Source organism: Paracoccus sp. (in: a-proteobacteria) (assembly GCF_046289755.1).
In the GTDB taxonomy this organism is placed as follows: domain Bacteria; phylum Pseudomonadota; class Alphaproteobacteria; order Rhodobacterales; family Rhodobacteraceae; genus Paracoccus.
Map to the genome: position 1 here is coordinate 1 of NZ_JBKBVD010000033.1, position 42,716 is coordinate 42,716.

Sequence of the window (42,716 nt, forward strand, 5' to 3'; positions counted from 1 at the left end):
AAGTAGGGGCGAAGGCGCGCCATCTGCGCTTCCGTCAGCCAGAACAGGTTGCTCATTGATCGGTCTCCTTGCGGCGGCCTGAATCACGTAAAGGGCGTAAAATCAATGGGTCTGGAGCCTAAGTGTATGGGTCAAGTAGATTTTTTGGTCATGTTTAGCTCACGTCATTTGTGGTTTTCAAAATAGTCGCCAAGCGTTCGGTTCACTTCAATGCGGGCGGCTTGCCTCGCAACTGACGATCTGACTTCGATGTGTCGCAACCTGTAGCGAGGCGCATTGCTTCAGGGTGGATAGGCAGAATGGCAGGCAGTCAAGCGCCACCAGGCATAAGTACCTGAATTTATTAAATAAAAATGAAAAATTGGCGGAGAGGGTGGGATTCGAACCCACGGAACCCTTGCAGGCTCAACGGTTTTCGAGACCGCCCCGTTCGACCACTCCGGCACCTCTCCGCGCTCTTGGGTGGTGAGGCGGGGATTTAGAGGGCAAGGGGTTGCAGCGCAAGGGGGTTTCTACAAAAAGATCACAAACCACTCCGCAGCCATGAAAGGCGCATCTCAATGCTCATCATCCTTGGCCTTGCCGGCCTTCTGGGCGCGACCGCCGCCGATGCGCCTCAGCACGCCGCGCTGTGGGGCGGCGGGACCGGACCTCATGTCATCGCGGTCTCGATGGATGAGACCACCGATCAGCGGATCTGGGCCGCGCTGCGGATGGAGGCGCTGGTCCCCACGCTGCGCGACGAGGCGCGGCGCGAGGCCGAGGCGCTGATCGCCGAGGGGTTGATCGCCCCCGACGGCCCGCCATGGCCCGAGATCGTGGCCCGCATCCATGACCCCGAACGGCTTGGTGAGATGTTCCGCCAAAGCCTCGGGCGGGCGGCCGGGCGGGTGGACGCGGCTGCGCTGGACCGGGCACTGGCCTTTTATGAGCAGGGCCCGGGTGGCCGCCTCGTGGAGCTGGAGAACAGCGCCCGCCGGGCGATGCTGGACCCCGGGATCGAGGATGCCGCGCGGATGGCGTTCGCGCGTGCCGACGGGCAGAACGCCCCCCGGGCGCGGCTGATTCGCCGCCTGATCACCGAGGCCGATCTGGTGGCGCCCAATGTCGCGACCGGCATGAACGCCTCGGTCGCGTTTTCGCAGGGGTTTGACGAAGGCGGCGGCTTTGACATGGCGCCGACCCGCGATCAGATGCTGGCCGAGGCCTGGGCACAGCACGATGAGATCGCCTTTGAAGCCGAGGCATGGATGCAGGCGTTCCTGATGCTGGCCTATTCGCCGCTGAGCGATGCCGAGATCGAGGCCTATATCGCCTTTGCCACGTCGCCACCGGGGCAGGCGCTGGCCGATGTGCTGTTTGCGGGCTTTGATACGGTCTTTGTGCAGACCTCTCGCGAGATGGGGCTGGCGGCAGCAACGCGCGAGCCGGGGCAGCGGCTATGAGCCTGTATCTGACGGGGCCTCTGGCCGATCCCGCGATCCTGTCGGCGCTGTCGGTTGAGGGCGAGGCGGTCACCCTGACAGGGCGTCTGTGCGGCGGTCAGACAGCGGGGGTTGAGGCCCATGGCTGGCCCGTTCTGCATCCGGCCCCTGATGATCTGCCTGCGGTCCGGGTCAGCCCCTGTGCTGCGCTGGAGCGCTATGCCGGGGTGATGGGGCTGGTCCCTCACCCCTATGACGGGCACAGCGTTCTGGGGATTGCGGGCATTGCGGGTGATGGCGCCGCCGCGCCGTGGGACCGGGCCGCGTGGGACGCAGCGCTGGCGGCCGAGATCGCGCGGCAGATCGTCGCCGCGCCCGCGGATGCCGATGCCGCGCATCTGGCATGGCGCCTGCCGATGATCGGGATCTGGGCGGCAAGCCGGCTGCGCGCGGCGGCGGCGCCACGCTCTGGCGGGGATGTCGTCGCCGTGCGGGGGGCGGGTGATGTCACGGTGCATCGGCGCGAGCAGATCCTGTCCAGCTATTTCGCCGCTGAAAAGCAGGTCCTGACCCATCGCCGCCATGACGGCGGCATGACCGGGCAGATCACGCGCGAGGGGTTTGTGATGGGCGATGCGGTGGTGCTGCTGCCGTGGGACATGCGCCGCGACCGGGTTCTGGTGATCGAACAGTTCCGTCTGGCGCCGTCGCTGCGCGGCGATCCGCAGCCATGGCTGCTGGAACCGGTTGCGGGCCGCGTCGATGCCGGAGAGACGGTCGAAGAGGCCGCCCGGCGCGAGGCGCTGGAAGAGGCGGACCTGCCACTGTCGCATCTGATCCGCGTCTTCGAGGGCTATCCCAGCCCCGGGGCGGTCTGCGAATACCTGTATCAGTTCGTCGGGATCGCCGATCTGCCGGACGGGGTCGAGGGCATCCACGGGCTTGAAGACGAGGCCGAGGATATTCGCGGCCATCTGATGCCGCGCGCCGATCTGACGGCGATGGTGATGGCGGGGCAGATCACCAATGTGCAGCTGGCCACGCTGGCGCTGTGGCTGGAACTGCGGGCGCCCGCCTTGCGGCAGCAGCTTGGGCACGCGGATCCGCGGGAACCACGACCGACGGTGCCGGGTTGACCCCGACGGCCGCAGGGCCACGCGGGGCGGGGCAGGGCGGGCTTGCCCCTCGGTCCCGCGAATGTGTAGGTATCCGGGACAGTGTCACCAACCGGAAGAAGGTCGATCGCCATGCGAATCTGTTCTGATCTGGCCGATGCGATCGGCAACACCCCTCTGATCCGCCTCAAGCGCGCCAGCGAAGAAACCGGCTGCGAGATCCTTGGCAAGGCCGAGTTCATGAATCCCGGCCAGTCCGTCAAGGACCGGGCGGCGTTGTACATCATCAAGGATGCCGTCGCGCGCGGTGATCTGCGCCCCGGCGGCACCATCGTCGAAGGGACGGCGGGCAATACTGGCATCGGTCTGGCGCTGGTCGGCGCCTCGATGGGCTTTCGCAGCGTCATCGTGATCCCGGAAACGCAAAGCCAGGAAAAGAAGGACATGCTGCGGCTGGCAGGCGCCACCCTGGTCGAGGTTCCGGCGGCCCCCTACAAGAACCCCAACAATTATGTCCGCTATTCCGGGCGACTGGCGGCGGAACTGGCCAAGACCGAACCCAATGGCGCGATCTGGGCCAACCAGTTCGACAATGTCGCCAACCGTCAGGCCCATGTCGAGACGACCGGCCCCGAGATCTGGGACCAGACCCATGGCAAGGTGGACGGGTTCACCTGCGCGGTCGGTTCGGGCGGTACGCTGGCCGGGGTGGCGATGGCGCTGCAGCCGCGCGGCGTGAAGATGGGGCTGGCCGATCCCGAAGGCGCGGCGCTGCATTCCTTCTATACCACCGGCGAGTTCGACAGCCCCGGCAGTTCCATCACCGAAGGCATCGGGCAGGGGCGCATCACCGCCAACCTCGAAGGCTTTACCCCCGATTTCAGCTGGCGCATTTCCGACGAAGAGGCGCTGCCGTTCGTTTTCGATCTGCTGAAACACGAGGGGCTGTGCCTTGGCGGCTCGTCCGGGATCAACGTTGCAGGCGCGATCCGCATGGCGCGCGAGATGGGGCCGGGCCATACCATCGTCACGATCCTGTGCGATTATGGAACGCGCTATCAGACGAAACTGTTCAACCCCGAATTCCTGCGTGCCAAGGGGCTGCCGCTGCCCGGATGGCTGACGCAGTCCGCCCCGCCCTTGCCGGAAGTATTCGAAGGCTGACAATGTTCCGATCCGTTCTTGCCGCCGCGCTTCTGGCGCTGATGACCCTTGTTTCCGCGCCTGCCCTGGCGCAGCAGCAAGTCACCGTGAATTACCAGACGTGGGAACTGATCGCTGAACGCGCCGAGGCGATGGTCGCCAATCCGCAGGCGACCAATGCGCAATTGTCGCAGACGCGCGAGCGGATCGTCGAGTGGCGCGACCGGCTGCGCGACGGGCAGAACGTCAATGCCGAACGCGTTGCCACTCTGCGCAACCAGATCGACGCGCTTGGGCCAACCCCCGCCGAGGGCGAGACCGAGGCCGAGGAAACCGCCGCCCGACGGACCGAACTGGCCGCGCAGCTGTCAACCGCGCAGGCCCCGCGCGTGGCCGCCGCCGAGGCGTTCAGCCGCGCCAATTCGATCATCGCGCAGACCGATGAGGTGATCCGCCAGCGGCAGGCGCTGGAACTGTCCAAGCAGACAGCCTCACCCCTGCTGCCCGGCAGCTGGGCGGCGGCGGTGACGGATGGTCTGGGTCTGGTCGAGGGCGTGGGCTCGGAAATGGCGCTGCTGGATGCCGGGCCGGATGTCTGGGACGATCTGCGACCCAAGCTGCCCGCTGTCGGGGCCTACCTGATCGCGGCGCTGCTGATCCTGACCTTTGGCCGGTCCTGGGTGAACGCGTTGCCCTCGCGCCTGTCGGTGCGCGCGTCGGACCATTCCCGTGCGGTCATGGCCTTTGTCGTCTCACTTGGGCAGATCGTCATTCCGATGGTGGGGGTCTATCTGGCCATCGGTGCGCTGCAGGCGACCAACCTGCCCGGCGCCTGGACCACGCCCTTTCTCAACGCGCTGCCCATGTCGGCGGTCATCCTGTTTTCGGGGATCTGGCTGGCGCGGGCGATGTTCCCGCGCAAGGCCATCGCCTATACCTCGCTGCAGATGTCCGAGGAGGCGCGGGTGTCCGCCGGGCGGATGGTCACCGTTCTGGCGGGCCTGTTCGGGCTGCATCACCTGCTGACCCGCGCGGCATTGCCGCTGGCCGGGCTGTATGAGCAGGGCGAGGCACAGGTCGGGCGGGTGCCGCTGCAGTTCTCGGATGCGGCGGCGGGCGTCTGGCATCTGGCGCTGATCGCGGTGACGGCGCTGGCGATGTTCCGGCTGGGCAATGTGCTGCGGCGGCTGACGCGCGATGCGGTGACGCAGGACCTGTCCTATCGCCACTGGATCATGGCCTGGGCCGGCACGCTGACGCGGATTGTCGGGCCGCTGGCGATTCTGGTGACTGCGATCGGCTATGTCAATCTGGGCAACCTGATGGTCTGGCCGTGGCTGTTGTCGCTGGCGCTGGTGGCGCTGCTGGTCCTGTTGCAGGACTTTATCGCCGATCTGTTCAACATGATGCAGCGCGGTGCCGAGGGCGCGCGCGAGGGGCTGGCGCCGCTGCTGATCGGCTTTCTGCTGGTGCTGCTGTCGATCCCGCTGTTTCTGGTGATCTGGGGCGCGTCGACCAGCGAATTGTCCGAGTACTGGCAGCGCTTCCTGACCGGCTTTACCCTGGGCGGCATCACCCTGTCGCCCGGCGCGGTGCTGATGCTGCTGATCGTCTTTGCCATCGGCTACGGCCTGACGCGGGCGATGCAGGGGGTGTTCCGCAGCTCGATCCTGCCCAAGACCAAGATGGATCCGGGCGGGCAGACCGCAATCGTATCGGGGCTGGGCTATGTCGGGCTGTTCCTGGCGGCGCTGGTCGCGGTCACCTCGGCGGGGATCGACCTGTCGGCGCTGGCCATCGTGGCGGGGGCGCTCTCGCTTGGGATCGGTTTTGGCCTGCAGAACATCGTGTCGAACTTTGTCAGCGGCATCATCCTGCTGATCGAGCGTCCGGTCAGCGTCGGCGACTGGGTCAGCGCCGGCGGGCAACAGGGGATCGTCAAAAGCATCTCGGTCCGCTCCACGCTGGTCGAGACCTTCGACCGCACCGAAGTGATCGTGCCCAACAGCGATTTCATCAGCCAGCCGGTCACCAACTGGACCCGTCACAACAAGATCGGCAGGATCATCGTTCCGGTGGGCGTGGCCTATGGCAGCGACACCCGCAAGGTCGAGCGTATCCTGCGCGAAATCACCGAGGATCACCCGCTGGTCGCCATCGACCCGGCCCCCTCGATCCTGTTCAGGGGCCTTGGTGCTGATGCGCTGAATTTCGAGATCCGGGCGATTCTGGCTGATGTCGGCACGGGCCTTGGCGTGACCTCGGACCTGCTGCACGAGGTCACCCGCCGCTTTGCCGAGGAAGGGATCGAGATCCCCTTTGCACAGCGCGACATCTGGCTGCGCAACCCCGAGGCTCTGCCCGGTGCGCCCCCCGCCTCGCCGGAAAAGGGACCAAAGGCCGGGCCGGGCCAGCCTGATCCCCGGATCGCGCAGGCGCGGCTGGAAACGGCGCGCGACCTGCCCGACGATGATCAGGGCGGCGATGATATGGACGCGGACGGGCGCTAGGCCGGATCGCGTCCCGCGACAGTGGTGGCAAGGGGTTCCTCGATGTCACCGCTGCCGTCATCGGGCAGCCCCTCGCGCGACAGCATCACCGCGACCGACCGCAGCCACGGAATATGCGCGCAGACGATCATCAGCGCGACCATGATCGGCACGGCCAGAAACATGCCGGGAACACCCCAGACCGCCCCCCAGAAGGCGAGGCTGAGGATGATGCCGAAGCTGGACAGACGCAGCGTCTGACCCAGCAGCATCGGGTCCAGAATATTGCCGATGACGAATTGCACCAGCGAGATCGCAATGCCGATGATCAGGGTCAGCGTGGTGTCGCCCGACAGCACGAACACCAGAATCGTGCCGATGGCGGTGGCGATGATCGAGCCGACCGAGGGGATGAAGTTCAGGATAAAGGTCAGGAGTGCGACCGCCATGGCCAGCTCCAGCCCGGCCACCCAGAAGATCGCATAGACCAGCGCCGAGGTCACCGCGCTGACCGCCGTTTTCACGATCAGATAGCGGTTCACCCGGTGCATGATCGACGAGATGATGCGCCGCACCCGCATCGCCCGGTCGCCGTCCTCGGTCAGGCGCTCGACCTTCAGCGGAAACCAGACCTGTTCGGCAAACATGAAGCCGACGAACAGGATCACCAGAATGCTGCCCTGCAGGATGCCGGTGGCCTGTCCGGCCAGCGACCGGATCCAGCCGGTGATGTTGAAATTCGTCAACGCCAGCATGATGCGTTCCTGCGCCTCGGGGCCCAGACGCTCGGTCAGGGCGGGCAGGGCGGCCTGTGCCTGTTCGGCATAGGTGATGGCCAGAAAGACCACCTCGTTCACCTGCGCGACGATGGTGGTCGAGATCCAGAGAATCCCAAGCGCAATGGCCACCAGCGCCAGCGTCGTCGCCAGCCACTTCGCCACCCGCAGCCGCGATGAGATGGCGTGGATCGCATCCGAGGTCAGCGAGAACAGGATGATCGCGATGGCCAGAGCGATCAGAATGAACCGTGCCTGAACCAGCACGAACAGCAGCAGCGAAAAGGCGATGATGCCAAGAAACCCGGTTTGCAAACGCTCGCGCAGGACTGTTTCGTTCGATTGCTCCACCGCCACCCTCTGCCGTCCCTGAAATGAAAAACCCGGCCCTTGTGGGGGCCGGGTGCATGGTGTCAGTCTTCTGGCTCGTCGGTCAATGCCCCGGCATCGCCCTGTTCGGCGATCCGCGCCACCGAGACGACAATCTCGCCCGCCGCGGTGTTGAACACCCGGACCCCGCCCGCCGTGCGCGAACGGAAGCTGATCCCGTCGACCGGCACCCGGATCGACTGCCCGGTCGAGGTCGCCAGCATGATCTGGTCGTCCATCTCGATGGGGAAGGCCGCGACCAGCGGACCGCCGCGCATGGCCCGGTCCATCGCCATCACGCCCTGACCCCCGCGTCCGCGAACGGGATAGTCGTGGCTGCTGCTGATCTTGCCCGCGCCCTTGGCGGTGATGGTCAGGATCAGATCCTCGGCCGCCGACATCTCGACATAGCGGTCCTGGGTGATGGTGCCCTCGATCGCCTCTTCGTCCTCATCCGCCTCGGCGCCGTCATCCAGCGCCCCGGCCACCGCGCGGCGCATCTTGAGATAGGCGACACGCTCGGACGGATCGGCCTCGAAATGGCGGATCACGGCCATGCTGACAACGCTGTCACCCTCGGCCAGCCGGATGCCGCGCACGCCGGTCGAATCGCGGCCCTTGAAGACCCGCACGGCAGTGGTCGGGAAGCGGATCGCCCGGCCCGCAGCCGTCAGCAACATCACGTCATCCTCGGTCGTGGCCATGCGGGCGTTGACCAGAGAAACACCCTCGGGCAGTTTCATTGCGATCTTGCCGTTCGAGCGGACGCTGCCGAAATCGGACAGCGCGTTGCGCCGGACATCGCCCTCGGAGGTGGCAAAGATCACCTGATAGCTGTCCCATTCGGTTTCCGGCGCATCCACCGGCATCAGCGCCGCGATGCTGACGCCCGGATCAATCGGCAGGATATTGACGATCGCCTTGCCCTTGGAGGTCCGCCCGCCAAGCGGCAGCCGCCATGTCTTGAGGCGATAGACCATGCCGTCGGTGGTGAAGAACAGCAGCTCGGTATGGGTATTGGCGACAAACAGCGTGGTGACCACGTCATCTTCCTTGGTCGCCATCCCCGACAGGCCCTTGCCGCCGCGCCGCTGCGACCGGAATTCGGCCAGCGCGGTCCGCTTGATATAGCCGCCCGAGGTGATGGTGACGACCATATCCTCGCGCTCGATCAGGTCCTCGTCCATCATGTCGCCGGACCAGTCGACGATTTCGGTGCGGCGCGGCACCGCGAACAGCCCGCGGATCTCGCGCAGCTCATCGCTGATGATCGCCATGATCCGCTCGCGCGAGGCCAGAATCGCCAGATAGTCGCGGATGCTGGCGGCCAGCACCTGCAGCTCGTCGGTGACCTCGGTCGTGCCCAGCTGCGTCAGGCGCTGCAGCCGCAGATCGAGGATCGCGCGGGCCTGAACCTCGGACAGGTTATAGGTGCCGTCCTCGTTCACCGGATGCAGCGGGTCGTCGATCAGGCGCAGATATTCGGCGATGTCATGGGCGGGCCAACGGCGTTCCATCAGGCGCGTGCGGGCCTCGGGGGCGTCGGCGCTGCTGCGGATGGTGGCCACGACCTCATCGACATTGCTGACGGCCACGGCCAGACCGCACAGGACATGGCTGCGCTCGCGCGCGCGGCGCAATTCATAGGCGGTGCGACGTGCCACAACTTCCTCGCGGAAGCTGATGAAATAGGTCAGAAAATCGCGCAGGGCCAGCTGCTCGGGCTTGCCGCCGTTCAGCGCCAGCATGTTGCAGCCAAATGTGGTCTGCAGCTGGGTAAAGCGGAACAGCTGGTTCAGCACCACCTCGGGCGTGGCATCGCGTTTCAGCTCGACCACGACCCGCACGCCGTGGCGGTCGGATTCGTCCTGAACCGTGGCGATGCCCTCGACCTTCTTTTCCTTGGCCAGTTCGGCGATCCGCTCGATCAGGGTGGATTTGTTCACCTGATAGGGGATCTCGTCCACCACGATGGCAAAGCGGTCCTTGCGCGGCTCCTCGATATGGGTTTTTGCGCGGATCAGCACGCTGCCGCGCCCCTCAAGATAGGCTTTGCGCGCGCCCGAGCGGCCCAGAATCGTGGCGCCGGTGGGAAAGTCGGGGCCGGGAATGATCTCCAGCAGACGCTCGGTCGGCAGGTCGGGATTTTCGATCAGCTCCAGCGTGGCGTCGATCACCTCGCCCAGATTGTGGGGCGGGATGTTGGTGGCCATGCCGACGGCAATGCCGCCTGCGCCATTGACCAGCATGTTCGGGAATCGCGCCGGCAGAACCGTCGGCTCGCGGTCCTTGCCGTCATAGTTGTCCTGAAAATCGACCGTGTCCTTGTCGATATCCATCAGCAGAAAGTTGGCGGGCTTGTCCATGCGCACTTCGGTATAACGCATTGCCGCCGCCGGATCGCCGTCCATGCTGCCAAAGTTGCCCTGGCCGTCCAGCAGCGGCAGCGACATCGAAAAGTCCTGCGCCATCCGCACCAGCGCGTCATAGATCGCGCTGTCGCCATGGGGGTGATACTTGCCCATCACATCGCCGACCGAACGCGCGGCCTTGCGATAGGGCTTGTCGGCGGTGTTGCCGCTTTCGTTCATCGCATAGAGGATGCGGCGGTGCACCGGCTTGAGCCCGTCGCGCAGATCGGGGATGGCGCGGCTGACGATGACCGACATCGCATAATCCAGATACGAGGTCCGCATCTCGGCGCTGATGTCGATCACCGGGCCGTCATGCGCCATCACAACGCGCGCCTCGGCGCCGTTTTCCTCGCCGTTTTCGGGGGTTTCGGGCAGATCGTCGTCTGGTGTGTCAGCCACGGGAAGTCCTCAACATCTAGTTGGGGTCCGGTATAGCCGACAGGGGGGCGGGGGGCAATCTTGCCCCCGCCTTTTCAGACATTTGCAGGTGGTTTTGCGCCCTCAGGCGCCGCGCATGGCGGCGCGCGCCCAGATCCCGGCCAGAGCGGCGGAAAAGAGGGCATTCCACCCGGCCATCGAGACGCCCAGAAAGCTCCAGGCGACCTCGTCGCAGCGCACGACCGGGGCGGCCTGCAGGCGGGTCATCAGCTCGGTCGTGGACAGGGATGCCAGATCGCCGACACCGCCCGAGCAATGGCTGGGGCCCGCCCACCAGGCCATCTCGACGCCGACATGGTAGAAGGCCAGCCCCATGGCGACGCCCGCCGCGATCATGCCCAGCACCGCCAGCGCCCGCACCCGGCCGGTCAGCCAGACCAGCCCGGCCACCGCCACCGCCGCCACATGCGGCCAGCGCTGCAGCACGCACAGCTCGCAGGGCGCATAGCCCGCGGCCTGAAACCCCAGCGCCGCGATCAGCAGAAGGGCCGATCCCGCGCCCGCCAGAAGACAAATTTGCTTGGCTGTCACAGATACCTCAAGACGATAAAGCCCCCGACGAGGCAGACCATGAAGACGGTAAAGACCAGCCCCAGCCGCCGCTCGATAAAGTCGCGGATGGGCGGGCCGAACTGCCACAGCAGCCCCGCCACGATGAAAAAGCGCAGCGCCCGCCCGATGATTGCGGTGATGATGAACACCGGCAGCGACAGGCCGACGGCGCCCGAAAAGATGGTGATGACCTTGAACGGAAAGGGCGTCACCGCCGCGATCAGCACCGCCCATCCGCCATGCAGCGCGAACTGCTCGGCCAGCCGGCCATAGGCGTCTTCCTTGCCATAGGCGGTCAGCACCCATTGGCCGACCGTGTCCATCAGCGCGGCGCCGATCCAGTAACCCAGCAGCGCCCCCAGCACCGAACCCAGGGTGGCGATCGAGGCGATGACCAGCGCGCGGGCGCGCTGCGCCAGCACCATCGGGATCATCAGCACATCGGGGGGAATCGGAAAGACCGAGCTTTCGATAAAGCTGACCCCGAACAGCGATGCGTCGGCATGGCGGTGGCCCGCAAGCCCCATGGTCCAGTCATACAGCCTGCGCAGCATCGTGACCTCTTGTCTGTTCAACCGGCTCTTCCCCTGCCACAGACCCGAGGTCAAGTCATGTGCGTTTATGTCGCGCGGCTGTGAACGGGAACAACAGGCGCAGTGCCGCGTTCAGACTGCAAGGGAACCGGGCACGATTGACGTGGCCGCCCCCTTGCGCCGCCCCTTGCGCCGCGCCCCTGCGGTTTGCGCTTGGACGGGCCGCGGCACTGTGACATCTTTTGCGTCGTCCGGCTTTGCCCGACATTGGCGCCGAACACCGGAGGACCGACATGAGCCTGCTTGCCATCACTCTCATCGGAACGCTGATGGCTTTCGCCATCACCCTGCACGTCGCCGCACCGCGTCCGCGCCGCGTCCCGGTCACCGCACAGACGCGTCACCTGACCGACACAGGGCGTACACCGCCGCGGCACTGAGACGGTTACGGCGCGCATCGGGGGTCAGTGCGGCAGCCGGGGCCTTCGCCCGGTCTCCAGCGTGGCCCATTCGGGCCACAGCCCCAGCCATTCCAGCCCGACCAGCAGCAGACCTGCGCCGACAATGGCAAGGACCAGCTTGACCATTCTGGCACTGGGCGGGTTGCGCGCCCATTTCGAGGCTCTCAGCAGCCAGATCAGGTTGTTCATTTGCGCTCTCGCCTGTAGATCGTGATGCGAACCGAAGCAGACGCCGCGTCAAAACTCAAGAGACTGCCTTTGCCGCATCATCAGGACAGCCGCGACCTTCCGTATTCTGCCCGTCAGATGTACGATCTGGTCGCCGACATCGAAAGCTATCCGCAGTTCCTGCCCTGGAACAGCGCGGCGCGCATCCGTAGCCGCCACGAGACGCCCGAAGGGGCCGAGGAAATCGCCGCCGATCTGGTGATCAGCTTCAAGGTGTTCCGCGAGCGCTTTGGCAGCCGCGTGTTGCTGTGGCCGCTGGACGATGAGGGCAAGCTGCGCATCGACACCGAATATCTGGACGGGCCGTTCAAACACATGCGCAGCGGCTGGACCTTTGTCGACCGGCCCGAGGGCGGCTGTCACATCGAGTTCTTTGTGGATTTCGAGTTCCGCAACGCTATCCTGCAACGGTTGATCGGGGTCGTCTTTCACGAGGCCATGTCCCGCATCGTCCGCGCGTTCGAGACGCGCGCCCGAAAGCTGTATGGAGAGGTCCGCCCGTCATGACGCATCTGCCCGACCCGGTGTCCCGCGATCTGACCACCGCCAAGATCGTCTACGGGCTGTACGCTCTGGGCTATTTTACCGCGATCACGTCGATTGCGGGCGTGGTCTATGCCTATCTGTCGCGCGGCAAGGACGCCGTGCTGGACAGCCATCTGGAATTCCAGATCCGCACCTTCTGGATCAGCCTTGGCATCGCGGTTCTGGCCGCGATCACCATGCTGGTGGGGATCGGCTTTCTGATCTGGGCCTTTCTGGTGGTCTGGGGCGTGGTCCGCGTGATCTCGGGCTTTCTGCTGGCCAATGAAGGCAAGCCTATCACCGGCACGAAACACTGGGGCATCATGGCCTATTGAGGCCCGCTTGTCCCGACCGAACCCATGCTGAAAGGGCCGCCCGTGGGGGCGGCCCTTTGCATGTCAGGACAGCGCGGCTTTCAGCGCCTCGGCCCGGTCGGTGCGTTCCCACGAGAAGGCGGTTGCACCGTTCAGCGCATAGGGCGCGCGCCCGAAATGGCCATAGCTGGCCGTGGGGCGATAGATCGGGTGCAGCAGATCCAGTTCGCGGATGATGGCGAAGGGGCGCAGGTCGAACACCTCGCGCACAGCGGCCACGATCCTTGCGACCGGCACGGTTTCGGTGCCAAAGCAGTTCAGGCTGATCGAGGTCGGCTCGGCCACGCCGATGGCATAGCTGACCTGAATCTCGCAGCGGCTGGCCAGACCGGCGGCCACGATGTTCTTGGCCACCCAGCGGCCTGCATAGGCCGCCGAACGGTCGACCTTGGACGGATCCTTGCCCGAGAACGCGCCGCCGCCGTGACGTGCCATGCCGCCATAGCTGTCGACGATGATCTTGCGACCCGTCAGCCCGCAATCGCCCACCGGCCCGCCGATCACGAACTTGCCGGTCGGGTTGATGAAGAACTTGGTCTCCGACAGCCAGTCCGAGGGCAGGACCGGTTTGATGATCTCTTCCACCACCGCCTCGCGCAGATCGGTCAGCGAGATTTCCGGGTTGTGCTGCGTCGACAGGACCACGGCGTCGATCGCCTCGGGGCGGCCATCCTCGCCATAGCGCAGCGTGATCTGCGATTTCGCGTCCGGGCGCAGCCAGGGCAGGGTGCCATCGCGCCGCACCTTGGACTGCCGTTCCACCAGCCGGTGCGCATAGGTGATCGGCGCCGGCATCAGCACGTCGGTCTCATCGCTGGCATAGCCGAACATCAGGCCCTGATCGCCTGCGCCCTGTTCCTCAAGGCTGGCGCGGTCGACGCCCTGATTGATCTCGGGCGATTGCTTGCCGATGATGTTGATCACCGAACAGGTCGCGCCGTCAAAGCCGACATCGGACGAATTGTACCCAATATCGGTGATGACGCCGCGCACGATGGATTCCAGATCCACCCAGGCGCTGGTCGTGATCTCGCCCGAGATGATCGCCACCCCGGTCTTGACCATGGTTTCGCAGGCCACGCGGGCGCGCGCATCCTCGGCCAGAATGGCGTCCAGAATCGCGTCGCTGATCTGGTCGGCGATCTTGTCGGGATGGCCCTCGGACACGGATTCCGAGGTGAATGTGGTGTATTCGGTCATGCGCTCAGTACCGGTAATGGTCGGATTTGAAGGGGCCTTCGGGGCTGACGCCAATATAGGCCGCCTGATCGGAGGACAGAACCGACAATTTCGCGCCGATTTTAGCCAGATGCAGCCGCGCGACCTTTTCGTCCAGCGACTTGGGCAGGATATAGACGCCGGGCTTGTAGTCGTCGCCCTTGGTCCACAGCTCGATCTGGGCCAGAACCTGATTGGTGAAGCTGGCCGACATCACGAAGGAGGGATGCCCGGTCGCATTGCCGAGGTTCAGCAGACGGCCCTGCGACAGCAGGATGATGCGATTGCCCGAGGGCATCTCGATCATGTCCACCTGATCCTTGATATTGGTCCATTTGTGGTTCTTGAGCGCGGCGACCTGAATTTCATTGTCGAAATGGCCGATATTGCCGACGATGGCCATGTCCTTCATGGCGCGCATATGCTCCAGCCGGATCACGTCGCGGTTGCCGGTCGTGGTGACGAAGATGTCGGCGCTGTCGGCCACATCCTCAAGCGTCACCACCTCGAACCCGTCCATTGCGGCCTGCAGCGCGCAGATCGGATCGACCTCGGTGACCTTGACGCGGGCACCGGCGCCCTGCAGGCTGGCCGCGCTGCCCTTGCCGACATCGCCATAGCCGCAGACGACGGCGACCTTGCCGGCCATCATCACGTCGGTGGCGCGGCGGATGCCGTCGACCAGCGATTCCTTGCAGCCGTATTTGTTGTCGAATTTCGACTTGGTGACGCTGTCGTTCACATTGATCGCGGGGAAGGGCAGTTGCCCGTTTTTTTGCAGATCATACAGACGATGCACGCCGGTGGTGGTTTCCTCGGAGACGCCGACGATCTGATCGCGCATCTTCGTGAACCAGCCGGGCGACTGTGCCATCCGCTTGGCGATCTGGGCCTTGATGACGGCCTCTTCGTCCGAGGCGGGGACGGGGATGATGTCTTCGCCCGCCTCGGCGCGCGCGCCCAGCAGGATATACAGCGTGGCGTCGCCGCCATCGTCCAGGATCAGGTTCGGGCCGTCCGGGAACTGGAACGAGCGGTCGAGGTAATCCCAGTGTTCCTCAAGGCTCTGACCCTTGATGGCAAAGACCGGCACGCCCGCGGCGGCGATCGCGGCGGCGGCATGGTCCTGGGTCGAATAGATATTGCACGAGGCCCACCGGACATCGGCGCCAAGCGCGGTGAGCGTCTCGATCAGCACGGCGGTCTGGATGGTCATGTGCAGGCTGCCCACGATGCGGGCGCCGCTCAGCGGCTTTGCCTCGGCATATTCGGTGCGCAGCGCCATCAGGCCCGGCATCTCGGTTTCGGCGATGTCCAGTTCCTTGCGGCCGAAACCGGCCAGCGCGATATCCTTGATGATGTAATCGGTCACTTTGTTACTTTCGTCGTTACTGGCGTTGGCTGAGGGCATATCGCATGGGCACCTGGCCTGAAAGGGGCTAATCTGCCGCGGAAGAGTTGCGAGCCGTGGTGATCAGTGGTCGCTTGTGGCGGGTCGGACCTGGCTGCTGCGCGCCATGCGCCGCACGAAATCATGGGTCAGGCGTTTGCCCGCCTCGACCTGATCGCTGCCCGGCAGCCATGCCGCCATGCGGTCATCGACGATCATGCAGGCAACGCCAAAGGCAAAGGTCCGTGCCGAGACGACGATCATGCAGATATCTTCATTCGGATGCAGTTGCCCCCGGTCCTTGGCGCGCTGAAGCAGCCGCTCCATCAGGTCGGACACGGAATCGAGATAGCGGCGCAGGGACGGCACGTTCAGCGTGTCGACCAGCCGCGAATCGGAGATCAGGCGGAACTGCGCCCGGTAATGGTCGGCCCATTCGAGATAGGCATCGCCAAGGGCGTTGAACTGCGCCACCGGATCATCGGGATCGACCTTGACGACCGAACGCGTGCATTCATCAATCAGCCGGACCAATGCCTGCTCGGCCGCGGCGATCAGCAGGCTGTCTTCGTCAGGAAAGATGGCGCGAAGGTAGTCTTCGGACACATCAAGCTGTGCCGCGACATCGCCGACCGAAGGCCGGTAGACCTGAAGTTCGGCGATCAGCCGCAGGGTGGCGTCGATCGCCCTGACATGCAGGCCTGAATGGGGTCTGGAGACGTTCTTGTCGGTCATGTTCTGCCCGGTGGTCAGAGGAAAAGATCAGATCGGGACGCGCAATCCTTGTGTCACGGCACATCTGCGCCCGCTTGAAAATGGTCAACCGACCGGTCGCTGAACCAAGTCTAGCAACGCGGCGACAACCTGTCGACAGAATGCTGACAATTCAGCGCATTGAGCAATCTTACTAAAAGCAAAACAGGCGCCCCCTGCAACTCATTTGTGCAGGGGACGCCTATATGACAAATATTAAGATAGTTTGAATTCAGGCGTCCGCGCGGGACTGTTTTTTGCGCTCGTGCGGGTCCAGATGGCGTTTGCGCAGGCGGATGTTCTTGGGCGTGACCTCGACCAGCTCATCGTCGTTGATATAGGCGATGGCCTCTTCCAGCGACAGGCGCACCGGCGGCGTCAGACGCACCGCCTCGTCCGTGCCCGAGGCGCGAACGTTGGTCAGCTGCTTGCCCTTGAGCGGGTTCACTTCAAGATCATTGTCGCGCGTATGCTCGCCGATGATCATGCCTTGGTACAGCTGTTCCTGCGCGCCGATGAAGAACTTGCCGCGATCTTCCAGCTTCCACAGCGCATAGGACACCGAGACGCCGTTTTCCATCGAGATCAGGACGCCCTGACGGCGGCCCTGAATGGCGCCCTTGTGGGGTGCCCAGCCGTGGAAGATGCGGTTCAGCACGCCGTTGCCGCGCGTGTCGGTCATGAATTCGCCCTGATAGCCGATCAGGCCGCGCGCGGGCACATGGGCCACGATGCGGGTCTTGCCGACGCCAGCGGGGCGCATCTCGACCAGATCGCCCTTGCGCTCGCCGGTCAGCTTTTCGATGACCACGCCGGTATATTCGTCATCGACGTCGATGATGACCTCTTCGATCGGCTCAAGGCGTTTGCCGTCTTCTTCCTTGTAGATCACGCGCGGGCGCGAGATCGACAGCTCGAACCCCTCGCGGCGCATGTTCTCGATCAGAACGCCCATCTGCAATTCGCCGCGACCCGAGACGACGAACGCCTCGCCGCCCGGCGTATCCTCGACCTTGATCGCAACGTTGATCTCGGCCTCTTTCATCAGACGCTCGCGGATGACGCGGGACTGGACTTTCTTGCCGTCCTGACCGGCCAGCGGGCTGTCGTTGATGCCGAAGGTCACGCTGATGGTCGGCGGGTCGATCGGCTGCGAGGGCAGGGCCTCGGTCACGTCCGGGTGGCACAGCGTGTCGGCGACGGTCGCCTTGGCCATGCCCGAGATGGTGACGATGTCACCGGCTTCGGCCATCTCGATGGGGGTCTGGGTCAGGCCGCGGAAGGCCATGATCTTGCTGATGCGGAACTGTTCGATCCGCTCGCCGTCCCGCGTCATCGCCTTCAGCGTGTCGCCGGCGCGGGCGGTCCCGGCCTCGACCCGGCCGGTCAGCAGGCGGCCCAGGAAGGCGTCGGCGCCAAGCGTGGTCGCCAGCATCTGGAACGGCTCGTTGTTGCGGTTGATCTGCTTGGGCGGCTGCACGTGTTTCAGGATCAGGTCGAACAGCGCGTCCATGGACTTGCGCTCGCCCTCAAGCGTCTCGTCGGCCCAGCCGCCGATGCCCGAAGCATAGACATGCGGGAAGTCAAGCTGATCGTCGCTGGCACCGAGGTTGGCAAACAGGTCGAACACGTCGTTGAGCACCTCGTCGGGCTCGGCTGCGGGCTTGTCGACCTTGTTCAGCACCACGATGGGGCGCAGCCCCAGGGCCAGCGCCTTCGAGGTCACGAATTTCGTCTGCGGCATCGGGCCTTCGGCGGCATCGACCAGCAGGCAGACGCCATCGACCATCGACAGGATGCGCTCGACCTCGCCGCCGAAATCGGCGTGGCCGGGCGTGTCGACGATATTGATGCGCGTGCCCTTCCATTCCACCGAGGTGGCCTTGGCGAGGATCGTGATGCCGCGCTCGCGTTCGATGTCATTGCTGTCCATCGCCCGTTCGGCGACGGCCTGATTGTCGCGGAAGGACCCCGACTGACGCAGCAGCTGGTCCACCAGAGTGGTCTTGCCGTGGTCAACGTGGGCGATGATGGCGATGTTGCGGATATCCATGACGGCCTTAATCTTTAGGTTTCGCGGCTGCCCTAGCGGATGTGGGCCTCGAATGCCAGCCTGCAAATCGCAAGCGCACGAATCTGAGGGGCCGCTGTCACATGACAGCCGCCCCTCAGCGGCGTGGGCAAAACCCGCCCGGATCAGGCGCGGCTGCGTGCGGGGGCAGGGTCCCGACAGGGGCCGCCACAGTCCCGGCGTGAATGCCAAAGGCCGCGGGCCGCTTGACATGGCTGCCTGACATCACTGCCTGACATGACTGCGGCGGCCAGTTCCGGCCGCCGCGTTCAGGGTTTCCCGAAGGTCCGGCGCTCAGCGCAGACCAAGGAACGACAGAATGACCAGAACGACCACGATGAGGCCGACGATATAGATGATGGAGTTCATGATATGCCCTTTTCGTTTGGATCCGCGCCGACCGTCGTGATCACGCGCGGGTGAATCTGCGGTCAAACGGCTGACGGTGCATGGAAGTTCCATGCCCGGTTCACGGATCAGCGGGCGGGCGCTGCAACCTTGCCCGCGCGCGGGGCCTGCGGCAGCCAGCCCAGCCCCTGCACGGTCTGGCGTTTCGGGTTGTATTCGGCACTGACCCAGCCGCGATAGCCCTGTTCGTCCAGCACCCGGAAGAACGACGGATAGTCCATGCAGCCCACGTCGGGCTCGTGCCGGCCCGGATGGCCCGCGATCTGGATATGGCGGACCCGTGGCGCCACGTTCTGCCATGCGGTCATCATGTCGCCGGTGATCATCTGCGCGTGATAGGCATCGAACTGCAGGCCCAGATTGGGGGCGGCCACCTCGTCGAGGATCGCTGTCGCCTGATCGAAACCGGCAAGGAAATAGCCCGGCGCGTCGGTGGGGTTCAGCGGCTCGATCGTCAGGCTGGCATGGGGCGCGCGCTCGATCGCCCATTTCAGGTTCTCGACAAAGACGGCGTGCGCCTCGGGCCCCTCGGCGCGACCGGCCATCAGGTGGATATGGCGCGCCCGCAGCGCCTGCGCGACCCGCAGGCTGCGTTCGAAATCGCGGCGGAACCGGTCCTGCAGGCCCGGCACGGCGGCGAACCCGCGCGGCCCGCCGGTCCAGTTCGGCGGCGGCGCGTTGATCAGCGCGACCTCGACCCCGGCGGCCATCGCGGCGCGCATCATTTCGGGCACGACGAGGTCATAGGGAAACAGGATCTCGACCCCTTCAAACCCGGCCTCGGCGGCGGCGGCGAAGCGGTCCAGCATCGGCATTTCGGTAAACAGCATGGTCAGATTGGCGGCAAAACGCGGCATGACTTATGGCTCCAGCGCGAAAAAACGGCCCTGCGAGGTGACGCCGGGGCGCCCCTGCGGACCCGGCCCGGCCGCAGCGGCCAGACGGTAAAATGTCTTGCGGTCGATCAGCGCCTCAAGCCCGGCGCGCACATGGACATAGGGGCGGGGGGCCTCGGCCGTGCCGCGCATGAGGATGGGGTGATCGGCATCCGCCGTCACCTCGTCACCGACATTGGTGGTGAAGGTGATGCGGTCGGGCGCGATCTGCGCGTCGATGGCCAGAAACGGCGCGTCCACGACGCGGATGCCGACCTTTTCGACCGGGGTGACCAGAAAAAAGCGGTCGCCCTCGCGTTTCAGGATGGTCGAGAACAGCCGCACCATGGCCGGGCGTCCGATGGGGGTGCCGTTGTAGAACCAGCTGCCATCGGCGCGGATCTCCATGTCCAGATCGCCGCAGAAGGGCGGGTTCCATAGATGCACCGGCGGCAGCCCGCCGGTCTTGCCCGCCGCGCGCGCAGCCGAGGCAATATCCTCTGCGCTCACGCTTTTGTCACCGTTCTGCGCCATTCTGTCTGGTTGCCTCCCGCCGACCTGTTATGCTCACCATTAGAGCAGCGGAAGGGACTTGTCATGTCGTCGGACGAAAATCTGGTGCCGCAGGTGAACGCGCTGGCCGCCACGCTGGACGAGGCGCGCCGCGTGACCGAGCAGCGGTTCGTGGGCCAGCATGCGGTCGTCGAACAGGTTCTGGCCGCGATTCTGGCGGGCGGGCATGCGCTGCTGGTGGGTCAGCCGGGTCTGGGCAAGACGATGCTGGTCGAGACGCTGGCCACCGTGCTGGGGCTGGACACGCAGCGCATCCAGTTCACGCCCGACCTGATGCCTGCCGATATTCTGGGCTCTGAGGTGCTGGACGCGCTGCCCGATGGCAGCCGGGCGTTCCGCTTTATTGAAGGGCCGGTCTTTACCCAGCTGCTGATGGCAGACGAGATCAACCGCGCCAGCCCCCGCACCCAGTCGGCCCTGCTGCAGGCCATGCAGGAGCGTGAGGTGACGATCAGCGGCCAGCACCGCCCGCTTGGCCGTCCGTTCCATGTGCTGGCGACCCAGAACCCGATTGAACAAGAGGGCACCTATCCGCTGCCCGAGGCGCAGCTGGACCGCTTTCTGCTGCAGATCGACGTGGGCTATCCCGACCGCGCGACCGAACGCGACATCCTGCTGGCCACGACCGGGCTGCATGAGGGCGCGGCCCATGCGGCGTTCACGCCCGAGGCGCTGATCGCGGCGCAGCGCCTGATCCGGCAGATGCCGGTGGGCGAGGCGGTGGTCGAGGCGATCCTTGATCTGGTGCGCGCCGCGCGCCCCGGTGCGCCGGAGGCCGCGCCCTTTGTCGCGGATGCGCTGGTCTGGGGGCCGGGGCCGCGCGCGGCGCAGGCGCTGATGCTGGTGACGCGGGCGCGCGCCGTGCTGAACGGGCGTTTCGCGCCCACCATGGACGATGTAGCCGCGATGGCCGCGCCGGTGTTGCGTCACCGCATGGCGCTGTCATTCGCGGCGCGCGCGCGGGGCGAGACGGTCGATGCCGTGATCGCGCGGCTGGTGGCCGATCGCATGGGCCAGTTGCGCGCGGCATGAGCCTGCCCCGCCCCGAGACCCCTGACGATCTGCGCGCCCGTGCCGAGGCGGCGGGCGGCCATCTGCCCGCCCTGATCCTGTCGGCCGAGCGTCTGGCGGCGCAGGTGGCGCCCGGCGCCCATGGTCTGCGCCGCGCCGGGCCGGGCGAGGATTTCTGGCAATACCGCCCCGCCTCGGCCAGTGACGGGATGCGGTCAATCGACTGGCGCCGCTCGGGTCGGTCGGACCAGCAATTTGTGCGCGACCGCGAGGCGCAGACGGCGCAGACCGCGGCGATCTGGGTCTCGGGCGGGCAGGGGATGGGCTTTGCCGGGGCACCCGACCGGCCGCAGAAATCCGACCGCGCACGGCTGCTGGCGCTGGCTTTGGCGATGCTGCTGCTGCGCGGTGGTGAAAAGGTGGGGCTGCTGGGTCAGCCCGCCCGCGCGGGCCGCACGCAGGCCGAGCGTCTGGCCGAGGCGCTGCATGGCGCGCCGCTGGAGCCGGGCGAGGATGCCGCCCCTGTGGCGGCGCTGCGTCCGCAGTCGCGGGTGGTGCTGATCGGCGATTTCCTGACCGACCCGGACTGGCTGGCGGCGTTTCTGGCCCATGCCGCCGGGATGGGTGTCTCGGGCGTGGTGCTGCAACTGCTGGACCCGGATGAGGAGAATTTTCCCTATCAGGGCGCGGTGCTGTTCCGCTCGCCCTCGGGGACGCTCAGCCATGACAGCCGCGATGCGGGGGGGCTGCGCGCGGCCTATCTGGCCCGGCTGGCCGAGCGGCGCGACTGGCTGCGGGCGCGCTGTGACGGCGCGGGCTGGCAGTTCGGCCATGCCTCGACCGGCGCGGCGCCGGGGGTGGCGCTGGCCTGGCTCTGGCGGGTTCTGGGGGGCTGATGCTGCTGCTTGGTCCTGTCGGGTTTGCGGCGCCCTGGGTGCTGGCGGCGCTGATCGCGCTGCCGGTGCTGTGGGTGATCCTGCGCGCCATGCCGCCCGCGCCCCGGCGCATCACATTCCCCGGCGTGGCCCTGCTGGCCGGTCTGGCCGACCGCAGCCCGGTGGCGCGGCGGACGCCGTGGTGGCTGCTGCTGCTGCGGCTGGCGGCGGTGGCGGCGCTGATCCTGGCCTTTGCCGGGCCGGTCTGGCGACCGGTGGTGCAGGCGCCCGCGACCGGGCCGCTGCTGGTCATCATGGATGCGGGCTGGGCCGCCGCGCCCGACTGGCCCGCGCGCCAGACCCGCGCCGAGCGCGCGTTGCTGGACGCCGCCCGCGCCGGGCGCCCCGCCGCGCTGTTGCTGGCGGATGGCCGCGACGGTCAGGATGCGCTGCGCTTTCAGCCGGGCGATGCGCTGGTGGCGCGGCTGCGGGGCGCGCAGCCCGCCGGATGGCCCTCGGCCCTGCCAGAGGGTCCCGAGGCGGTGCTGCCGGAGGGGCCCTTGTCAACGCTGTGGATCAGCGACGGGCTGGACCATCCGACCCGCGCACCGTGGCTGGCGGCGCTGGCCGCGCGCGGCGAGGTGACCGTTGTGCCGCCCGCGCAGCCGCTGCGGGCGCTGTCGCTGGACCCCGGCGCCGAGGCGCCGCAGCTGACCCTGCACGCCACCGACCCGTCTGCGCCCGCCATGCCGCCTGCCGTGCTGGCCATTGGCCCCGATCCGCAGGGGATCGAGCGGGATCTGGCGCGCCTGACCGCCGCAGAGCCCGGCCTCGATGGCAGCCGCGCCGTGGCGCTGGACCTGCCGCCCGAACAGCGCAACCGCGTCACCCGCTTCCAGATCGAGGGCGAGGCCCATGCCGGGGCCGTGGTGCTGGCCGATGACCGGGTGCGGCGGCGCAAGGTCGCGCTGGTGGGCGCGGCGGCGGGGCAGGCCGAGGGGCAGCAACTGCTGTCGCCCGCCCATTACGTCCGGCAGGCGCTGGCGCCCTCGGCCGATCTGATCGAGGGCACATTGGGCGATGTGCTGGACGCCGCCCCCGATGTGGTGATCCTGATTGATCAGGTGCAGCTGGCCGAGATCGGCGAGCTGGCCGAATGGGTCGATGCGGGCGGTCTGCTGATCCGCTTTGCCGGGCCGCGCATGGCCGCCTTTGACCGGCTGATGGACGAGCCGCTGCTGCCCGTGGCCTTGCGGCAGGGCGGGCGCGACATTGGCGGCGCGCTCAGCTGGGGCGATCCGCGCGGGCTGGCGCCCTTTGCCCGCGACGGTGTCTTTGGCGGGCTGAAGGCGCCGGGCGATGTCGAAGTGCGCGCGCAGCTGATGGCGCAGCCCTCGCCCGATCTGGGCGCGCGGACCATCGCGGCGCTGTCGGACATGACGCCGCTGGTCACGCGCGACCGGCTGGGGCAGGGGCAGATGGTGCTGATCCATGTCTCGGCCAATCCGGAATGGTCGAACCTGCCGCTGTCGGGCCTGTTCGTCGAGATGCTGACCCGGCTGGTGGCCACCGCCCGCACCGCCCCCGCAACCGAGGATGCCGACCCGCGCGAGGCCCCCTTCTGGACCCCGCAGGTGGTGCTGGACGGGTTCGGGCGCGCCACCAGCCCCGAGGGGCTGGCCCCGGTCGCAGCCGGTGACATGGCGCACGGCCCCGGCCCGGACCGGCCTGCGGGTCTGTATGTGGCGGGGGAACGCGTGCAGGCGCTGAATGCGGGCGGGCCGCTGGTTCAGGCGGAATGGCCGGGCGCGCAGGTCGAGGATGCGGGCGCCACGCCGGGCCGCGATCTGCGCGGGCTGCTGCTGGCGGCGGCGGCGATCCTGCTGGCGCTGGATGCGCTGGGTTCGGTCTGGCTGGCGCGGGGCGGGCGGCTGGCTGCGGCGGTATTGGCCGGGCTGCTGATGCTGGGGGGCGCACCGCAGGCACAGGCGCAGGATCTGGACGACGACCTGATCCGCGCGGCGGGCGAGGTGGCGCTGGCCTATGTCATCACCGGCGAGACCCGGATCGACCGGGCATCTGAGCAGGGGCTGTGGGGGCTGTCGCTGTCGCTGCGCGCCCGCACCTCGGTCGAGCCGGGGCGCCCGATCGGCATCGATCTGGACCGCGATGACCTGTCGCTGCTGACCTTTCTCTATTGGCCGATCACCGACAGCCAGCCCGCGCCCTCGCCCCGCGCCTATCTGCGGCTGAATGCGTTCCTGCGCTCGGGCGGGATGATCCTGTTTGACACGCGCGACGGCGATCTGACGGGGGTGGGCGGGCCGGACATGTCCGGGCCGCTGCGCCGTCTGGCCGCACCGCTGGACATTCCGCCGCTGGCGCCGGTGCCCGAGGATCACGTGCTGACCCGCACCTTTTACCTGCTGGGCGATTTTCCGGGCCGCTGGCAGGGCAATCCGGTCTGGATCGAGGCCCCGCCCGCAGGCGCGGGGACCGAGGCGGGCATGCCCTTCCGCCAGTTGAATGACGGCGTGACCCCGGTGGTGATCGGCGGCAATTCATGGGCCGAGGCCTGGGCGGTCGATGACAGCGGTGCGCCGGTCTATCCGATCGGCCGGGGATGGGAGGGCGAGCGCCAGCGCGAGATGGCGCATCGCTTTGGCATCAACCTGATCATGTATGTGCTGACCGGGAACTATAAATCCGATCAGGTCCATGTGCCCGCGCTGCTGGACCGGCTGCGCACAGAAGAGATGATGCCCCGATGACCGCGCTGCGTTTCGATCCGGCCCTGCCCTGGTGGGCGATTGCGGCGCTGGCGGCGCTGGCGGCTGCGGTGGCGGCGTTCGCGCTGTGGCGCGGGTTGCGCGGCTGGGCGTGGCGCGGGCTGGCGGGGCTGGCCGCCGCGCTGGCGCTGGCAGGCCCGGCGCTGGAGACGGGCGCGCGGATGGGCCTGTCCGACATCGTGGTGCTGATCGACGACCGCTCGGCCAGCCAGTCGCTGCCGGGGCGGGCCGATCAGACCGACGCGGCGGTCACCGCGCTGACGCAGGCCATCACCGCCCTGCCGGGGACCGAGCTGCGCCGGGTGACGGTGGGCGACGACCCCGACGGCACGCTGCTGGCCACCGAACTGGCCCGCGCGGTGGCCGCCGAACCCGAGGACCGGCTGGCGGGCGTGATCGCCGTCACCGATGGGCAGATCCACGACCCGACCATGCTGCCCGCGGCTCTGCCCGCGCCGCTGCATGTGCTGCTGACCGGCCGCGAGGATGACTGGGACCGCCGCCTTGTGATCGAAGAGGCCCCGGCCTTTGGACTGATCGGCGAGGAACTGACCATCCGCCTGCGGATCGAGGATCAGGGCGCGGTGCCCGCTGACGGCCCCGCACCCGGCCCCGGCGCGACCGCCAGCCTGCGCATCTCGGTTGATGGCGAGGAACCGCTGGTGGTCTCGGTGCCGGTGGGCGTGTCGATGAGCCTGCCGGTGGTGCTGGGCCATGCGGGCCAGAACGTCGTGCAGATCCAGATGAACGCGCCCGAGGGCCGCCCCCCCGAACTGACCGACCGCAACAACGCCGCCGCCATCAGCATCAACGGCGTGCGCGACCGGCTGCGGGTGCTGCTGGTCTCGGGCGAGCCGCATGCGGGCGAGCGGACATGGCGCAACCTGCTGAAATCGGACGCGGCGGTCGATCTGATCCACTTCACCATCCTGCGCCCGCCCGACAAGTTCGACGGCGTGCCGGTCAGTGAATTGTCGCTGATCGCCTTTCCCACGCGCGAGCTGTTTCTTGAGCGGATCGAGGATTTCGACCTGATCATCTTTGACCGCTATCATGTGCGGGGCATCCTGCCGCCGGAATATTACCTGAACATCGCGGCCTATGTCGAAAACGGCGGCGCGGTGCTGGTGGCGGCGGGGCCGGAAATGGCGGGGGTGGAAAGCCTCAACCGCTCGCCCCTCGGGCCGATGCTGCCCGCGCGTCCCACGGGCCGGGTGATCGAGCAACCCTTTCTGCCGCGTCTGACCGAAGAGGGGCGGCGCCATCCGGTCACCTCGGGGTTGGACGGCGAGGCGGATGACGAAGATGATCCCGGTTGGGGCCGCTGGCTGCGTCTGTCCGAGGCGGTGCCCGAACCGGGCGCGCAGGTGGTGATGACCGGCGCAAATGAGGCGCCGCTGCTGATCCTGAACCGGGTGGGCGAGGGGCGCGTGGCGCTGTTGACCTCGGATCAGGTCTGGCTGTGGGGGCGCGGCTTCGAGGGTGGCGGGCCGCAGCTGGAACTGCTGCGCCGCATCGCGCATTGGTCGATGAAAGAGCCTGAACTGGAAGAGGAAACCCTGCTGGCCGAGATCGTCGGTGGCACCGATCTGCGCCTGACCCGGCGCACGATGGAACCGGAGGCCGCGCCCCTGACCGTGACCGGCCCTGACGGCACCACCGCCGAGATTGCGCTGACCGAAGAGGCGCCGGGCCGCTTTACCGCGCGTTGGAGCGCGCCGGGACCGGGCCTCTACCGGCTGGATGACGGCACGGTCAGCCGCGTCGTGGCGCTGGGGCCGCGCGCGCCGCGCGAATTCGAGCAGACCGTGGCCGATGCGGGCGCCATGCAGCCCCTGGTGGCCGCGTCGGGCGGCGGCGTGCAGCGCCTGTCAGATGGCATCCCCGCGCTGCGGCAGGTCCGCGCCGGGCGCGTGGCGCAGGGGCAGTCGGTCACCGGGTCGTGGATCGGCATCACGCCCCGCGACGCCGCCAGCGTCACCGGGCTGGAGCGCCGCCCGCTGCTGCCCGGCTGGGCGTGGCTGGCGCTGATCTTCGGGCTGATCCTGACCGGCTGGCTGGCCGAGGGGCGGCGCGGTTCCGGGCGGACAGGCGCCTGAGCGGGGCGCGACGCTTGCCAAGCCCCGGCCCGATTGGTAACCCCTTGGACAAAAGCCCCGAAGGAACGCATATGGCCGACGCTGCGCGCACCCCCGCCCCCTATACCGAGGCCGATCTTTCGCTGATCAAGCGGATCATCCCCCATCGCTATCCGTTCCTGTTCATCGACAAGGTGCGCGACATCGTTCCGTTCAAAAGCGCCGTCGGCATCAAGATGGTCACCTGCAACGAGCCGCATTTTCAGGGCCATTTCCCCGACAAGCCGATCATGCCCGGCGTCACCATCGTCGAGGCGATGGCGCAGACTTCGGCCGTGGTGGTGGGCATCAGCCTCGATGTGGTGGACAAGCCGCTGCTGACCTATTTCATGGGCATCGACGCCTGCAAGTTCCGCCGCATGGTGGTGCCGGGCGATATGCTGGAACTGCATGTCACCGTCAAACGCGCGGGTGGCAAGATCTGGAAATTCCGCGGCGAGGCCACCGTCGATGGCCAGATGGCCGCCGAGGCCGAGTTCACCGCCATGATGGACCTGAAGACCGATGGCTGAGACCCGCATCCACCCCATGGCCGTCATCGCGCCGGGGGCGGAGCTTGGCGTGGGCGTCGAGATCGGCCCGTTCTGCGTCGTGGGCCCCAAGGTGCGGCTGGGCGACGGGGTGGTGCTGAAATCGCATGTGGTGATGGCGGGTGACACCTCGGTCGGGGCCGGTACGGTGATCTTTCCCTTCGCCTCGATCGGCGAGGTGCCGCAGGATCTGAAATTTCAGGGCGAAGAGACGCGGCTGGAGATCGGCGCCCGCAACCGCATCCGCGAACATGTGACGATGAATCCCGGCACCGAGGGCGGCGGCGGGCTGACGCGGGTGGGCGATGACGGGCTGTTCATGGCGGGCTGCCACGTCGCGCATGACTGCCTGATCGGCGACCGGGTCATTCTGGTGAACCACGCCTCGGTCGCGGGCCATTGCGTGCTGGGCGACGAGGTGATCGTGGGCGGGCTGTCGGGCGTGCATCAATGGGTGCGCATCGGGCGCGGCGCCATGATCGGCGCGGTGACCATGGTGACGGCGGATGTGATCCCCTACGGGCTGGTGCAGGGGCCGCGCGGCCATCTGGACGGGCTGAACCTTGTCGGGCTGAAACGCCGGGGCGCGTCGAGATCCGAGATCGTCGAGCTGCGCGCGCTGCTGGGCGATCTGGGGCAGGGCGCCTTCCGCGACACGGCCCGCGCCCGCGCGGACACGACCGGACCGGGCCTTGCGCGCGATGTGCTGGACTTTATCCTCGGGCCGTCGGACCGCAGCTTTCTGACGCCGCGCCCGGCTGAGCCCAGATGAGCCGCCCCGACATGAGCCGCACCGCGCTGAACCGCACCGCGATCATCGCGGGCGAGGGGCGGCTGGCACCGCTGGTCGCCGCCGCGCTGGACGCGCCGCTGGTCCATGCGCTGGAAGGTTTCGTGCCGCCGATCCCCGCCACGCCGTTCCGGCTGGAGCGGCTGATCCCCTTTCTCGACCACCTGATCGAGGCGGGCGTCAGCCGCGTGGTGTTTGCCGGTGCGGTGCGCCGTCCCCGGCTGGACCCGGAAGCCTTTGATCCGCGCACGGCGCAGCTGGTGCCGCGCATCCTGCAGGCGATGCAGTCGGGCGATGACGCGGCGCTGCGCACGGTCCTCGACATCTTCGAGGAACATGGGTTAACCATCAGTTCTGTCGCAGAAATATGCCCTGATCTGGTGCCGCAGGCAGGCATCCTGTCGGGCGCCCCCTCGGAGGCCGACCAAAGCGATGCCACCCGCGCCGCGCAGATCCTGTCGGCCACCGGTGTGCTGGATCTGGGGCAGGGCGCGGTGGTGGCGCAGGGGCTGTGCCTGGCGCTGGAAACCCTGCCCGGCACGGCGGCGATGCTGGATTTCGCGGCTCGCCACGCCGGTCTGCGCCCGAACCCGGCTGGTGCGCGCGGCGTGTTTTACAAGGCGCCCAAGCCCGGACAGGACCGCCGGATCGACCTGCCGACGCTTGGCCCCGACAGTATCACGCAGGCCGCAGCCGCAGGCCTTGCCGGGATCGCCTTCGAGGCGGGCGGCGTCATCCTGCTTGACCGCGATGAGGCTGTGCGCCGCGCGGATGCAGCCGGGCTGTTTCTGTGGGCAATGCCCCCGTACGCGGGCTGATGGGGCTGGCGCCGTCTTCTTTGTCCCAATACCCATCTTCTGACGCTACAATGGGCGCAACAATGGCGGGGCCGGCATGAAGTTCTTTCTGATCGCGGGCGAGGCTTCGGGCGACCAGCTTGGCGCGGCGCTGATGGCCGGGCTGAGACAGCTTGATCCCGAGGCGCAGTTCATCGGCGTCGGTGGCCCGGCGATGCAGGCGCAGGGGCTGGAGAGCCTGTTTCCCATGGACGAGCTGAGTGTCATGGGGCTGATGGAGGTGCTGCCCAAATACCGCCACCTGAAACGCCGCATCGCCCAGACCGCCGAGGCGGTGACGCGCGCCGCGCCCGATGCGCTGATCGGCATCGACAGCCCCGATTTCTGCCTGCGCGTGGCCCGCGCGGCCCGGCCCGCCAATCCGGGCCTGCCGATGATCCATTATGTCGCGCCCTCGGTCTGGGCGTGGCGGCCGGGGCGGGCCGTCAGGATGGCGAAGGTCATCGACCATGTGCTGGCGATCCTGCCGTTCGAGCCGCCCTATATGCGGGCCGCAGGCATGACCTGCGATTTCGTGGGCCACCCGGTCGCCACCGAAGAGGTCGCAGGCCCCGATCAGGCGGCGCTGTTCCGGCAGGCCCATGGCATTGCCGCCGAGGCGCCGGTGGTGCTGTGCCTGCCCGGCTCGCGCCGGGGCGAGGTCGCGCGCCTTGCCGCCCGCTTTGACGAGGCGCTGATGCGGCTGCGCGACCGGGTGCCGGAAATCCGCGTGGTGCTGCCAACGGTGCCGGGCGTGGCGGGCATGGTGCGCGAGATGACGCGCCGCTGGCCCACCGCCCCCATCGTCATCGAAGAGGCCGACGAAAAGCGCGCGGCCTTTGCCGCCGCCGATCTGGCGCTGGCGGCCTCGGGGACGGTGTCGCTGGATCTGGCGGCGAACCGGGTGCCGATGGTGATCGGCTATGACATGGCGCCGCTGAGCCGCCTGATCATCGGCATGCTGCTGCGCACCGACACGGTCACGCTGGTCAATCTGGTCAGCGACACCCGCACGGTGCCGGAATTTCTGGGCCGGGCCTGCCAGCCCGACCCGCTGGCCCGCGCGCTGCAACAGGTTCTGGAAGAGCCCGCCACCCGTATGGCCCAGCTGGACGCGATGGACCTGACGATGGAGCGTCTGGGCCGGGGGGGTGAGGCGCCGGGCCTGCGCGCGGCGCGCTCGGTCATGCAGGCGATCGCAGCGCGGTCCTAGAGAACCGCCGTCACGATGATCTCGACCTTGTAATCGGGCGTGGCCAAAGCCGATTCGCCGGTCGCGCGGGCAGGGGTGTGGCCCGCAGGCACCCAGGCATCCCAGACGGCGTTCATTTCAGCGAAATCGGCCATGTCGGCCACCCAGATCTGGGCCGAGACGATGCGCGTCTTGTCGCAACCGGCCTCGGCCAGCAGCGCGTCGATCTGGCGCAGGATCGCGGTGGTCTGCTCGGTGACCGAGGTCCCCGGCTCGCCGACCTGACCGGCCAGAAAGACGAAGCCGTTGGCGATGACCGCCTGGCTCATGCGGGGGCCGGTCTGGATGCGTGTGATGTCGCTCATGCTGAGGTTCCTTGAAAAGGGGGGTGATCGCCATGGTGATGCCCTGCCTGCGCCGGGCACGCAAGGGGGCGGGGTGGGGGCTGTCCTGCGCGCGAGAGACTTGCCGGTGTTCCGGCTTGGTTCTATGCTGGGCGGATGGACCCCGCCATCTGCCCGCCATCCGTTCTGCCGCCCGCACCGGGTCAGCGCCTCGCCCGTGGCGTGGGGCGGCTGCTGCGCAGTCTGGATCATGCGGTGCTGACCGAATTCACGCCCGCGCGCGGGCTGCGTGTCGATGTCATGAGCCTTGGCCCCAAAGGCGAGATCTGGGTGATCGAGTGCAAGAGCAGCCGCGCCGATTTCACCGCCGACCGCAAATGGCAGGGCTATCTGGACTGGTGCGACCGCTATTTCTGGGCGGTGGATGCGGATTTCCCCGCCGGTCTGCTGCCCGAAGGCTCGGGGCTGATCCTGGCCGATCCCTGGGGCGCCGAGATTGCCCGGATGGCGCCCGAGACCCGGCTGGCGGGTGCGCGGCGCAACCGGCTGATGCGCGATTTCGCCCGCGCCGCAGCCGGGCGGCTGCAATGTATCGCCGACCCCGAGGCGTTCAGCGGCGCTTAGGCTTGCCGCCCATGGCGCGCGCGGCTTCGGCGGCGGCCATCAGTTCCTCGGCGATCTCGGCCGCCTCTTCGGGGTCGAAATCCATCGGCAGATCGACGGTGTCGCCCTGAATGTAGATCCGCACCATCCCCTGATCGGTCGGCCCGATCTGCAGATTGGCGGTGATGTCGCTTTCGCTGTTGATGCCCACGGCACAGTCCTTCCTTGCTTGGCTGCTTTCTCTAGCGCGGACGCATTTTCACGGCAAGCGGGGCTTGCATCCTTGTGCGGTCGGGGCTAAACAACCGCCCTGTGCCGCCTTAGCTCAGTTGGTTAGAGCGCTAGATTGTGGATCTAGAGGTCACCCGTTCGAGACGGGTAGGCGGTACCATCCTTTCCCTGTTTTACGACGCCGCGTCATTTTCCTGATGTGATGCAATTTCTGCATCCGCAGGGAACAAACCCGTGCAGGGCCGTGTTGTTGATCCGAAGGTGAACAGACACCACGGAAAGGACATATACCATGGCACAGAACATCTCCGCCGACGACGTCAAGAACGACGCAAAAGCCGCCACCAACGAGGCGCGTCGCGATCTGGAAAGCGGCGCCCGCAATGTCGCCGATGAGGTCCGCAAGACTGCGCGCGATCTGGCCGACAATTCCGGCGCCGAGCGTCTGGTCGAGCGCGGCTCGGAACTGGCCCATGACGTGGCCGAGACCGGCCGCGAATATGCCGACAAGGCACGGCTTGAGGCCGAGCGTCTGTATGAAGCTGGTCAGCGCAAGGCGCATGAGGCCGCCGAATACGCCGAAGAGCGCTATGACGAAGTGTCCGAAATGGTCCGTCGCAACCCGGCTCAGGCCTTGGGCATCGCGGCAGGTATCGGCTTTCTGGTCGGTCTGCTGATCTCGCGTCGCTGAGGGCGCGCGGATGTTCGACTTCGCCCAGAAGATGCAGCGCGCGGTCGCCGACCGCGCGCGTGGGGTGGGGCTAAAGGCGGCGGCAGGGCTTGTTGTCCTCGTCGCGCTTGGCTTCCTGCTGGCGGCACTGTGGTCGTTTCTGGCGCATGAGCTGGACTTTGGTTCCACGCTGGCCTCGCTGGTCATCGGGGTCCTGCTTGTTGCGATAGCGGCCGTTCTGTTCGTCGTGTCAAAGCCCAGGCAGCCGATGCCGACCACCGATGAGCTGAAGCGCGAGGTCGAGGCCCGGATCAGTCTGGCGACCGACGTGGCCGTCGACCGGGCGCGGACCGAGGCGGCACGTGTCGTCGACATGGCGGGCAACAAGGCCAGCTCGCTGATGGACGAGGCGGGCTATCGCGCCGCCAAGCTGGCCGGTGATGCCGAGCGTCGTGTGTTCGGCACGGTCCGCGACACCGCACGCGCAGTTGGCCTGACGGCGGAAACCAGCCGCGATGTCAAACGCGAGTTCCGCAATGCCAGGGTCGGCGCGTCGCGCGCGGCCAACACCAATGCGGGCAGCATGGCCAAGCTGATCGGGGCATTTGCGGTCGGTGTGACGCTGGCTTCGGCCCTGAGTGAGCGTCGCAACCGCCCCGGATCCGAATTCGACGAGGACGACCTGCTGTAGGTTTCCGCACCAATGATAGGAACAGGGGAGGGAAAACCCTCCCCTGTTCGTCTGCCGTCAGGCGATGCGGCGGAAAGGTTGCGGATAGCGCGCGCGCAGCTGCTCTGCCAGGTAGACCAGATCCTCGCGGCTGAACGGTGCGGCCAGAGACAGCCAGCCCTCTGCATGCACCGCCGACAGAGGGTCAATCCCCATGCGCACCGCCATGGCCCACCCGTTCCGGCGCACAAGCCCGGCGACGCCACTGGCGGTCAGCTCGGCCAGACTGGCCTTGGTGATGACAACGGGAAACTGGTCCACGCCTGCCAGCCCGGTCTCGATCCCTGGCAGGTCGTTCAGATCGCCAAGGCAACGGAACACGCTGTCCGGACACGCCTCTGACAGCCCTTCGCGCAGGTCGCGGGCAATGAAACAGTCGCGTTCAATGAGGATGAAGCAGAAGGACACATCGTGCATGATGTGTATTTGTTCCACTGAATGCGATGTATGGCAACGCAACATTTGTCAGTGGAAATAGCTGTCGGCGGCGGCGCGCTTGCCGGGCTGCATTGCGCCCGGCTGCGCCCGGTTTCGACCTCTCAGGCGTTCGCTTCGCGGATCTTGTCCGCCGCGGCCTTGTCATAGGTCACGCTTTTCTGTTCCAGCAGCTGGTCCAGCTCGCCCGACAGCGTCATCTCGGTGATGATGTCGCAGCCGCCGACGAACTCTCCCTTGACGTAAAGCTGGGGGATGGTCGGCCAGTCCGAGAAATCCTTGATGCCCTGACGGATATCGGCATCAGCCAGGACGTTCACGTCCTGATAGGTGATGCCCATATAGTTCAGCACCCCGGCGACGCGGCTGGAAAAGCCACATTGCGGCATCTCTCTGGTGCCTTTCATGAACAGGACGACATCGTTGCTGTCGATCATGTCCCGGATGCGGGTGGTCACTTCGCTCATCGCGGCGGTCCTTCTGGTCTGTCCTGCCGCCCGTCGGGCGGGCTGCGGGTCGGGTGGGGGCTGCGGGTCTAGTCCGGCGCCTTGGTGGTCAGGGCAAGTGCGTGCAGCGCGCCCGAGGGGCCATCCATCCGGCCCTGCAGGGCGGCATAGACCGCGCGCTGCTGCTGGACCCGGTTCATGCCGCGAAAACTTTCGTCGATCACTTCGGCTGCATAGTGGTTTCCGTCGCCGGCCAGGTCGGTGATCGTGATCCGTGCCTGGGGGAACGTGGCGCGGATCAGGGCTTCGATCTCATGCGCTTCCATCGCCATTGTGCTGTCCTTGCTGTCTTTGCCTGTCAGACTTAGGCCAAGCGCGTGGTCCCCGCAAGGGTGCGGGGACCCTCCGCGCGATCAGTTTGCGGTGGCGGCGCCGACGGTGCCGCCGACAATGGCACCGGCAGGCCCGGCGACGACCGCGCCGCCAAGGCCGCCGGTCGCGGCGCGTTCAGTTGCGTTGTCGCCGCAGGCCGCGAGGATCAGCAGGGCGGTGCCACACAGGGCTGCTTTCAGAGGGCGCATATCAGGTTCCTTGTTCTGAGGCATCCGCAACCGGGATGCAGGTGACAGAAACCAGACGCCCTATGCGTCCCGTCAGTTCCGCCGGGGGGTCAAATGTTGGCCCCGCAAGCGCCTAGCGCCGCGCCTCCAGCGCGGTCTTGACCGCCAGTGCGACCAGCGCGATCACCGTCAGGGTCGAGGCGGCGGCAAAGGCGCCCACCGCGTTCAGGTCGTTGAACAGCAGTTCCACATGCAGCGGCAGGGTGTTGGTCTGGCCGCGGATATTGCCCGACACGACCGACACGCCGCCGAACTCTCCCACCGCGCGCGCCGTGCACAGGACCGCACCATAAAGCAGCGCCCACCGGATATTGGGCAGGGTCACGCGCCGGAACACCTGCCAGCCCGAGGCGCCAAGCGTCACCGCCGCCTGCTCCTGCTCGGTGCCCTGCGCCTGCATCAGCGGCAGCACCTCGCGCGCGACAAAGGGGGCGGTCACGAACATGGTCACCAGCACGATGCCGGGCAGCGCGAACATCACCTGCAGGTCATTGGCCTGCAGGAACGGCCCCAGCAGCCCCTGCCGCCCATAGAGCAGCAGATAGCAGATCCCCGCGATAATGGGCGAGATTGAAAAGGGGATCTCGATCATGGTCACCAGAATGCCGCGCCCCGGAAAGCGGTGCTTGGCCACGGCCCATGCGGCGGCGATGCCAAAGCCCACATTGACCGGCACCACGATCAGCGCCACGAGGCTGGTCAGCCAGATCGCATGCAGCGTCATCGGGTTCAGGATGTTCTCGGCATAGACCTGCCAGCCCTGCGAGAAGGCGCGGGCAAAGATATAGACCAGCGGCGCGGCCACGAACAGCAGCGTCAGCCCCACAGCCAGCCCGACCAGCAGGCGGGCGCCGGATGTGACGGGGCGGGTGGCGGCGCTCATCTTGTGGCCTCGCGGTGGCGGGCGGCCCAGTTCTGCAGCAGGTTCGAGGCGACCAGCAGCACCAGCGCAAACCCCAGCAGCACCAGCGCAATGGCGGCGGCACCGTTATAGTCGAACTCTTCCAACCGGATATAGGCCAGCAGGGCCGCGATTTCGGTGCGGAAGGGCAGGTTTCCCGCGATAAAGACGATGGCGCCGAACTCGCCCAGAGACCGGGCGAAGGCGGTGGTGCAGCCCGCCAGCCATGCGGGCAGGATGGCGGGAAAGACCACGCGGGTGAAGATCTGCCACGGGCGCGCGCCAAGCGTTTCGGCGGCGGCCTCCAACGACTGGTCCAGATCCTCCAGCACCGGCTGGACGGTGCGCACCACGAAGGGCACCGAGGTGAAGGCCATGGCCAGCGCAATCCCCCAGATCGTATAGACGACCTGCACGCCCGCCATGTCCAGCACGCCGCCGAACCAGCCATTGGCCGAAAACAGCGCCGTCAGCGACAGGCCCGCCACGGCGGTGGGCAGCGCGAAGGGCACATCCATCAGCGCGTCCAGCAGGCGCTTGCCGGGAAATTCATAGCGGGTCAGCACCCAGGCCATCAGCAGGCCATAGACGGCGTTGAAGACGGTGGCCATGGCCGCCGCCGTCAGGGTGATGCGGAACGCCGCCACCGCCCGGTCGCTGCTGATGATGGCCCAGAAGCGGGCGGGGCCGATCTCGGCCCCTTTCATGATCAGGGCCGCGATGGGGATCAGCACGATCAGCACCAGATAGAGCAGCGTCGTGCCAAGGCTGAGCGTAAAGCCCGGCAGGACGCGTTTGGCGCGGATGGGGGCGGCGGCTGCGATCATTGGTTGACGAAGACCTGATCGAGGATCGCGCCATCGGCCAGATGGTTTTCACGCACCGCGTCCCAGCCGCCGAACACGTCATCGACGGTCACCAGCTCGACCTCGGGCATCTGATCCGCGTATTCGGCGGCGATCCTTTCATCGGTCAGGCGATAGTTGTGTTGGGCCAGAATGTGCTGCGCATCGGGATGGTAGAGCCATTCCAGATAGGCGGTGGCCAGTTCGGTCGAGCCGTTGCGCTCGGCATTTTCAGCCACGACCGCCACCGGGAAGGCGGCAAAGAGGCTCATGGAGGGGGTGACGCGCTCGAACCCCTCGGCCGCATATTCCGCAGCGATCTGGGCGGTCTCGGCCTCGAAGGTCACCAGCACGTCACCGATGCCACGCTCTGCAAAGGTCTGGGTCGCGGCGCGCCCGCCGGTGTCAAAGACCGGCACGCTGGCAAAGATCGCGCGCACGAACTCCTGCGCGGCGGCCTCGTCGCCATCGTTCTGCGCCAGCGCATAGGCGTAGGCCGCCAGATAGGTATAGCGCGCGTTGCCGCTGGTTTTCGGGTTGGGAAAGACGGGCGCCACATCGTCGCGGGCCAGATCGTCCCAGTCCTCGATCCCCTTGGGGTTGCCCTCGCGCACAAGGAAGGCGGGCAGCGAGTAATAGGGCGAGGCATCGTTGGGCAGCGCGTCGCGCCACCCGGCGGGCAGCAGGCCACTGTCGGCCAGCACGTCGATGTCGGTTTCCTGATTGAAGGTCACGACATCGGCGTTCAGACCTTCAAGGATCGCGCGGGCCTGACGCGAGGAACCGCCATGGCTCTGGTCGATGGTGACGCCGCGTCCCGTCGTTTCCTGCCAATGCTCGGCGAATGCGGGGTTCAGCGCCTCGAACAGCTCGCGCGCAATGTCATAGCTGACATTCAGCAACTGGTCCTGCGCGGCGGCGGGGGCAGTCAGCGACAGGGCGAATGCGGTGGCGAGAAGGGGCGTTTTCAGGGTGCTCATCGGGCGATCTCTTTCTTTGCGGGCGTTTCGGGGGCAGCGGCGGCAGATATGCGGCGTGCTGCGGGAAAGATGGTTGCGGGAAAGATGGCGGCTGCCTCGATCCGCAGGGCGGTGGGCGCGCCTTTGGTCAGCGGCGCGCAGGCGCGGCGGGGCATCACGGCCTCGGCCTCGGGCAGGTCGGGATGGGCCAGCGCCACGCGCAGCTCGGCCCCGGTCGAGACGACCGAGGCCACGCGCCACGGGCTGGCGGCATCGGGGATGGCGCGGATGTCGGCGGGGCGGGCGAACAGGGTCGCAGGCCCGTCTGGCAGGGCGCGGCGGGGCAGGGCGGTCAGGTCCAGACCCGGCGCGGTCGCGCGACCCTGCGCCAGCGTGACCGGCAGTTCGACCGTGGCGCCCATGAAGCGGGCGACAAAGGGCGTGGCGGGGTGGTCGTGGATCTCATCGGCATGGCCGATCTGGGCGATGCGCCCCTCGCCCATGACCACGACGCGGTCGGCCAGCTCGAACGCCTCTTCCTGATCGTGGGTGACAAAGATCGTGGTCGAGCCGGTCGCCTCGTGCACGCCGCGCAGCCAGCGGCGCAGGTCGCGGCGGATGGCGGCGTCCAGCGCGCCGAAGGGCTCGTCCAGCAGCAGCAGGCGCGGCTCGATCGCCAGCGCCCGGCCAAGCGCCACGCGCTGGCGCTGTCCGCCCGACAGTTGCGCCGGATAGCGGTCGGCCAGCGCGGCGATCTGCAGAAAGTCCAGCAGCTCGTCCACCTTGGCGGCAATCACGGCCTTTCCGGGGCGATGGGCGCGGGGGCGCACGGTCAGGCCAAAGGCCACATTGTCGCGCACGCTCATATGCGGAAACAGGGCGTAATGCTGGAACACAAAGCCCACCCTGCGGTCGCGCGCGGCCAGCTGCATCCAGTCGGCGCCCTCGACCGCCAGCGCGCCCGCATCGGGCCATTCCAGCCCGGCGATGATTTTCAGCAGCGTCGTCTTGCCCGAGCCTGACGGCCCCAGCAGCGCGACCAGCTCACCCGGCGCCACGTCAAGGTCGATGCCGCGCAGCACCTCGGTTCCCTGAAACCGCTTGGTCATCCCTGAGATCGTGATCGACATGCTGCATCTCCGCCTGTTCGGAACCGAGCTAGAGGCGCTGTGCCCTCCGGACAAGATCGCGGCCCGCCGCAGGCCCGGAACGGCCCGGATCGGCGTTCGCGACAAGCGGGGCGGGTCGTGACGGCATCGCCGCAGCAAGGCCCACTGGCAGAAGGAAATTCCGGCCACTGTGCCGGGGCGGAAGGAACGTCCTTATTTTCGGTGAAACCGCCGCGAAAGGGCGGCACCTGTTCCGATCGGCGCGGGCGGGCCGGTGGCCGTCAGAAGCGGCGCGGCGCCACGCCCGCCGCCTGCAGATATGCGCGCAACCGGGCGGCCAGATGCACGGCATCGGGGCTGTCGCCATGGACGCAGACGGTGTCGATGCGGCAGGGGATGCGCCCGCCCGAGGCGGTGATGATGGCGCCCGCGCGCAGCATCGCCTCGATCCGGGGGCCGATCTGACCGGGATCGTGCAGCACCGCGCCGGGCTGGTCGCGCGGCAGCAGCGTGGCATCCGCCTGATAGGCGCGGTCGGCAAAGATCTCGCCCGCCCATTGCGCGCCCAGTTCCTCGGCCACGGCCTGCATCGGTGTGGCGGCCAGCACCACGAGGATGATCTGCGGATCGACCCGCAGCGCGGCGTCAAAGCAGGCCCGCGCAACCGCCGCATCCTCGGAGGCCATGTTCGACAGCGCCCCATGCAGCTTGAGATGCCGCAGTTCGCAGCCTGCGGCGCGCGCGATGCCCTGCGCGGCGCCCAGCTGATACGCCACCAGATTGCCCAGCTCCTCGGCCGACAGCGACTGGCGGCGGCGCCCGAAGCCCTGCAGATCGGCGAAACCCGGATGCGCGCCGATGCCCACGCCCCGCGCGGCGGCCTGCCGCATGGTCGCGGCCATCACCTGCGGATCGCCCGCATGCGCGCCGCAGGCGATATTGGCCGAGGTCACGATCTCCAGCAGCGCCGCATCATCGCCCATGCGCCACGGGCCAAAGCCCTCGCCCATATCCGCGTTCAGATCGACCTGCATCCCGGCCCCCCGTCAGTCCTCGTCGGCGCAGTCCTCGTCGCCGCGCACCACGCCCGAGATCAGGTTGTAGGCCAGAAGATCGGCCATGGTCGAGGGGTCGCGGATCAGCGCCGCCACCCGCGCCCGCGCGGCGGTCAGTTGTGCGGCCTCGGGGCGGCAGGTGGCGCGGGCCTGCGCGCGGGTCAGGTGCGCGAACCGCAGGGGCGTGCCGGGCGCGGCCTGCGCCAGTCGGGGCAGATCGTCGGGCAGGACCGTGCCGATCCGGGGATAGCCGCCGATGGTCTGGCATTCGGCCATCAGCACATAGGGCACCCCGTCGCCCGCCAGCTGCACATCCCCCGGCCCGATCACATCCGAGGCCAGCCCGCCCTGCGGCAGCCGCGCCTGAAACCGGCGCGCTGCGGTCAGTTCGATCCCCTGCCGGTTGCTGCGCGCGCCGGGCCGGAACGTGGCGCCCAGAAAGGCTGCATGATCCTCGGGCGCGAACAGCGCGGTCTGCGGCCCGTCGATCAGGCGCAGTGTGCCGCCGGTGAAGCGGGGCTGGGGGGTGATATGGCGGGCGGGCTGGCCGGGGTCGGGATCGGGGCCACAGGCCAGCACGGCGCCGGGGGACAGGGTGCCGCCCAGACCGATGGCCAGATGTGCGGCGCGGCTGCCCAGCCATTCGGGCGTGCGCAGACCGCCCGCGGGGGTCAGATAGCCATAGACCCCCGCCTCGGCAGGCCCGATCCGCAGGCGCTGGCCCGGTTCGATCAGATGGGTCGCGTGCCAGACCAGCGGCCTGCCGTCCAGATCAGCGCGCATCGGCGCCCCGGTCAGGGCCACCCGCATGGGCTGGCGGGCCGTGAAGGTGCCGCCTGCGCCCGCCATCTCGATCGCGGCGGCCGGGGCGGGCTGCGACAGCAGCGCCGCCGCCTCGGTCAGGGCCAGCCGGTCCATGGCGCCGCCCCGCGACAGGCCCTGCGCCAGATGGCCGGGGCGGCCCATGTCCTGCACGCTCAGCACGCCGCTGACCGCCAGCAGCTCCAGCGCGGTCATTCCAGATGCCTGAGCCGGGCGCCGCCCAGACCATCGGCGGCGGCCTCCAGCGCGGCCAGCTCACCGGCAGAGACAGCAGCAAAGCGGATCGCGTCGCCGGGTTCCAGCGGCATGGGCGGGCGGCGGTCGGGCTGAAAGCTGCGGAAGGCGCAGCGCCCGACCTGTTGCCAGCCGGTGGCCGAGGCATTGCCGAACATCACCACCTGCCGCAGCGCCACGACCAGCGCGCCTGCGGGCACCTGCGGCGTCAGATCGGGCAGGCGCGGCAGGTCCCAGCCCGGTGGCAGCAGGCCCAGATAGGGCTGACCCGGCGCAAAGCCGATGGCCAGCACGCGCAGGTCTGCCTTGCAGATCTGCTGTGCTGCGGCCTGCGGGGTCACGCCCATCGCCGCCGCGATCGCCGTCAGATGCGGGCCGTCCGCTTCGCCGAAGGCGGCCGGGATGGTCCAGCGTCGCCGGGCCCTGGGCGGGGTCAGCGGACCGGCGGCGATCCTGCGGGCCTGATCCAGCAGGGTGGCGGCCAGCGTCCCGCCATCCTCGCGCGGATCATGCCGGATCAGGACCGAGACCAGCGCGGGCGCGATCTCGACGGTGCCGGGCGGCGGGGCTTGGCTGAGTTGCGCGGCCATGGCCTGTGTCGCGGCCATCGCCTGCGGCGTGGGGGACAGGGCGAAACGCACCAGCAGCCCGTCCAGTCCGAGGGGCAGCACCTCGGGGATCAGTGGCGGCGCGGGGGCAGGGCGGTCGGTCATGGCCACAGCATCGCCAGCCCGACGCCATGTGCAAGCCCTCTGTGCGGATCCTGCCTGCGCAAGCCGCACGGGGCAAGACGGCAGGGGCAAGACGGCAGGGGCAAGACGGCACGGAACCTTGGCGGGCCGGGGCGGTTCAATCACAGGAACGTGGCCCACCTGAATGAGGAGATCGGCGATGCCCAGGCATTTGAGCAGTCAGTTGAAGGGAAGTGTGGCGGTTCTGGCGCTGCTGTCAGCGCCGGTCTGGGCGCAGGAGGCGGCAGACGGGGCGCCTGCCGGAATGACCGCCGCGATGTGCGCCCCGGTCGTGACCGTGACGCAGACGCCCCCCGAAGTGCGCATCACCATGGGCGAGGACCCGCAGGCCGACCCGCAGGTGACCGTGATCCAGTCGCCGCCCACGGTCGAGGTCGCGCAATGCCCGCCGGTCTTTACCGGGATCGAGGGCGATGTCGCGATCACCGAGGCCGAGCCCGAGATTGTCGTGAACGCGGCGGAAAGCGCCGAGCTGGTCGTGACGCGGCAATCCGCTGAGGTCGCGGACGAGGCTGCGGACGAGGCGCCCGAAGCAGAGGCCACGGATGCCGGGATGACCGGGGAGGACGCCCCTGAGGCGGACACCGACGCGGCTGCGGACGAGGCGATGCCCGAGGCTGCGGACGAGGCTGCCGCTCAGACGCCCGCAGAGATGCCCGCAGAGACGACCACAGACACGCCCGCCGCGACCGGCGCTGAAGCTGCGGATGCTGAAACCACGGATGCGGAGACCGCAGTGGCTGGTGCCACGCCTGCGGCAACAGATGATGGTCAGCCGCCTGCGAGCAACCTGAATACCGAAGACGAGGACCAACCTGCCGCCGACACAGACGCTGCCGGTGACGGCGCGGTCGAGGCTGACCCGGCCGAAGGTGATGCGACAGCGACCGTGGCACCCACGGCTGAGGCGACGGCGCCCGAAGCGCCCGAGGCGGATGCCCCAGACGCATCCGACAGCGCGGCGCCAGAGGCCGCGCCTGCCGACGCTGACGCCCCCGACGCCGATGCCCCCGATGCTGACGCCCCCGATGCTGACGCCGCGCCTGCCGAGGCTGATGCGGCAACGCAGGACCCCACCCCTGCCCAGGCCGGGGACGCGCCGGGGCAGGCAGTCCTGCGCGAGGGCAACAGCGTCATCTCTGCCGAAGAGGCGATGACCGCCGACCTTGAAGGCGTGGCCGTGATCACCAGCGACGATGAATCTGCGGGTGACATCACCTCGGTGGACGCGCAGGCGGGGCTGGTCATCCTGAGCGTTGGCGGGCTTTTGGGGATGGGCCAGCGCGATGTGGCCGTGCCTCTGGATCAGGTCTCGTTCCAGCACAATCCCGAGGGCGAGTTGCGGGCCTATCTGCCCCTCCCCTTGGAAGAGGTCGAGGATCTGCCGGACCATCAGGCTGCCGAATAAAGCCAGCCTGCCGGTCCCGCGCGGCCCTGCCGGTCGCGTGGCTGGCAGGGCGTCCGGGGGGCGCTCTGCCCGGCATGTGCGGCCTGTGACGTTTTTTCGATACGTGCTCTTGACGGGGGGCGGCGGTCTGCGTAAACCGCCCCTCACCCCGGCGGGCGATCGTCCGGGGGATGAGTTGGGCGGTTGTAGCTCAGTTGGTTAGAGTACCGGCCTGTCACGCCGGGGGTCGCGGGTTCGAGCCCCGTCAACCGCGCCACAACTC

Annotated in this window: 43 protein-coding genes and 3 tRNA genes; 21 read left to right on the forward strand and 25 right to left on the reverse strand. The window is 67.7% G+C overall.

All coding sequences use genetic code 11. The features are described from left to right. Positions 1 to 362: 362 nt before the first annotated feature. A tRNA-Ser gene (locus ACK41U_RS12700) sits at positions 363 to 452 on the reverse strand. Between the two features lie 108 nt (positions 453 to 560). Here ACK41U_RS12700 and ACK41U_RS12705 point away from each other — a divergent pair. The 4 genes from ACK41U_RS12705 (at position 561) to ACK41U_RS12720 (ending at position 6,192) form a co-directional block, all read left to right on the forward strand. Beyond that, a complete protein-coding gene (locus ACK41U_RS12705; RefSeq protein ID WP_409680716.1) occupies positions 561 to 1,445 on the forward strand; it encodes a hypothetical protein in 885 nt (294 codons plus the stop codon). Beyond that, positions 1,442 to 2,560, forward strand: a complete 1,119-nt coding sequence (locus ACK41U_RS12710) for an NUDIX domain-containing protein (protein WP_409680719.1) — start codon at positions 1,442 to 1,444, stop codon at positions 2,558 to 2,560. The genes ACK41U_RS12705 and ACK41U_RS12710 overlap by 4 nt, the downstream gene beginning before the upstream one ends. 111 nt (positions 2,561 to 2,671) lie before the next feature. Next, on the forward strand, positions 2,672 to 3,703 hold the full coding sequence (locus ACK41U_RS12715) for a cysteine synthase A (RefSeq protein ID WP_409680721.1): 1,032 nt from the start codon (positions 2,672 to 2,674) through the stop codon (positions 3,701 to 3,703). Positions 3,704 to 3,705: 2 nt separating this feature from the next. Further along, a complete protein-coding gene (locus tag ACK41U_RS12720) occupies positions 3,706 to 6,192 on the forward strand; it encodes a DUF3772 domain-containing protein (protein WP_409680724.1) in 2,487 nt (828 codons plus the stop codon). Here ACK41U_RS12720 and ACK41U_RS12725 read toward each other — a convergent pair. The 4 genes from ACK41U_RS12725 to ACK41U_RS12740 form a co-directional block, all read right to left on the reverse strand. Further along, positions 6,189 to 7,304 (reverse strand): AI-2E family transporter, encoded by a 1,116-nt coding sequence (locus ACK41U_RS12725; RefSeq protein ID WP_409680727.1) that lies wholly within the window; start codon positions 7,302 to 7,304, stop codon positions 6,189 to 6,191. The genes ACK41U_RS12720 and ACK41U_RS12725 overlap by 4 nt on opposite strands. Positions 7,305 to 7,360: 56 nt before the next feature. Continuing rightward, positions 7,361 to 10,051: a DNA gyrase subunit A gene (gene gyrA / locus ACK41U_RS12730; protein ID WP_409680831.1), complete on the reverse strand. Its 2,691-nt coding sequence runs from the start codon at positions 10,049 to 10,051 to the stop codon at positions 7,361 to 7,363. Positions 10,052 to 10,231: 180 nt separating this feature from the next. Next, the gene (locus tag ACK41U_RS12735; RefSeq protein ID WP_409680729.1) at positions 10,232 to 10,699 is read right to left on the reverse strand and encodes a disulfide bond formation protein B; all 468 of its coding nucleotides are present in this window, start codon (positions 10,697 to 10,699) and stop codon (positions 10,232 to 10,234) included. After that, the gene (locus ACK41U_RS12740) at positions 10,696 to 11,274 is read right to left on the reverse strand and encodes a YqaA family protein (protein WP_409680732.1); all 579 of its coding nucleotides are present in this window, start codon (positions 11,272 to 11,274) and stop codon (positions 10,696 to 10,698) included. The genes ACK41U_RS12735 and ACK41U_RS12740 overlap by 4 nt, the downstream gene beginning before the upstream one ends. 272 nt (positions 11,275 to 11,546) lie before the next feature. Between ACK41U_RS12740 and ACK41U_RS12745 the strand changes: the two genes are divergently transcribed. After that, positions 11,547 to 11,693, forward strand: coding sequence for a hypothetical protein (locus ACK41U_RS12745; RefSeq protein ID WP_409680735.1), 147 nt, complete (start codon positions 11,547 to 11,549; stop codon positions 11,691 to 11,693). A 24-nt stretch (positions 11,694 to 11,717) separates the two neighbouring features. Here the strand turns inward: ACK41U_RS12745 and ACK41U_RS12750 are convergent, their stop codons facing one another. Then, on the reverse strand, positions 11,718 to 11,903 hold the full coding sequence (locus tag ACK41U_RS12750; RefSeq protein ID WP_409680737.1) for a hypothetical protein: 186 nt from the start codon (positions 11,901 to 11,903) through the stop codon (positions 11,718 to 11,720). Positions 11,904 to 11,972: 69 nt separating this feature from the next. Between ACK41U_RS12750 and ACK41U_RS12755 the strand changes: the two genes are divergently transcribed. Next, positions 11,973 to 12,449, forward strand: coding sequence for a type II toxin-antitoxin system RatA family toxin (locus ACK41U_RS12755; RefSeq protein WP_409680740.1), 477 nt, complete (start codon positions 11,973 to 11,975; stop codon positions 12,447 to 12,449). Then, the gene (locus ACK41U_RS12760; protein ID WP_409680743.1) at positions 12,446 to 12,802 is read left to right on the forward strand and encodes a DUF4870 family protein; all 357 of its coding nucleotides are present in this window, start codon (positions 12,446 to 12,448) and stop codon (positions 12,800 to 12,802) included. Before ACK41U_RS12755 ends, ACK41U_RS12760 begins: the two co-directional genes overlap by 4 nt. 63 nt (positions 12,803 to 12,865) lie before the next feature. Here the strand turns inward: ACK41U_RS12760 and metK are convergent, their stop codons facing one another. The 6 genes from metK to ACK41U_RS12790 form a co-directional block, all read right to left on the reverse strand. Beyond that, positions 12,866 to 14,041: a methionine adenosyltransferase gene (gene metK / locus ACK41U_RS12765; RefSeq protein WP_409680746.1), complete on the reverse strand. Its 1,176-nt coding sequence runs from the start codon at positions 14,039 to 14,041 to the stop codon at positions 12,866 to 12,868. A 4-nt stretch (positions 14,042 to 14,045) separates the two neighbouring features. Beyond that, complete coding sequence (gene ahcY / locus ACK41U_RS12770) at positions 14,046 to 15,431, reverse strand: adenosylhomocysteinase (protein ID WP_409680749.1); 1,386 nt, start codon at positions 15,429 to 15,431, stop codon at positions 14,046 to 14,048. A 102-nt stretch (positions 15,432 to 15,533) separates the two neighbouring features. Continuing rightward, complete coding sequence (locus tag ACK41U_RS12775; RefSeq protein ID WP_409680752.1) at positions 15,534 to 16,184, reverse strand: TetR/AcrR family transcriptional regulator; 651 nt, start codon at positions 16,182 to 16,184, stop codon at positions 15,534 to 15,536. 250 nt (positions 16,185 to 16,434) lie between these two features. After that, on the reverse strand, positions 16,435 to 18,255 hold the full coding sequence (typA, locus tag ACK41U_RS12780; RefSeq protein WP_409680754.1) for a translational GTPase TypA: 1,821 nt from the start codon (positions 18,253 to 18,255) through the stop codon (positions 16,435 to 16,437). A gap of 494 nt (positions 18,256 to 18,749) precedes the next feature. Continuing rightward, entirely contained in the window at positions 18,750 to 19,538 is a 789-nt protein-coding gene (locus tag ACK41U_RS12785) for a hydroxypyruvate isomerase family protein (RefSeq protein ID WP_409680757.1), read from the reverse strand. 3 nt (positions 19,539 to 19,541) lie between these two features. Further along, positions 19,542 to 20,090 (reverse strand): DUF1285 domain-containing protein, encoded by a 549-nt coding sequence (locus ACK41U_RS12790; RefSeq protein WP_409680760.1) that lies wholly within the window; start codon positions 20,088 to 20,090, stop codon positions 19,542 to 19,544. 63 nt (positions 20,091 to 20,153) lie between these two features. Here ACK41U_RS12790 and ACK41U_RS12795 point away from each other — a divergent pair, with 63 nt between their 5' ends. The 8 genes from ACK41U_RS12795 (at position 20,154) to lpxB (ending at position 30,311) form a co-directional block, all read left to right on the forward strand. Next, positions 20,154 to 21,161, forward strand: coding sequence for an AAA family ATPase (locus ACK41U_RS12795; RefSeq protein WP_409680762.1), 1,008 nt, complete (start codon positions 20,154 to 20,156; stop codon positions 21,159 to 21,161). Further along, on the forward strand, positions 21,158 to 22,036 hold the full coding sequence (locus ACK41U_RS12800; protein WP_409680765.1) for a DUF58 domain-containing protein: 879 nt from the start codon (positions 21,158 to 21,160) through the stop codon (positions 22,034 to 22,036). Before ACK41U_RS12795 ends, ACK41U_RS12800 begins: the two co-directional genes overlap by 4 nt. Continuing rightward, positions 22,036 to 24,786, forward strand: coding sequence for a DUF4159 domain-containing protein (locus ACK41U_RS12805; RefSeq protein ID WP_409680768.1), 2,751 nt, complete (start codon positions 22,036 to 22,038; stop codon positions 24,784 to 24,786). The genes ACK41U_RS12800 and ACK41U_RS12805 overlap by 1 nt, the downstream gene beginning before the upstream one ends. Next, positions 24,783 to 26,903, forward strand: a complete 2,121-nt coding sequence (locus ACK41U_RS12810; protein WP_409680771.1) for a hypothetical protein — start codon at positions 24,783 to 24,785, stop codon at positions 26,901 to 26,903. The genes ACK41U_RS12805 and ACK41U_RS12810 overlap by 4 nt, the downstream gene beginning before the upstream one ends. Before the next feature lie 71 nt (positions 26,904 to 26,974). Next, the gene (gene fabZ / locus ACK41U_RS12815; RefSeq protein WP_409680774.1) at positions 26,975 to 27,454 is read left to right on the forward strand and encodes a 3-hydroxyacyl-ACP dehydratase FabZ; all 480 of its coding nucleotides are present in this window, start codon (positions 26,975 to 26,977) and stop codon (positions 27,452 to 27,454) included. Continuing rightward, a complete protein-coding gene (gene lpxA / locus ACK41U_RS12820) occupies positions 27,447 to 28,244 on the forward strand; it encodes an acyl-ACP--UDP-N-acetylglucosamine O-acyltransferase (RefSeq protein ID WP_409680777.1) in 798 nt (265 codons plus the stop codon). Before fabZ ends, lpxA begins: the two co-directional genes overlap by 8 nt. A gap of 11 nt (positions 28,245 to 28,255) precedes the next feature. After that, positions 28,256 to 29,080: an LpxI family protein gene (locus ACK41U_RS12825; protein ID WP_409680833.1), complete on the forward strand. Its 825-nt coding sequence runs from the start codon at positions 28,256 to 28,258 to the stop codon at positions 29,078 to 29,080. Between the two features lie 76 nt (positions 29,081 to 29,156). Further along, positions 29,157 to 30,311: a lipid-A-disaccharide synthase gene (gene lpxB / locus ACK41U_RS12830; protein WP_409680780.1), complete on the forward strand. Its 1,155-nt coding sequence runs from the start codon at positions 29,157 to 29,159 to the stop codon at positions 30,309 to 30,311. Here lpxB and ACK41U_RS12835 read toward each other — a convergent pair. After that, on the reverse strand, positions 30,308 to 30,655 hold the full coding sequence (locus ACK41U_RS12835) for a RidA family protein (protein WP_409680783.1): 348 nt from the start codon (positions 30,653 to 30,655) through the stop codon (positions 30,308 to 30,310). The genes lpxB and ACK41U_RS12835 overlap by 4 nt on opposite strands. 135 nt (positions 30,656 to 30,790) lie before the next feature. Between ACK41U_RS12835 and ACK41U_RS12840 the strand changes: the two genes are divergently transcribed. Further along, entirely contained in the window at positions 30,791 to 31,258 is a 468-nt protein-coding gene (locus ACK41U_RS12840; protein ID WP_409680786.1) for an MmcB family DNA repair protein, read from the forward strand. On the opposite strand, the gene ACK41U_RS12845 is transcribed toward ACK41U_RS12840, so the two are convergent. Beyond that, positions 31,245 to 31,448 (reverse strand): DUF6324 family protein, encoded by a 204-nt coding sequence (locus ACK41U_RS12845; protein ID WP_409680789.1) that lies wholly within the window; start codon positions 31,446 to 31,448, stop codon positions 31,245 to 31,247. The two genes, ACK41U_RS12840 and ACK41U_RS12845, sit on opposite strands and share 14 nt — an antisense overlap. A 103-nt stretch (positions 31,449 to 31,551) precedes the next feature. Between ACK41U_RS12845 and ACK41U_RS12850 the strand changes: the two genes are divergently transcribed. From ACK41U_RS12850 to ACK41U_RS12860, 3 genes are all read left to right on the forward strand, one after another. Further along, a tRNA-His gene (locus ACK41U_RS12850) sits at positions 31,552 to 31,628 on the forward strand. Between the two features lie 132 nt (positions 31,629 to 31,760). Then, positions 31,761 to 32,159, forward strand: coding sequence for a YqjD family protein (locus tag ACK41U_RS12855; RefSeq protein ID WP_409680792.1), 399 nt, complete (start codon positions 31,761 to 31,763; stop codon positions 32,157 to 32,159). Positions 32,160 to 32,169: 10 nt separating this feature from the next. Further along, a complete protein-coding gene (locus ACK41U_RS12860; protein ID WP_409680795.1) occupies positions 32,170 to 32,829 on the forward strand; it encodes a phage holin family protein in 660 nt (219 codons plus the stop codon). A gap of 57 nt (positions 32,830 to 32,886) precedes the next feature. Here ACK41U_RS12860 and ACK41U_RS12865 read toward each other — a convergent pair whose 3' ends face one another. The 11 genes from ACK41U_RS12865 to ACK41U_RS12915 all read right to left on the reverse strand — a co-directional run bounded on the left by ACK41U_RS12865 (position 32,887) and on the right by ACK41U_RS12915 (position 41,007). Beyond that, entirely contained in the window at positions 32,887 to 33,285 is a 399-nt protein-coding gene (locus ACK41U_RS12865) for a hypothetical protein (RefSeq protein WP_409680798.1), read from the reverse strand. A gap of 122 nt (positions 33,286 to 33,407) precedes the next feature. Next, positions 33,408 to 33,770 (reverse strand): Grx4 family monothiol glutaredoxin, encoded by a 363-nt coding sequence (gene grxD / locus ACK41U_RS12870; protein ID WP_409680801.1) that lies wholly within the window; start codon positions 33,768 to 33,770, stop codon positions 33,408 to 33,410. A 68-nt stretch (positions 33,771 to 33,838) separates the two neighbouring features. Further along, positions 33,839 to 34,081, reverse strand: coding sequence for a BolA/IbaG family iron-sulfur metabolism protein (locus ACK41U_RS12875; protein WP_409680804.1), 243 nt, complete (start codon positions 34,079 to 34,081; stop codon positions 33,839 to 33,841). 81 nt (positions 34,082 to 34,162) lie between these two features. Then, positions 34,163 to 34,330, reverse strand: a complete 168-nt coding sequence (locus ACK41U_RS12880) for a hypothetical protein (protein WP_409680807.1) — start codon at positions 34,328 to 34,330, stop codon at positions 34,163 to 34,165. A gap of 112 nt (positions 34,331 to 34,442) precedes the next feature. Then, the gene (gene cysW / locus ACK41U_RS12885) at positions 34,443 to 35,252 is read right to left on the reverse strand and encodes a sulfate ABC transporter permease subunit CysW (protein ID WP_409680810.1); all 810 of its coding nucleotides are present in this window, start codon (positions 35,250 to 35,252) and stop codon (positions 34,443 to 34,445) included. Beyond that, a complete protein-coding gene (gene cysT / locus ACK41U_RS12890) occupies positions 35,249 to 36,097 on the reverse strand; it encodes a sulfate ABC transporter permease subunit CysT (protein WP_409680813.1) in 849 nt (282 codons plus the stop codon). The genes cysW and cysT overlap by 4 nt, the downstream gene beginning before the upstream one ends. Continuing rightward, complete coding sequence (locus ACK41U_RS12895; RefSeq protein ID WP_409680836.1) at positions 36,094 to 37,086, reverse strand: sulfate ABC transporter substrate-binding protein; 993 nt, start codon at positions 37,084 to 37,086, stop codon at positions 36,094 to 36,096. The genes cysT and ACK41U_RS12895 overlap by 4 nt, the downstream gene beginning before the upstream one ends. 5 nt (positions 37,087 to 37,091) lie before the next feature. Next, the gene (locus ACK41U_RS12900; protein WP_409680816.1) at positions 37,092 to 38,204 is read right to left on the reverse strand and encodes a sulfate/molybdate ABC transporter ATP-binding protein; all 1,113 of its coding nucleotides are present in this window, start codon (positions 38,202 to 38,204) and stop codon (positions 37,092 to 37,094) included. A gap of 260 nt (positions 38,205 to 38,464) precedes the next feature. Further along, positions 38,465 to 39,217, reverse strand: a complete 753-nt coding sequence (locus ACK41U_RS12905) for a LamB/YcsF family protein (protein WP_409680819.1) — start codon at positions 39,215 to 39,217, stop codon at positions 38,465 to 38,467. 12 nt (positions 39,218 to 39,229) lie between these two features. Further along, positions 39,230 to 40,255, reverse strand: coding sequence for a biotin-dependent carboxyltransferase family protein (locus tag ACK41U_RS12910; RefSeq protein ID WP_409680822.1), 1,026 nt, complete (start codon positions 40,253 to 40,255; stop codon positions 39,230 to 39,232). Further along, positions 40,252 to 41,007: a 5-oxoprolinase subunit B family protein gene (locus tag ACK41U_RS12915; protein ID WP_409680825.1), complete on the reverse strand. Its 756-nt coding sequence runs from the start codon at positions 41,005 to 41,007 to the stop codon at positions 40,252 to 40,254. The genes ACK41U_RS12910 and ACK41U_RS12915 overlap by 4 nt, the downstream gene beginning before the upstream one ends. Before the next feature lie 178 nt (positions 41,008 to 41,185). Here ACK41U_RS12915 and ACK41U_RS12920 point away from each other — a divergent pair, with 178 nt between their 5' ends. Next, the gene (locus tag ACK41U_RS12920; RefSeq protein ID WP_409680828.1) at positions 41,186 to 42,454 is read left to right on the forward strand and encodes a hypothetical protein; all 1,269 of its coding nucleotides are present in this window, start codon (positions 41,186 to 41,188) and stop codon (positions 42,452 to 42,454) included. Between the two features lie 179 nt (positions 42,455 to 42,633). Beyond that, a tRNA-Asp gene (locus ACK41U_RS12925) sits at positions 42,634 to 42,710 on the forward strand. Positions 42,711 to 42,716 lie beyond the last annotated feature (6 nt).

Excerpts from the sequence above, each read along its gene's own strand:
- ACK41U_RS12705 (WP_409680716.1), top strand. The coding sequence starts at position 561 with ATGCTCATCATCCTTGGCCTTGCCGGCCTTCTGGGCGCGACCGCCGCC.
- ACK41U_RS12710 (WP_409680719.1), top strand. The coding sequence starts at position 1,442 with ATGAGCCTGTATCTGACGGGGCCTCTGGCCGATCCCGCGATCCTGTCG.
- ACK41U_RS12715 (WP_409680721.1), top strand. The coding sequence starts at position 2,672 with ATGCGAATCTGTTCTGATCTGGCCGATGCGATCGGCAACACCCCTCTG.
- ACK41U_RS12720 (WP_409680724.1), top strand. The coding sequence starts at position 3,706 with ATGTTCCGATCCGTTCTTGCCGCCGCGCTTCTGGCGCTGATGACCCTT.
- gyrA (WP_409680831.1), bottom strand. The coding sequence starts at position 10,051 with ATGGCGCATGACGGCCCGGTGATCGACATCAGCGCCGAGATGCGGACC.
- ACK41U_RS12740 (WP_409680732.1), bottom strand. The coding sequence starts at position 11,274 with ATGCTGCGCAGGCTGTATGACTGGACCATGGGGCTTGCGGGCCACCGC.
- ACK41U_RS12745 (WP_409680735.1), top strand. The coding sequence starts at position 11,547 with ATGAGCCTGCTTGCCATCACTCTCATCGGAACGCTGATGGCTTTCGCC.
- ACK41U_RS12750 (WP_409680737.1), bottom strand. The coding sequence starts at position 11,903 with ATGAACAACCTGATCTGGCTGCTGAGAGCCTCGAAATGGGCGCGCAAC.
- ACK41U_RS12760 (WP_409680743.1), top strand. The coding sequence starts at position 12,446 with ATGACGCATCTGCCCGACCCGGTGTCCCGCGATCTGACCACCGCCAAG.
- metK (WP_409680746.1), bottom strand. The coding sequence starts at position 14,041 with ATGACCGAATACACCACATTCACCTCGGAATCCGTGTCCGAGGGCCAT.
- ACK41U_RS12775 (WP_409680752.1), bottom strand. The coding sequence starts at position 16,184 with ATGACCGACAAGAACGTCTCCAGACCCCATTCAGGCCTGCATGTCAGG.
- typA (WP_409680754.1), bottom strand. The coding sequence starts at position 18,255 with ATGGATATCCGCAACATCGCCATCATCGCCCACGTTGACCACGGCAAG.
- ACK41U_RS12785 (WP_409680757.1), bottom strand. The coding sequence starts at position 19,538 with ATGCCGCGTTTTGCCGCCAATCTGACCATGCTGTTTACCGAAATGCCG.
- ACK41U_RS12790 (WP_409680760.1), bottom strand. The coding sequence starts at position 20,090 with ATGGCGCAGAACGGTGACAAAAGCGTGAGCGCAGAGGATATTGCCTCG.
- ACK41U_RS12795 (WP_409680762.1), top strand. The coding sequence starts at position 20,154 with ATGTCGTCGGACGAAAATCTGGTGCCGCAGGTGAACGCGCTGGCCGCC.
- ACK41U_RS12800 (WP_409680765.1), top strand. The coding sequence starts at position 21,158 with ATGAGCCTGCCCCGCCCCGAGACCCCTGACGATCTGCGCGCCCGTGCC.
- ACK41U_RS12805 (WP_409680768.1), top strand. The coding sequence starts at position 22,036 with ATGCTGCTGCTTGGTCCTGTCGGGTTTGCGGCGCCCTGGGTGCTGGCG.
- ACK41U_RS12810 (WP_409680771.1), top strand. The coding sequence starts at position 24,783 with ATGACCGCGCTGCGTTTCGATCCGGCCCTGCCCTGGTGGGCGATTGCG.
- fabZ (WP_409680774.1), top strand. The coding sequence starts at position 26,975 with ATGGCCGACGCTGCGCGCACCCCCGCCCCCTATACCGAGGCCGATCTT.
- lpxA (WP_409680777.1), top strand. The coding sequence starts at position 27,447 with ATGGCTGAGACCCGCATCCACCCCATGGCCGTCATCGCGCCGGGGGCG.
- ACK41U_RS12825 (WP_409680833.1), top strand. The coding sequence starts at position 28,256 with ATGAGCCGCACCGCGCTGAACCGCACCGCGATCATCGCGGGCGAGGGG.
- lpxB (WP_409680780.1), top strand. The coding sequence starts at position 29,157 with ATGAAGTTCTTTCTGATCGCGGGCGAGGCTTCGGGCGACCAGCTTGGC.
- ACK41U_RS12835 (WP_409680783.1), bottom strand. The coding sequence starts at position 30,655 with ATGAGCGACATCACACGCATCCAGACCGGCCCCCGCATGAGCCAGGCG.
- ACK41U_RS12840 (WP_409680786.1), top strand. The coding sequence starts at position 30,791 with ATGGACCCCGCCATCTGCCCGCCATCCGTTCTGCCGCCCGCACCGGGT.
- ACK41U_RS12855 (WP_409680792.1), top strand. The coding sequence starts at position 31,761 with ATGGCACAGAACATCTCCGCCGACGACGTCAAGAACGACGCAAAAGCC.
- ACK41U_RS12860 (WP_409680795.1), top strand. The coding sequence starts at position 32,170 with ATGTTCGACTTCGCCCAGAAGATGCAGCGCGCGGTCGCCGACCGCGCG.
- ACK41U_RS12865 (WP_409680798.1), bottom strand. The coding sequence starts at position 33,285 with ATGCACGATGTGTCCTTCTGCTTCATCCTCATTGAACGCGACTGTTTC.
- grxD (WP_409680801.1), bottom strand. The coding sequence starts at position 33,770 with ATGAGCGAAGTGACCACCCGCATCCGGGACATGATCGACAGCAACGAT.
- ACK41U_RS12875 (WP_409680804.1), bottom strand. The coding sequence starts at position 34,081 with ATGGCGATGGAAGCGCATGAGATCGAAGCCCTGATCCGCGCCACGTTC.
- ACK41U_RS12880 (WP_409680807.1), bottom strand. The coding sequence starts at position 34,330 with ATGCGCCCTCTGAAAGCAGCCCTGTGTGGCACCGCCCTGCTGATCCTC.
- cysW (WP_409680810.1), bottom strand. The coding sequence starts at position 35,252 with ATGAGCGCCGCCACCCGCCCCGTCACATCCGGCGCCCGCCTGCTGGTC.
- cysT (WP_409680813.1), bottom strand. The coding sequence starts at position 36,097 with ATGATCGCAGCCGCCGCCCCCATCCGCGCCAAACGCGTCCTGCCGGGC.
- ACK41U_RS12900 (WP_409680816.1), bottom strand. The coding sequence starts at position 38,204 with ATGTCGATCACGATCTCAGGGATGACCAAGCGGTTTCAGGGAACCGAG.
- ACK41U_RS12905 (WP_409680819.1), bottom strand. The coding sequence starts at position 39,217 with ATGCAGGTCGATCTGAACGCGGATATGGGCGAGGGCTTTGGCCCGTGG.
- ACK41U_RS12910 (WP_409680822.1), bottom strand. The coding sequence starts at position 40,255 with ATGACCGCGCTGGAGCTGCTGGCGGTCAGCGGCGTGCTGAGCGTGCAG.
- ACK41U_RS12915 (WP_409680825.1), bottom strand. The coding sequence starts at position 41,007 with ATGACCGACCGCCCTGCCCCCGCGCCGCCACTGATCCCCGAGGTGCTG.
- ACK41U_RS12920 (WP_409680828.1), top strand. The coding sequence starts at position 41,186 with ATGCCCAGGCATTTGAGCAGTCAGTTGAAGGGAAGTGTGGCGGTTCTG.